Annotated in this window: 54 protein-coding genes and 1 pseudogene (1 of these 55 running past the window's edge); 30 read left to right on the forward strand and 25 right to left on the reverse strand. The window is 69.6% G+C overall.

Annotated elements, in window-relative coordinates:
* The first annotated feature begins 23 nt into the window (after positions 1-23).
* The 11 genes from ACH492_RS34870 to ACH492_RS34920 all read left to right on the forward strand — a co-directional run bounded on the left by ACH492_RS34870 (position 24) and on the right by ACH492_RS34920 (position 18,886).
* Positions 24-7,025 (forward strand): amino acid adenylation domain-containing protein, encoded by a 7,002-nt coding sequence (locus tag ACH492_RS34870; protein ID WP_398992806.1) that lies wholly within the window; start codon positions 24-26, stop codon positions 7,023-7,025.
* A 135-nt stretch (positions 7,026-7,160) separates the two neighbouring features.
* Entirely contained in the window at positions 7,161-8,114 is a 954-nt protein-coding gene (locus tag ACH492_RS34875) for an ATP-binding cassette domain-containing protein (protein ID WP_398992636.1), read from the forward strand.
* Positions 8,111-9,664, forward strand: a complete 1,554-nt coding sequence (locus ACH492_RS34880) for an ABC transporter permease subunit (protein ID WP_398992638.1) — start codon at positions 8,111-8,113, stop codon at positions 9,662-9,664. Before ACH492_RS34875 ends, ACH492_RS34880 begins: the two co-directional genes overlap by 4 nt.
* Positions 9,661-10,437 (forward strand): ABC transporter permease, encoded by a 777-nt coding sequence (locus ACH492_RS34885; RefSeq protein WP_398992640.1) that lies wholly within the window; start codon positions 9,661-9,663, stop codon positions 10,435-10,437. The genes ACH492_RS34880 and ACH492_RS34885 overlap by 4 nt, the downstream gene beginning before the upstream one ends.
* A 233-nt stretch (positions 10,438-10,670) precedes the next feature.
* A complete protein-coding gene (locus ACH492_RS34890) occupies positions 10,671-10,985 on the forward strand; it encodes a hypothetical protein (RefSeq protein ID WP_398992642.1) in 315 nt (104 codons plus the stop codon).
* Between the two features lie 18 nt (positions 10,986-11,003).
* On the forward strand, positions 11,004-11,342 hold the full coding sequence (locus tag ACH492_RS34895) for a hypothetical protein (RefSeq protein WP_398992645.1): 339 nt from the start codon (positions 11,004-11,006) through the stop codon (positions 11,340-11,342).
* Positions 11,343-11,419: 77 nt separating this feature from the next.
* Positions 11,420-12,571, forward strand: a complete 1,152-nt coding sequence (locus tag ACH492_RS34900) for a pyridoxal-phosphate dependent enzyme (protein ID WP_398992646.1) — start codon at positions 11,420-11,422, stop codon at positions 12,569-12,571.
* Positions 12,528-13,439: an ornithine carbamoyltransferase gene (locus ACH492_RS34905; RefSeq protein WP_398992648.1), complete on the forward strand. Its 912-nt coding sequence runs from the start codon at positions 12,528-12,530 to the stop codon at positions 13,437-13,439. The genes ACH492_RS34900 and ACH492_RS34905 overlap by 44 nt, the downstream gene beginning before the upstream one ends.
* Positions 13,440-13,631: 192 nt before the next feature.
* A complete protein-coding gene (locus tag ACH492_RS34910; RefSeq protein WP_398992650.1) occupies positions 13,632-15,215 on the forward strand; it encodes an MBL fold metallo-hydrolase in 1,584 nt (527 codons plus the stop codon).
* A gap of 42 nt (positions 15,216-15,257) precedes the next feature.
* Positions 15,258-16,277: a 4-hydroxyphenylpyruvate dioxygenase gene (gene hppD, locus ACH492_RS34915; RefSeq protein ID WP_398992652.1), complete on the forward strand. Its 1,020-nt coding sequence runs from the start codon at positions 15,258-15,260 to the stop codon at positions 16,275-16,277.
* Positions 16,274-18,886, forward strand: a complete 2,613-nt coding sequence (locus tag ACH492_RS34920; protein ID WP_398992654.1) for an aminotransferase class I/II-fold pyridoxal phosphate-dependent enzyme — start codon at positions 16,274-16,276, stop codon at positions 18,884-18,886. Before hppD ends, ACH492_RS34920 begins: the two co-directional genes overlap by 4 nt.
* 47 nt (positions 18,887-18,933) lie before the next feature.
* On the opposite strand, the gene ACH492_RS34925 is transcribed toward ACH492_RS34920, so the two are convergent.
* On the reverse strand, positions 18,934-19,476 hold the full coding sequence (locus tag ACH492_RS34925; protein ID WP_398992656.1) for a GNAT family N-acetyltransferase: 543 nt from the start codon (positions 19,474-19,476) through the stop codon (positions 18,934-18,936).
* A 197-nt stretch (positions 19,477-19,673) separates the two neighbouring features.
* Here ACH492_RS34925 and dpgA point away from each other — a divergent pair, with 197 nt between their 5' ends.
* From dpgA to dpgC, 3 genes are read left to right on the forward strand one after another with little or no spacing between them, the layout of a single operon-like run.
* A complete protein-coding gene (gene dpgA / locus ACH492_RS34930; RefSeq protein ID WP_398992658.1) occupies positions 19,674-20,837 on the forward strand; it encodes a 3,5-dihydroxyphenylacetyl-CoA synthase DpgA in 1,164 nt (387 codons plus the stop codon).
* A gap of 11 nt (positions 20,838-20,848) precedes the next feature.
* Entirely contained in the window at positions 20,849-21,541 is a 693-nt protein-coding gene (dpgB, locus tag ACH492_RS34935) for an enoyl-CoA-hydratase DpgB (protein WP_398992660.1), read from the forward strand.
* A gap of 17 nt (positions 21,542-21,558) precedes the next feature.
* A complete protein-coding gene (dpgC, locus tag ACH492_RS34940; RefSeq protein WP_398992808.1) occupies positions 21,559-22,890 on the forward strand; it encodes a (3,5-dihydroxyphenyl)acetyl-CoA 1,2-dioxygenase DpgC in 1,332 nt (443 codons plus the stop codon).
* 162 nt (positions 22,891-23,052) lie between these two features.
* On the opposite strand, the gene ACH492_RS34945 is transcribed toward dpgC, so the two are convergent.
* Positions 23,053-24,195 carry a prephenate dehydrogenase gene (locus tag ACH492_RS34945; RefSeq protein ID WP_398992662.1) on the reverse strand — a complete coding sequence of 381 codons (1,143 nt, stop codon included), beginning with the start codon at positions 24,193-24,195 and terminating at the stop codon, positions 23,053-23,055.
* 9 nt (positions 24,196-24,204) lie between these two features.
* Positions 24,205-24,606 carry a cold-shock protein gene (locus ACH492_RS34950; protein WP_398992664.1) on the reverse strand — a complete coding sequence of 134 codons (402 nt, stop codon included), beginning with the start codon at positions 24,604-24,606 and terminating at the stop codon, positions 24,205-24,207.
* Positions 24,607-25,466: 860 nt separating this feature from the next.
* Between ACH492_RS34950 and ACH492_RS34955 the strand changes: the two genes are divergently transcribed.
* From ACH492_RS34955 to ACH492_RS34995, 9 genes are all read left to right on the forward strand, one after another.
* Positions 25,467-26,315 carry a transcriptional regulator gene (locus tag ACH492_RS34955; protein WP_398992666.1) on the forward strand — a complete coding sequence of 283 codons (849 nt, stop codon included), beginning with the start codon at positions 25,467-25,469 and terminating at the stop codon, positions 26,313-26,315.
* A gap of 245 nt (positions 26,316-26,560) precedes the next feature.
* The gene (locus tag ACH492_RS34960; RefSeq protein ID WP_398992668.1) at positions 26,561-27,235 is read left to right on the forward strand and encodes a glycosyltransferase family 39 protein; all 675 of its coding nucleotides are present in this window, start codon (positions 26,561-26,563) and stop codon (positions 27,233-27,235) included.
* A 78-nt stretch (positions 27,236-27,313) separates the two neighbouring features.
* Entirely contained in the window at positions 27,314-28,129 is an 816-nt protein-coding gene (locus ACH492_RS34965; protein ID WP_398992670.1) for a HipA family kinase, read from the forward strand.
* Complete coding sequence (locus ACH492_RS34970; RefSeq protein ID WP_398992672.1) at positions 28,126-28,509, forward strand: DUF3037 domain-containing protein; 384 nt, start codon at positions 28,126-28,128, stop codon at positions 28,507-28,509. Before ACH492_RS34965 ends, ACH492_RS34970 begins: the two co-directional genes overlap by 4 nt.
* A 155-nt stretch (positions 28,510-28,664) precedes the next feature.
* Positions 28,665-29,426, forward strand: coding sequence for a 3-oxoacyl-ACP reductase FabG (gene fabG / locus ACH492_RS34975; protein ID WP_398992674.1), 762 nt, complete (start codon positions 28,665-28,667; stop codon positions 29,424-29,426).
* Positions 29,427-29,443: 17 nt separating this feature from the next.
* A complete protein-coding gene (locus ACH492_RS34980) occupies positions 29,444-30,205 on the forward strand; it encodes an SDR family oxidoreductase (RefSeq protein ID WP_307664771.1) in 762 nt (253 codons plus the stop codon).
* Between the two features lie 116 nt (positions 30,206-30,321).
* Positions 30,322-31,902: an ABC transporter substrate-binding protein gene (locus ACH492_RS34985; protein WP_398992676.1), complete on the forward strand. Its 1,581-nt coding sequence runs from the start codon at positions 30,322-30,324 to the stop codon at positions 31,900-31,902.
* A 66-nt stretch (positions 31,903-31,968) separates the two neighbouring features.
* Entirely contained in the window at positions 31,969-32,652 is a 684-nt protein-coding gene (locus ACH492_RS34990; RefSeq protein ID WP_398992678.1) for a uracil-DNA glycosylase, read from the forward strand.
* Between the two features lie 138 nt (positions 32,653-32,790).
* A complete protein-coding gene (locus tag ACH492_RS34995; protein ID WP_398992680.1) occupies positions 32,791-33,264 on the forward strand; it encodes a hypothetical protein in 474 nt (157 codons plus the stop codon).
* 21 nt (positions 33,265-33,285) lie between these two features.
* On the opposite strand, the gene ACH492_RS35000 is transcribed toward ACH492_RS34995, so the two are convergent.
* The 3 genes from ACH492_RS35000 to ACH492_RS35010 form a co-directional block, all read right to left on the reverse strand.
* Positions 33,286-33,723: a hypothetical protein gene (locus ACH492_RS35000; RefSeq protein ID WP_398992682.1), complete on the reverse strand. Its 438-nt coding sequence runs from the start codon at positions 33,721-33,723 to the stop codon at positions 33,286-33,288.
* A 118-nt stretch (positions 33,724-33,841) separates the two neighbouring features.
* Complete coding sequence (locus ACH492_RS35005; RefSeq protein WP_398992684.1) at positions 33,842-34,357, reverse strand: DinB family protein; 516 nt, start codon at positions 34,355-34,357, stop codon at positions 33,842-33,844.
* A 41-nt stretch (positions 34,358-34,398) separates the two neighbouring features.
* Positions 34,399-34,992, reverse strand: a complete 594-nt coding sequence (locus ACH492_RS35010; protein ID WP_398992686.1) for a TetR/AcrR family transcriptional regulator — start codon at positions 34,990-34,992, stop codon at positions 34,399-34,401.
* Positions 34,993-35,096: 104 nt separating this feature from the next.
* Between ACH492_RS35010 and ACH492_RS35015 the strand changes: the two genes are divergently transcribed.
* Complete coding sequence (locus tag ACH492_RS35015) at positions 35,097-36,341, forward strand: FAD-dependent monooxygenase (RefSeq protein ID WP_398992688.1); 1,245 nt, start codon at positions 35,097-35,099, stop codon at positions 36,339-36,341.
* Positions 36,338-37,243 carry a Gfo/Idh/MocA family protein gene (locus ACH492_RS35020; protein ID WP_398992690.1) on the forward strand — a complete coding sequence of 302 codons (906 nt, stop codon included), beginning with the start codon at positions 36,338-36,340 and terminating at the stop codon, positions 37,241-37,243. Before ACH492_RS35015 ends, ACH492_RS35020 begins: the two co-directional genes overlap by 4 nt.
* Here the strand turns inward: ACH492_RS35020 and lnt are convergent.
* From lnt to ACH492_RS35035, 3 genes are all read right to left on the reverse strand, one after another.
* Positions 37,167-38,834: an apolipoprotein N-acyltransferase gene (gene lnt, locus ACH492_RS35025; protein WP_398992692.1), complete on the reverse strand. Its 1,668-nt coding sequence runs from the start codon at positions 38,832-38,834 to the stop codon at positions 37,167-37,169. The genes ACH492_RS35020 and lnt overlap by 77 nt on opposite strands.
* A 94-nt stretch (positions 38,835-38,928) precedes the next feature.
* On the reverse strand, positions 38,929-39,387 hold the full coding sequence (locus ACH492_RS35030) for a nuclear transport factor 2 family protein (RefSeq protein WP_307664780.1): 459 nt from the start codon (positions 39,385-39,387) through the stop codon (positions 38,929-38,931).
* Between the two features lie 62 nt (positions 39,388-39,449).
* On the reverse strand, positions 39,450-40,445 hold the full coding sequence (locus ACH492_RS35035) for an aldo/keto reductase (protein WP_398992694.1): 996 nt from the start codon (positions 40,443-40,445) through the stop codon (positions 39,450-39,452).
* Between the two features lie 82 nt (positions 40,446-40,527).
* Here ACH492_RS35035 and ACH492_RS35040 point away from each other — a divergent pair, with 82 nt between their 5' ends.
* Positions 40,528-41,145: a flavin reductase family protein gene (locus tag ACH492_RS35040; protein ID WP_398992696.1), complete on the forward strand. Its 618-nt coding sequence runs from the start codon at positions 40,528-40,530 to the stop codon at positions 41,143-41,145.
* A gap of 3 nt (positions 41,146-41,148) precedes the next feature.
* Here ACH492_RS35040 and ACH492_RS35045 read toward each other — a convergent pair whose 3' ends face one another.
* The 5 genes from ACH492_RS35045 to ACH492_RS35065 all read right to left on the reverse strand — a co-directional run bounded on the left by ACH492_RS35045 (position 41,149) and on the right by ACH492_RS35065 (position 46,573).
* A complete protein-coding gene (locus ACH492_RS35045) occupies positions 41,149-42,324 on the reverse strand; it encodes a methyltransferase (protein WP_398992697.1) in 1,176 nt (391 codons plus the stop codon).
* A gap of 142 nt (positions 42,325-42,466) precedes the next feature.
* Positions 42,467-42,640 carry a hypothetical protein gene (locus tag ACH492_RS35050; RefSeq protein WP_398992699.1) on the reverse strand — a complete coding sequence of 58 codons (174 nt, stop codon included), beginning with the start codon at positions 42,638-42,640 and terminating at the stop codon, positions 42,467-42,469.
* Positions 42,641-42,692: 52 nt separating this feature from the next.
* A complete protein-coding gene (locus ACH492_RS35055) occupies positions 42,693-43,568 on the reverse strand; it encodes an undecaprenyl-diphosphate phosphatase (protein ID WP_307664785.1) in 876 nt (291 codons plus the stop codon).
* Between the two features lie 106 nt (positions 43,569-43,674).
* Complete coding sequence (locus tag ACH492_RS35060) at positions 43,675-45,720, reverse strand: ATP-binding cassette domain-containing protein (RefSeq protein WP_398992701.1); 2,046 nt, start codon at positions 45,718-45,720, stop codon at positions 43,675-43,677.
* 148 nt (positions 45,721-45,868) lie between these two features.
* A complete protein-coding gene (locus tag ACH492_RS35065) occupies positions 45,869-46,573 on the reverse strand; it encodes a TVP38/TMEM64 family protein (RefSeq protein WP_398992703.1) in 705 nt (234 codons plus the stop codon).
* Between the two features lie 49 nt (positions 46,574-46,622).
* Here ACH492_RS35065 and ACH492_RS35070 point away from each other — a divergent pair, with 49 nt between their 5' ends.
* From ACH492_RS35070 to ACH492_RS35080, 3 genes are all read left to right on the forward strand, one after another.
* Positions 46,623-47,321, forward strand: a complete 699-nt coding sequence (locus tag ACH492_RS35070) for a DNA alkylation repair protein (protein ID WP_398992705.1) — start codon at positions 46,623-46,625, stop codon at positions 47,319-47,321.
* A 287-nt stretch (positions 47,322-47,608) separates the two neighbouring features.
* Positions 47,609-48,778, forward strand: coding sequence for an elongation factor Tu (tuf, locus tag ACH492_RS35075; protein ID WP_398992707.1), 1,170 nt, complete (start codon positions 47,609-47,611; stop codon positions 48,776-48,778).
* A 70-nt stretch (positions 48,779-48,848) separates the two neighbouring features.
* Positions 48,849-49,694, forward strand: a complete 846-nt coding sequence (locus ACH492_RS35080) for a spermidine synthase (RefSeq protein WP_398992709.1) — start codon at positions 48,849-48,851, stop codon at positions 49,692-49,694.
* Here ACH492_RS35080 and ACH492_RS35085 read toward each other — a convergent pair.
* A pseudogene (locus ACH492_RS35085) lies at positions 49,656-49,946 on the reverse strand (MFS transporter); the annotation flags it as partial. The gene ACH492_RS35080 and the pseudogene ACH492_RS35085 overlap by 39 nt on opposite strands.
* 30 nt (positions 49,947-49,976) lie before the next feature.
* Between ACH492_RS35085 and ACH492_RS35090 the strand changes: the two are divergent.
* On the forward strand, positions 49,977-51,605 hold the full coding sequence (locus ACH492_RS35090; protein ID WP_398992711.1) for a recombinase family protein: 1,629 nt from the start codon (positions 49,977-49,979) through the stop codon (positions 51,603-51,605).
* 211 nt (positions 51,606-51,816) lie between these two features.
* On the opposite strand, the gene repSA is transcribed toward ACH492_RS35090, so the two are convergent.
* The 10 genes from repSA to ACH492_RS35140 form a co-directional block, all read right to left on the reverse strand.
* Positions 51,817-53,178, reverse strand: a complete 1,362-nt coding sequence (repSA, locus tag ACH492_RS35095; RefSeq protein WP_398992712.1) for a replication initiator protein RepSA — start codon at positions 53,176-53,178, stop codon at positions 51,817-51,819.
* Positions 53,171-53,611, reverse strand: coding sequence for an ASCH domain-containing protein (locus ACH492_RS35100; RefSeq protein ID WP_398992714.1), 441 nt, complete (start codon positions 53,609-53,611; stop codon positions 53,171-53,173). Before ACH492_RS35100 ends, repSA begins: the two co-directional genes overlap by 8 nt.
* Positions 53,611-55,122 (reverse strand): DNA cytosine methyltransferase, encoded by a 1,512-nt coding sequence (locus tag ACH492_RS35105; RefSeq protein WP_398992715.1) that lies wholly within the window; start codon positions 55,120-55,122, stop codon positions 53,611-53,613. The genes ACH492_RS35100 and ACH492_RS35105 overlap by 1 nt, the downstream gene beginning before the upstream one ends.
* On the reverse strand, positions 55,119-55,355 hold the full coding sequence (locus ACH492_RS35110; RefSeq protein WP_398992716.1) for a hypothetical protein: 237 nt from the start codon (positions 55,353-55,355) through the stop codon (positions 55,119-55,121). The genes ACH492_RS35105 and ACH492_RS35110 overlap by 4 nt, the downstream gene beginning before the upstream one ends.
* Positions 55,356-55,443: 88 nt before the next feature.
* Positions 55,444-55,752 carry a hypothetical protein gene (locus ACH492_RS35115; protein ID WP_398992717.1) on the reverse strand — a complete coding sequence of 103 codons (309 nt, stop codon included), beginning with the start codon at positions 55,750-55,752 and terminating at the stop codon, positions 55,444-55,446.
* Between the two features lie 24 nt (positions 55,753-55,776).
* Entirely contained in the window at positions 55,777-55,971 is a 195-nt protein-coding gene (locus ACH492_RS35120; protein WP_398983807.1) for a hypothetical protein, read from the reverse strand.
* Complete coding sequence (locus tag ACH492_RS35125) at positions 55,968-56,249, reverse strand: hypothetical protein (RefSeq protein WP_398992719.1); 282 nt, start codon at positions 56,247-56,249, stop codon at positions 55,968-55,970. Before ACH492_RS35125 ends, ACH492_RS35120 begins: the two co-directional genes overlap by 4 nt.
* Before the next feature lie 18 nt (positions 56,250-56,267).
* Complete coding sequence (locus ACH492_RS35130) at positions 56,268-56,924, reverse strand: DUF2637 domain-containing protein (protein WP_398992720.1); 657 nt, start codon at positions 56,922-56,924, stop codon at positions 56,268-56,270.
* Positions 56,925-57,006: 82 nt separating this feature from the next.
* The gene (locus ACH492_RS35135; RefSeq protein ID WP_398992721.1) at positions 57,007-57,186 is read right to left on the reverse strand and encodes a hypothetical protein; all 180 of its coding nucleotides are present in this window, start codon (positions 57,184-57,186) and stop codon (positions 57,007-57,009) included.
* A gap of 76 nt (positions 57,187-57,262) precedes the next feature.
* A protein-coding gene (locus tag ACH492_RS35140; protein ID WP_398992723.1) for an FtsK/SpoIIIE domain-containing protein crosses the window boundary here: on the reverse strand, positions 57,263-57,671 show its 3' portion. Its footprint extends 950 nt past the window's final position; the window shows 409 of its 1,359 coding nt (coding positions 951-1,359); the start codon falls outside the window, past its right edge; its stop codon occupies positions 57,263-57,265.

Raw genomic sequence — 57,671 nt, forward strand, 5'->3', positions numbered from 1 at the left:
TGCGGTGGCTGGCCGAGGGTCGCCTGGAGTTCCTGGGCCGGGCGGACGACCAGCTCAAGGTCCGCGGCTTCCGTATCGAGCCGGGCGAGATCGAGACCGCGCTGAGCGGCCACCCGCAGATCAGCGCGGCTGTGGTCACCGCACACGGTGAGGGGGCCGATCGACGATTGGTGTCCTACCTGATCCCCACCGACCACACCCACGGCATACCCGCCCCGGAGGTACTGCGCGAGCATCTCCACCGGACCCTGCCCGACTACATGATCCCGTCCCTCTTCATCGAGCTGGCCGCGCTGCCCCTGACCCCGAACGGAAAGATCAACCGGTCCGCGCTGCCCGAGCCGGACGTCTCCCGCGCGAACCTCAAGGGGTTCTCGGAGCCGTCCGGGGCCACTGAAGAGCTCCTTGCCGGTATCTGGGCGCAGGTCCTGGGAGTGGACCGGGTCGGTGCCACGGACGGCTTCTTCGACCTCGGCGGCCACTCTCTCCTGGCCACGCTGGTGGTCTCCCGCATCCGGGAGGCGTTCGGCGTCGAGGTTTCCCTCGCTTCCCTTTTCGACGCCCCCACCGTCCGCGGCCTGGCTTCGGTGATCGACAGCTCCGCCCGGCACGCCGCACCCCCGGTGGCGGCCGTCGCCCGGGACGAGGTACTGCCGCTGTCGTTCGCGCAGCAGCGGCTGTGGTTCCTGGACCAGCTGGAGCCGGGTTCGCCGGAGTACAACATGTCGACCCGGCTGCGTCTGACCGGCGATGTCGACCTGCCGGCGCTCGGCGCGGCCTTGGACGCGATCGTGGCCCGCCACGAGGTGCTGCGCACCCGTCTGGTGGCCGATGCCGAGGGCGTACCGCACCAGCTCATCGACCCGCCGGCGAGCCTTCCTCTGCCGGTCGTGGACGTCAGCGGATGCGTCCGGCCCCACGAGGAGGCCGACCGCCTGGTCGGCCAGGACGGGCTCACCCCGTTCGACCTGGCGCGCGGCCCCCTCGTCCGCGCCACCCTGGTCCGACTCGCCCCGGACGAGTACGTACTCGCCCTGACGATGCACCACGTCGTCTTCGACGAGTGGTCGGACCGTGTCCTTCAGCGCGAGATGCTGGCGCTGTACGAGGCGTTCAGGTCGGGGGCTCCGGACCCGCTGCCGCCGCTCGGGCTCCAGTACGCCGACTTTGCCGCGTGGCAGCGGAACTGGCTCTCCGGGGAAGTCCTCGACAGCCAAGTGAGCTACTGGCAGGCCAAGTTGGCGGATGTACCGGTTCTGAACCTGCCGGCCGACCGGCCCCGCCCGCCAGTGCGCTCCACCGAGGGCGCGGCGGCGAGGTTCAGCGTTCCGGCGGAGACCGCGGACGCGCTGCGGGCGCTGTCGCGCGAGCACGGCACGACGATGTTCATGACCCTGCTCGCCGCCTTCGACGTCCTCATGGGTCGTTATGGCGCTACGGAGGACGTCGCGGTCGGCACACCGGTGGCGAACCGGAACCGGGCCGAGACCGAGGACCTCATCGGGTTCTTCGTCAACACCCTGGTCATGCGGACGGACCTGTCCGGCGACCCGTCCTTCACCGAGGTGCTGCGCCGGGTGCGCGAGACCGCGCTGGGGGCGTACGCGCACCAGGACCTGCCGTTCGAGCAGCTGGTGGACGATCTGGTCGTGGAGCGCGACCGGTCCCGTACGCCGCTCTTCCAGGCCCTCTTCAGCTATAGCGCCGAAGAGAGGGGTGGATCGCGCGCAACCACCGGCGCGGACACCGATACGGCGTTCATCCCCGAATCCCTGCCGGTGAAGTTCGACCTGATGATGAGCCTGGGTGAGGACGGCGGTGCCCTGGCCGGTGAGATTCGGTACAGCACCGCCCTGTTCGACGCCGACACGATCGAGCGGATGGCGGGGCACCTGGTGACGCTGCTCCAGGCCGTCGCCGCCGACGCGGACCGGAGCGTGGGCGAGCTGCCGCTGCTGACGGCGGCCGAGCAGGATCAGCTGCTGCACGAGTGGACGGACACTGTCGCGGAGCTGCCCGCGGTGGCCGGTATGCACGAGTTGATCGCCGGGCGGGCGGCCGCGACCCCGGACGCGGTGGCCGTCGTATCAGGTGAACTGACCGTCACGTATGGCGAGTTGATGTCCAGGGCGAATCAGCTCACGCACTACCTGCGCGGCGCGGGTGTGGGGACCGAGTCGGTGGTGGCGCTGTGCCTGGAGCGTGGCCCGGACATGGTGGCAGCGGTGTTGGCCGTGTGGCAGGCGGGCGGCGCGTACCTCCCGCTGGATCCCGCATACCCGCAGGACCGGCTGGAGTTCATGCTCGCCGACAGTGGCGCGTCGACATTGGTCGGTCACCGGGCGGTGGCCGCCGATCTGGCCGCGGGCGGTGCGCTGGACACCGTCGTATGGCTGGACGACCCGAAGACGCGGACGGACCTCGCGGCGCTGCCGTCGACGTCACCGCGGGTGTCGGTGCACCCGCAGCAACTCGCGTACGTCATCTACACCTCGGGCTCGACCGGACGTCCGAAGGGCGTCCAGATCACCCACCGGGGTGTCCTCAACCGTGTGTCGTGGATGCAGGACCGCCACGAGCTGGACGCGTCCGAGCGAGTGCTGCACAAGACGCCGCTGACGTTCGACGCGTCGGTGTGGGAGCTGTTCTGGCCGCTGTCCAACGGCGCCGAGCTGGTCCTCGCCGAACCGGGACGGCACGGGGACCTGGACTATCTGGTGGGCCTGCTGGAGTCCCGGCAGATCTCGGTGGTGCAGTTCGTGCCCTCGCTGTTCAAGCTGTTCGTGTCCCATGCGTGGCCGTCGTCGCTGCCCTCGCTGCGTGCCGTGTTCTGCGGTGGCGAGGCGCTGGCCGCAGCCGATGTGGCCGGCTTCTATGCGAGGAACGACACGGCCGTCGTGGCGAACCTGTACGGCCCGACGGAGAACACCATCGACGCGGCCAGCACGGTGTGCCCGCGCCCGGGCGGTACGGCGGACTGGTCGCCGGGCGGCCTGGTCCCCATCGGCCGGCCCCTCACCAACGTACGGCTGCTGGTGCTGGACGACCGGCTGAACCCGGTACCGGTCGGCGTCGCGGGCGAGCTGTTCATCGCCGGGGCCAGCCTGGCCCGGGCGTACGGGGACCGACCCGCGCTGACGGCGGAGCGGTTCGTGGCGGATCCGTTCGCCGGTGACGGGTCCCGGGCGTACCGTTCCGGTGACCAGGTGCGCTGGCGGGCCGACGGACGCCTGGAATTCCTCAGCCGCGTCGACCACCAGGTGAAGGTGCGCGGGTTCCGCATCGAACCCGGCGAGATCGAAGCGGTCCTCGCCGACCACCCCGCCGTGCGGTCGGCGGTCGTGACGACGTGGGGCGAGGCGGCGGACCGGGCGCTGGTGGCCTATCTGGTCCCGGACGACCCGGCCGAGGGCATCCCGGCGACGGCCGAACTGCGCGAGCATGTCCGGCGCAGCGTCCCCGAGTTCATGGTCCCGTCGGTCTTCGTCGAAGTGGCGGCCCTGCCGCTGACCCCCAACGGGAAACTGGACCGGGCAGCCCTGCCGGCGCCGGAGACCGGCCGCACCGACGTGACCGGGTTCGTCGCTCCCTCGGGCGCGGTGGAGGAGCTGCTCGCGGGGATCTGGGGCCGTCTGCTGCCCGTGGACCGGGTCGGCGCCGAGGACAACTTCTTCGAACTGGGCGGGCACTCACTGCTGGCCACCCAGATCGTCTCCCGCATCCGGGACGTCCTGGAAGCGGAGATCCCGCTCTCCACGCTGTTCGACCACCCGACGGTACGCGGACTCGCGTCGGTGATCGCGGAGTCGTCGGAGCGGGTCGGCGTGCGGCCGGTGACGCCGGTCGGCCGGGACCGCGAACTGCCGCTGTCCTTCGCCCAGCAGCGACTGTGGTTCCTCGACCAACTGGAGCCCGGATCACTGGAGTACAGCCTCCCGATGCGGGTCCGGATGGGCCCGGACCTGGACGTCCCCGCCCTCCAGGACGCGTTGAGCGCGATCGTCGCCCGGCACGAGGTGCTGCGGACCCGGCTCGTGGCCGGCCCGGACGGCGTCGCGTACCAGCTGATCGATGCGCCGTCGGCCTTCCCGCTCCCGCTGATCGATGTCTCGACCGAGGGCGACCCCTTGCACGCGGCCGGGAAGCTGGTCGCGGCCGACGAGGCGACACCCTTCGATCTGGCGGGCGGTCCGCTGATCCGCGCCATGCTCATCCGCGTGGCGCCCGACGAGCACGTACTGGCGCTGTCGATGCACCATGTCGTGTCCGACGAATGGTCCACGCGGATCTTCCAGCGGGAACTGACGTACCTCTACGGCGAGTTGCGCGCGGGCCGGAGGCCGTCGCTGCCCCCGCTGGTCGTGCAGTACGCGGACTTCTCCCTCTGGCAGCGGCAGTGGCTGACCGGTGAGGTCCTGGACGGTCAACTGTCTTACTGGCGTGACCAGTTGTCGGACGCCCCGGTCCTGGAACTGCCCACGGACCGCCCGCGTCCGGCGGTCTGGTCGCCGGCCGGCGCGTACACCCGGTTCACCGTTCCGGCGGAGACCATGGAGTCGCTGCGGGCGTTGTCCCAGCGCAGCGGCACGACGATGTTCATGACGCTGCTGGCCGCCTTCGACGTCCTGTTGAGCCGGTATGCCGGCACGGACGACGTCGTCGTGGGCACACCGGTGGCGAACCGGAACCGCGCCGAGACCGAGGACCTGATCGGGTTCTTCGTCAACACCTTGGTGATGCGGGCCGACCTGTCGGGGGACCCGACGTTCACGACGCTGCTCGGTCGCGTCCGCTCCATGGCGCTGGACGCCTACGCGCACCAGGATCTCCCGTTCGAGCAGCTGGTCGACGACCTGGTCGTCGAGCGGGACCGGTCCCGCAGCCCGCTGTTCCAGGTGCTGTTCAACTACTTCACCGAGGACGGGCAGGAGCCTGCCGAGAACGACCCGGACGACGGGCCGGACACCGACTCGTTCCTCGGTGACACCGGCAGCGGCATGACCACCCGCTTCGATCTGCGGCTGGTGCTGACGGATACGGGTGGCGCCCTGAACGGACAGATCGAGTACAGCACCGCGCTGTTCGACCCCGGCACGGCGGAGCGGATGGCGGAACACCTCAGTACGTTGCTGAACGGCGTGGCCAGGGACGCCGAACAGCGGCTGGGCGAACTCCCGTTGCTGGACGACGACGCGCACGACGTACTGGTCCGCGGCTGGAACGACACGGCCGAAGCCCTGCCCGCGATCGGTGGCGTGCACGAGCTGATCGCGGCCGCCGCGGCGGCGGAGCCGGGCGCGACCGCCGTGGTGTTCGACGAGACGTCGGTCGCCTACGGCGAGTTGCTGGAACGCTCGGGGCGGCTGGCGCACTATCTGCGCGGCGCGGGCGTCGGCAGCGAGACCGTGGTCGCGGTGTGCCTGCCGCGCGGCATTGACATGATCGTGGGCATCCTCGCGGTCTGGCAGGCCGGCGGCGCTTATCTGCCGCTGGACCCCGAATACCCGGTGGACCGACTGGAGTTCATGCTCGCCGACAGCGGCGCGGGTGTGCTGCTGGGCACCGACGAGGTGGTCGACGACCTGCCCGTGGGCAGGCTGCGGACGGTCGTCATGGACGATCCGGCGTTGCGGAGCTCCCTGCGGGTGCTGCCCTCGACGCCGCCAGAAGTGCCCGTACACGCAGATCAGTTGGCGTATGTGATCTATACGTCCGGATCCACCGGGCGGCCGAAGGGTGTGCAGGTCACCCATGCGGGAGCGGTCAGTCTGGTGACGGCCCAACGGGAGGCGCTCGGCACGGACCGGGGCGATGTGGTCCTGCAGTTCGCGCCGTTCGGGTTCGACGCGTCGGTGTGGGAACTGCTGATGGCGCTCGCGGCCGGGGGCACCCTGGTCGTCGCTGAGGCGGAGGACCGCGCCGACCCCGGCCGCCTGGCAGCGCTCGCCGCCCGTACCGGAGTGAGCGTGGCCACCGTACCCCCGTCCCTGCTGGACACCCTGAGCCCGGCCGACTTCGGCGGTGTGTCCACCCTGATCACGGCGGGCGAGCGGCTCGACGGGCAGGTGGCCGCCCAGTGGTCCGACGGCCGTCGGCTGCTCAATGCGTACGGTCCGACCGAGACGACGGTGTGCGCGACGGTCGCCGTCTGCGAGGGGGACCGCGGGCAGGCGCCGCCGATCGGCGGTCCGGTCGCGAACACCCGGGTGTACGTGCTGGATTCGCGGCTGCGTCCGTTGCCCGTCGGCGTCGCGGGGGAGTTGTTCATCGCGGGTGCGCAGCTGGCGCGCGGCTACCTCGGCCGTGCGGCGCTGACAGCGGAACGCTTCCTGCCCGACCCCTTCACGGGCGACGGCACGCGGATGTACCGCTCCGGCGACCGGGTGCGGTGGCTGCCGGACGGCCGGCTGGAGTTCCTCGGCCGCGCCGACGACCAGGTCAAGGTCCGCGGCTTCCGGATCGAACCGGGGGAGATCGAGGCGCTGCTCGCCGCCCATCCGATGGTGCGGACGGCCGTCGTCACCGCGAGCGGCCAGGACACCGACCGGCGGCTGCTCGCCTATCTGGTGCCGGCCGAGCAGGCCGACGGCATCCCCTCCGCCGGGGAGCTGAGGGCCTATGCGGGCAACCGGCTGCCGTCGTTCATGGTCCCGTCGGTGTTCATCGAGCTGGCCGAGCTGCCCCTCACCACGAACGGCAAGGTGGACCGGGCGGCGCTCCCGGAGCCGGAGGGCGGGGCAAGGGCGGTGACGGCACAGGTGTACGTCGCCCCCCGCACCGAGACCGAGCGGATCCTCGCCGAGACGTGGACCGAACTCCTGGGTGTGGAACGCGTCGGCGTCGAGGACAACTTCTTCGACCTCGGTGGGCATTCGCTGCTGGCCACCCAGCTGGTCTCCCGCATCCGTGACGTCTTCGGCGTGGACCTGACGCTCGCCGCCGTCTTCGAGGAGCCCACCGTCGCGGCGATCGCGGCGGTCGTCGGAGCCGACGGCGGCGGAGAGTACGAGGCGTTCGAACTCTAGGCGTCATCCTCAGGTATGACTCCGCCCGTCCCTCCTGTGGGGGACGGGCGGAGTGGTGTCTGGCTCCTGTGAGTGGCGTAGAACATGGCTCTTCGCCGTGACGACCGGGACACTCCTTCTCCCTAGTCTGCGGGTATGGAGAAAACGATCGATGGGTCGGACGCGACGATCGAGGTCACGGACGTGCGCAAGCGCTTCGGAAGCACCCAGGCGCTGGACGGGATGACGTTCAACGTCAGGCCGGGGCAGGTCACCGGCTTCGTCGGTCCGAACGGCGCCGGCAAGTCCACGACCATGCGCGTGATCCTCGGCCTGGACAGGCCCGACAAAGGAACCGCGCTGGTCGGCGGGCGCCGCTACCAGGATCTGCGCACCCCGCTCACGCACATCGGGGCGCTGCTGGACGCCGCCGCCGTGCAGCCGAGCCGTACCGCCCGGCATCATCTGCTGTGGCTGGCCCACTCCCAGGGCCTCGGCGCCGGGCGGGTCGACGACGTGATCCGGCAGGTCGGCCTCCAGGACGTGGCCCAGCGCAAGGCGGGCGGCTTCTCCCTGGGAATGAGGCAGCGCCTCGGCATCGCGGCCGCCCTGCTCGGCAACCCCCCGGTGATCATGCTCGACGAGCCCTTCAACGGCCTGGACCCCGAAGGGTTCATGTGGATGCGCGGCTTCCTCGCCTCGCTGGCCGAACAGGGGCGGGCCGTGCTGGTCTCCAGCCACCTGATGAGCGAACTGCAGGACAGCGCGGACCACGTGGTGGTCGTCGGACGCGGCAAGGTCGTCGCCGACATGAGTGTGCGGGACCTGCTGGCGTCGATGTCCCAGGGAAGGGTGACCCTGCGGACGTCCGCCCTCACCCAGGCCATGACCGTCCTGGCCCGCTCGGGCGCCACCGTGAGCTCCACCGGAGCCGACACGGTCAGCGTGACCGGGCTGCCCGCGGAGCACGTCGTGTCGCTGCTCAGCCAGAACTCGGTGCCGTTCTCGGAGATCTCCGAGCACCGCGCGTCGCTGGAAGAGGCGTACATGGAGCTCACCCGGGACGCCGTGCAGTACCGCGGCGTCGTTCCCGAGGAGGCCGGCCGATGACCTCCACGATGACGCCGCCCCGCACGACCGCGCGGCCGGGGCGGGGCGGCTTCGGACAGCTGCTGCACGCGGAGTGGACCAAGTTCCGTACGGTGCGGGGCTGGGTGCAGAGCACGGTCGGCGCGGTGCTGATCATCTGCCTGGTGGGCCTGCTCGCCACGGCGGCGGGCAACAAGTCCGACCCGGACGGCAGTTCCGCGCTGCCCGTGGGCCCCGGCGGTGAAGCGGTCAACGACAGCTTCTACTTCGTACACCAGAAGCTCCAGGGCGACGGCACCATCACCGTCTCGGTGTCCTCGCTGGCCGGTGTCGTCTCGACGAACCCGAACGACAGCAGGAGCGGCCTCGCCCCGTGGGCGAAGGCCGGCATCATCGTGAAGGACAGCCTCGACCAAGGGTCGTCGTACGCGGCGATGATGGTCACCGGCAGCCACGGCGTGCGCATGCAGCACGATTACACGCACGACACCGCCGGGATGACCGGCGCCGCCTCCCAGGAGTCACCGCGCTGGCTGCGGCTCCAGCGCACCGGCGACACGCTCACCGGCTATCAGTCGACCGACGGGTCCAAGTGGACCGAGGTGGGCCATGCGGATCTCTCCGGGTTGTCGGCGACACCGCAGGTCGGGCTGTTCGTGACCTCCCCGTCCAGTAAGGACGAGACCGGAACCGGAACGGGCTTCGCCCCGGCCGTCGCCACCGGCACCTTCGACCAGGTCACCCTGGGCGGCCAGTGGACCGGCGGCTCCTGGGAGAGCGATCAGGTCGGCAAGGACGCCGGCACCTCCGCCAGCTACAGCCAGGACACCAAGGGTGGGGCCGCCCCCTCCGGCAGCGGCTTCAAGGTGACCGGCGCGGGCGACATCGCGCCCGTCGTCGGCGGCCCCGCCACGAGCGGCGTACGGACCATCGAGAACTTCCTCGTCGGCGCGTTCGCCGGACTGATCATCATGGTCGTCGTGGGCGCGGGCTACATCACCGTCGAGTACCGGCGGGGCATGATCGGCCTGACCCTGGCGGCCAGCCCGCGCCGGGGCCGCGTCCTGGTGGCGAAGGGCCTCGTGGTGGGCTCCGTCGCCTTCGTCGTCGGCCTGGTCTCCGCCGCGGTCATGGTCCCCTTCGGGGGACAGCGGTCGGAGTCCAACGGCTTCCCCGTGCTGACGGTACCGACGGCGACCGAACTGCGCGTCATCGTCGGCACGGGCCTGCTGCTCGCCGCCGCGAGCGTCTTCGCCCTCGCTGTCGGCGCCATCCTGCGGCGCAGCGCCGTCGCCATCACCGTGGTCGTCGTCGGCATGGTGCTGCCCTACCTCCTCGCGACCGCGTCCGTACTGCCCGACGGGGCCTCGCAGTGGCTGCTGAGGGTCACCCCCGCCGCCGGATTCGCCATCCAGCAGAGCATCGAGCGCTACGACCAGGTCGTCACCGTCTACTCACCGTCGTCCGGCTACTTCCCGCTGGCACCCTGGGCCGGCCTCGGCGTCCTGTGCGCCTATGCCGCGGCCGCGTTTGCCGCCGCCGTGATCCTGCTCCGTCGGAGGGACGTATGAAATTCGCCGGACGTGCCGAATGGACGAAGCTGCGGACCGACGCGAGCAACAGCTGGCTGACGCTCGGCGTGGTCGCGCTGACCATCGCGGTCAGTGCCGCGGTGGCCATGACATCCAGGTGTGACGCCAGCGGCTGCGGCGGGGACCCGGCGCGGCTCAGCCTCACCGGCGTGCTGGTCGGCCAGGTCGTCGTCGCGATCGTGGCGGTGCTGATGGTCGGCAACGAGTACAGCACCGGCATGATGCACACCACGCTTACCGCGATGCCGCGCCGGCTGACGGTCCTCTTCTCGAAGTCCGCCGTGCTCACCGCGGTGATGCTGGTGGCGGGAATCGTCTCCGTACTGGGGTCCCTGCTGATCGGGCGCCTCGTGCAGCCTGGGCGCGGCTTCACGAAGGAACACGGCTTCTCGGCCCTGTCGCTGGCCGACGAGGCGACGCTGCGGGCCGCCGTGGGCTCCGTCCTCTACCTCGTGCTGATCGGCCTGCTCAGCCTCGGTATCGCACTGGTCGTACGGAACTCCGCGACCGCCATCGGGATCGTTCTCGCCCTGCTGTTCGTCTTCCCGATCCTCGCCCAGGTGATCGCCGACCCCGACTGGCAGCGCCACCTCCAGCAGATCTCCCCGATGACGGCGGGCCTCGCCGTCCAGACGACCGTCAATGTCGACGACCTGCCCATCGGCCCCTGGCAGGGCCTCGGCGTCCTGGCCCTGTGGGCGCTGGGCGCGATGGCCGCCGGCGGCTGGCTGCTCCGCGCACGGGACGCGTAAGCGACGACGAGCGAAGACCGTCGTCCACAAACCTCCCCCCGGGGCAGGATTCGGCGGTCTGCGCGTTCAACCGGCGCACAGGCGCAGTTGAACGCGCAGACCGTCGTTCCTGTCACCCTGCACTTATAGATCAGCAGGCACGCTTGTCGTACTCTGAGAGCGCCTAATAACGCGACACCACGTTTCGCGGCATTCCGATGGACCGTCTCTGTTCGGTTCATCCGACGCTGTACGTGGTCGATTTCGCCGTCGGCCCGCTTTCGGAGGTTCCGGTGAGGAAGTACTGCAAGTCCTACCTGCTGGGTGAATTGCGTCGCTTTCCGGGCTGGTTGGCCGGCGCGCGACCGGAAGAGCGTGAACTGACCAATGACACGACGGTGTTCCTCTGTGACGAATTCACCGTCATGGTCAGTCCTGTCGGAGTCGACAAGGACAAGAGGCTGTTCACGGAGGACACTCCGGAGTGGCGGGAATTCTGCGAGACCACGCTGAAGTTCCGAATACCGGAAGACCTGGCTTTCGCGTATGCCGAGTCCGAGCAGAACTGAGCCCCCGAGAGGTGACCCATGGATGAACTGACTCAGCGGCTGAGCGCCGAACAGCCGGTGGCGGTCGGCGGCCCCAAGCCCACGCTGGAGGAACTGCGCGTCCGCCTGGAGGACATCGGGACGGTATTCGTCAAGTTCACCGGTACCCGCGGCGGCACCGACCTGGGCATACGCCTGGACCGCGAGGCATCCGACCTCGCCGGGGCCGACTTCGACAAGGGCAGCGGCACCGTCCACATCGAGGGAACGCTGATCCTCAACGACGACCCCGTTCGCTGCGTCGCCGACATCGATCTGGCGACGCTCGAGGGAACGGGCCGCCTGGTGGTCGTGGAACGGTCCGAGGTTGCTGGCTGACCGTTTTCCATCCGGCGCTTCGGGGGCCGTGAGGGGATCCGTCACGAGCACTCAAGAAGATCGGATGTGACTGGCACATGGGAGCTGCAGGCTCTCCCGGACCGATACGAAAACCGCTCGTCGGGGAAACCCGGATCTTCGACACCACCCCGATCGTCGACCTGTACGTCAAGGTCGACGGAATCGACCGGCGACTGCGGCTCAAACTCGAATCGGCCAATCCCTTCGGCTCGTTGAAGGATCGAATCGCCGCCTCCCTCATCGATCACGTGGCTGACAGGATCGACAAGGAAATCGGCATCATCGAATCGACATCCGGAAATCTCGGTGTCGCGATGTCGGCCGAGTGCGGTGCTCGCGGAATTCCCTTGAACGCTGTCGTCGACCCCCGGACGAGCTCGTTCTTCGTCGACCGTATGCGCGGGCTCGGCGCCCGGGTGACGGTCGTCGACGAACCGGATTTCTCCGGGGGCTTTCTACTGAACCGCATTCGGTACGTGCGGGAGCAGCTGAGCGCCCGCCCCGGTCTGGTCTGGACGAACCAGTACCGGAGCGAGGCGAACCCCAACGCCCACTTCAACACCACGGCGCCCGAACTGCGTGCGCAGGTGCCCGGCCCCGCGACGATCCTGGTGCCGGTCTCCACCGGCGGCACCCTCGCCGGCCTGTCGAGATTCGTCGGGTCGACGGGTGCGGCCTGGCGGCTCGTCGGGGTCGACGTGCACGGCTCCGCGGCACTCGGCGGGGACCCCAGCCGACGGCTCCTGTCCGGGATCGGGGCCAGCTGCTCGTCCAACTTCCTCGATCCCGCCACGACCGAGGCTCTGCACGTCGACGTCACCGAGGCCATTTCTACCTGCCTGTGGCTGTCCGAGCAGGCCGGGATCGGTGTCGGCGGCAGTTCCGGCGCGACCGTCGCCGCCGCTCTGCGCATGTTCCGGCAGAACCCGCGGACGGATGAACTGATCTGCCTGTGCCCCGACGGTGCGGACCGCTACCGGAGCACGATCTACCGGGCCGACTGGCGGGCGGCCCACGGCATCACGGGCGTCGGGATCGGCGCGGGCGTCGAGCTGACCCGCGGCCGGTATCCCGATCCCGCCGAACAGCATGGGAAGCGCCCTCTCCGAACAAGAACGGGGGATCATGTTCGCACCGCAGCACGGGCTGTTGACGCTGTCCGACTTGACCAGGGAGGACCTGGAACGCCTGGCGGCCCGGTCCCGTGACCTGTACCACGACCTGAGCGCGCACGACCGGCCCCTGCGGGACAAGGTCGTCGGGGTCCTCTTCACCAAGACCTCGACCCGGACCAGAACCGCCTTCAGCGTCGGCACCGTAAGACTGGGCGGATTCCCCCTGATGTACGGGCCGGGCGATCTGCAGACGGCCACGGGGGAGTCCCTCCAGGACACCGGGCGCGTATTCGGCTCCATGCTGGACGCGCTCGTCGTCCGCACCGCCGGCCCCCTCGACGAATTGCGGGAGATATCCCGGGCCGGTGATCTGCCCGTCATCAACGCGATGGCCGCGGAAGAACACCCGACCCAGGGGATCTGCGACCTGGCGACGATGCTCATGGAATTCGGCTCGCTCGACGGACTGTCGCTGCTCTATCTCGGCGAGGGAAACAACACGGCGTCGGCACTGGCGTACGGGCTCTCCCGTATGCCGAATTGCCGCCTCACCTTTGCCACCCCACCCGGATACGGGCTGGATTCCCAGGTGCTGGACGACACCGCGAAACGGGCGGCATCGGTGGGCGGGACGGTCACCCAGATCCACCACCTCGACGACCTGCCGGCCCAGGCGCACGTCGTCTACACGACCCGCTGGCAGACGACGGGCACCGTCAAGGCGGACCCGAACTGGCGGGAGAAGTTCCGGCCGTTCCACATCGACGAGCGCCTGATGAGGCGATGGCCCGACGCGAAGTTCATGCACGACCTGCCCGCACACCGCGGCGAGGAGGTCTCGGGCGCCGTACTCGAAGGGCCGCGCTCGATCGCCTGGGCGCAGGCCAAGATGAAACTCACCAGCGCCATGGCAGTCCTGGAGCGGAGCGTTGCCGGCGACCCCGGCCGCAGCCGCGACTGACGCATTGCCGCAGTTGAACACAGCCGCCCACGGTTGTCCTTTCACCGCGACTGTTGATTCCCTGCGGTGGTAGCACTCATATCCGCACTTCTTCTCGGCAGATCCGGTCGTGGATCTTCCCAGCATGTCCAAGAAACCAGCACGCACAAGAAACTCCTTTTCGTTCGGAATGCCTGGAGGGGCGGAAGTCTGATGGCTGATGAGCAGTTGTTTCTGCGGCCGAAGGTCATAATCGAGCCACTTGTGGACAGGTTCTACGTCTGGCCGCACACGCTGGCTCCGATTCAGGCGGCGATGAACCTGGCATTCCTGCAGGTTCCGCTGCTGGAGTCGTATCTCCAGTCCCCGAAGGTGCATGTCGCGGCCAGCCACAACCCCGAACTGCGCGGCGGCTATTTCATCAACATCCCGGAGGAGCGCGCCGACGAGGTGCGCGACCTGCTCGCCACGATCAAGCGTGAGCGTGCCGAGATGCTGCGGTTCGCCGAAGCCGTCGCCGAGGGACAGGAACTGCTGAGGTCCAACGCGACCGGCTTCGACCTGACCCCGCTGTACCCGAAGCTGCCGCAGGAACTCGGCGGCCTGGTGGAGCTGGCGTACGACACCGACAACCAGGCGCAGATGCGCTTCATGGAACCGCTCGCGTACCACAGCGGCATCTACCAGGAAGAGCGGCAGTCGGTGCAGCTGTCCTTCGAGACCGGCATCGAGCGCCCCTTCATCCTCAGCACCCCGCGCCTGCCCTCCCCGGACGTGCTGGAGCTGGCGATCCCCTTCCGTCACGCGGGCCTGGAAGAGCTGTTCAAGTCCCGGGTACGGCCCACCACGCTGTCCCACCTGCGCGAGTCCCTGGAACTCGACGACGCCCAGGCCGCACGGCTGTCCGGGATGCTGAGCGAGCAGCCGAGCCTGGCCGAGGACCGGCACATCGACGCCGGCGGCCGGATCCGCTACTTCGGACACGCCTGCCTGGTGCTGCAGACCTCCGAAGCCGCCATCGTGACCGACCCGTTCATCAGCGCGGACAACACCGCGGGCGACCGGTACACCCTGGACGACCTGCCCGACTTCATCGACCTCGTGGTGATCACACACGGCCACCAGGACCACATCGTTCTGGAGACGCTGCTCCAGCTGCGCGGCCGCGTCGGATCGGTCGTCGTGCCGCGCGCCTCGCGCGGCAACCTGGCCGACCCGTCGATGGCGCTGATGCTCAAGCACCAGGGCTTCCCGGTCATCGAGGTCGACGATTTCGACGAGGTGGAGTTCCCCGGCGGCAAGGTCACCGCTACCCCGTTCCTCGGCGAGCACTGCGACCTCGACATCCGCGGCAAGTCCACGTACTGGGCGGAGCTCGCGGGCAAGAAGGTCTTCATCGGAGCGGACTCCTCGGGCATCGACCCGCTGCTCTACCGCTACGTCAAGCGACACCTGGGCACCGCCGACATCGCCTTCCTGGGCATGGAGTGCGACGGCGCCCCGCTCACCTGGCTCTACCAGGCGCTGCTCACCAAGCCGGTGACGAAGAAGATGAGCAACTCCCGCAAGCTGTCCGGTTCCAACGCCGCGCAGGCCGCCGACATCATGGTCGAACTCGGTGCCAAGGAGGCGTACGTGTACGCCATGGGCGAGGAGCCCTGGCTGGGCCACGTCATGGCGACGACGTACACCGAGGACACGTACCAGATCAAGCAGATCGACGAGTTCATGACCTGGTGCAAGGACCGCGGTATCAAGGCCGGACACCTCTACGGCCAGCAGGAATGGCGCTGGTAGCCCAACGACAGCCGGGCCGTCGGTCCTTGAGGAGGTACCTCCATGCCAGTGCACGACATGGCGCACACCGAGCTGTACACCAGTCATGCGCCGCCCACCATCGACTACTTCGTCTCGGGAATGGGCTTCACTCGGGTCGCGGACCGCGTGGAGGCCGACCGGAGCTCCATCCTGCTGCGGCAGGGCGAGACCCGGCTGATCGTCACCTCGGGCCGGGGGATCTGGAAGTTTCTCGACCAGCACGGGGACGGCATCGCCGACATCGCGCTGACCTGTGACGACGTGACAGAGACCCGGGACGCGGCCGTCGCGGCGGGCGCCGAATCGTTCGCTCCCGTCTACGGCAACCCGGTCGTGTCCGGTTTCGGCAGCGTCACCCACACACTGGTGCCGCGCCCCTCCGATCCCGACGCGTGGCCCGCCGGGCGCGCCTGGGAGCCCGCACCACAGGCGCAGAACGTCGATACCGGCCGCATCCGGCTGCTCGACCACGTCGCGGTCTGCGTCGAGGGAAGCGCGCTGAAGGACTACGCCGACTACTACGGGGCCGCCTTCGGGATGTCCCCCTACTCCTCCGAGTACGTCGCTGTCGGCGATCAGGCGATGGACTCGATCGTCGTGCGCAGCGCGTCCGGCCGGGTCACCTTCACCCTGGTCGCACCGGACCCGACGAAGAGCCCCGGACAGCTGGACGCGTTCCTCGACCGCAACGGCGGTCCCGGTGTCCAGCACCTGGCCTTCCTGGTCGACGAGATCATCCCGGCGGTACGCGAACTCCGCGACCAGGGTGTGGAGTTCCTCAGCACACCGGACACGTACTACGACATGCTCGCCGACCGGTTCACCGGAATGCGCGAGAGGATCGCGGAGCTGCGGGCCACCCAGATACTCGCCGACCGCGACGAATGGGGTTATCTGCTCCAGCTGTTCAGCCGATCGCCCTACGAGCGCAACACCCTCTTCTTCGAGCTCATCCAGCGTCAGGGCTCCCGAGGCTTCGGCAGCGCCAACATCCGGGCCCTGTACGAGGCCGTCGAACGCGACAGGCTGGCCGCCGGGTGAGCGAGCGGCCGGGCGGCGGCGCCGCGCGGGGACCGCACACCCTGGGCGACTACGCCGCCCTGGCCCGTGCGGAACTGGCCCCCGACGTCTGGGACTTCATCGAGGGCGGCGCCGGCCGGGAGCGGACCCTCGCCGCTAACGCGGAGGCCTTCGACCGCGTACGGCTGCGGCCGCGAGTACTCACCGGTGTGCACCGGCCCGAGACCGGCACCCGGATCCTGGGGCGCGACTGGGCGGCACCGATCGGCATCGCGCCCCTCGCCTACCACACGCTCGCCGACCCGGCGGGGGAGGTCGCCACCGCCCGGGCCGCGGGTACGGCCGGGCTGCCCCTGGTCGTCAGTACCTTCGCCGGGCGGACCATCGAGGACATCGCCCGGGTCGGCTCCGCCCCGCTCTGGCTCCAGGTGTACTGCTTCCGCGACCGCGATGTGACACGAGGCCTCGTCGAGCGTGCCGAGCGGGCCGGCTTCGAGGCACTGGTCCTCACGGCCGACGCGCCCCGCCTCGGCCGCCGGCTGCGTGACATCCGCAACAACTTCCGGCTGCCGGAGGGCATCACGCCGACCAACCTGGCCGGCGACGGCTTCGCCTCGCCCGGCGGCCATGCGCTGGCCGAGTTCGATCCGGCCCTCGACTGGTCGGTGATCGAGTGGCTGCACTCCATCAGCTCGCTCCCGGTACTGGTCAAGGGCGTGCTCACGGCGTCCGACGCGCGGCGCGCCCTGGCAGCCGGGGCCGACGGCATCGTCGTGTCGAACCATGGCGGCCGACAGCTGGACGGCGCCCCGGCCACGCTGGACGTGCTGCCCGAGATCGCGGCGGCGGTGGCCGGCGCCTGCCCGCTCCTGATGGACGGCGGGATCCGCCGCGGTGGTGACGTGCTGGCGGCCCTGGCCCTGGGCGCCGACGCGGTACTCCTGGGCCGACCGGTGCTGCACGGCCTGGCCGTGGGACGGGCCGAGGGCGTGCAGCGGGTGCTGGGCATCGTCGTCGACGAGCTCAAGGAGGCGATGCTGCTCACCGGCACGGCGACGGTCGCGGAAGCGGCACCCCAACGGGTGGGCAGGCCTCCGGGCGGCGAGCTGCTGGTGGGCGAGTCCCCGGTGGGTGAGCTTCTGGTGAGTCAGTCGCCGGTGGGTGAATCTCCGGTGAGCGGGTCGGTGAGCGGCCATTCGGCGAGCGGATCCGGGCCGACCGGGGCACCGGTCATGACACCGTCGCATACGCGGGAGACACCCGGCCGGGCGACGGCAGGGGTCTACGGACCGTCGGACCCCGTCCCGGCCACGGCATGGGACACCCGCCCCGCCTCCGCACTGCGCAAGCAGGACCTGCACGGCAGCGTGTCCGACCCTGTGCTGGACACGATGAACTTCCTCAACGAGATCACGCACCGCTACCCCGACGCGATCTCGTTCGCGCCCGGCCGCCCCTATGACGGCTTCTTCGAGACCGAGCAGATCTTCACCTACCTCCGCCGCTACCTGGACCACCTGGAGGAGGGCGGCGCGTCCCCCGCCGAGATCCGCTCCGCCCTCTTCCAGTACGGCCCCACCAGCGGCCAGATCCGGGAACTGATCGCCGACTCGCTGCGCAAGGACGAGAACATCGACGTGCCGGCCGAGTCCGTCGTGGTCACGGTCGGCTGCCAGGAGGCGATGTTCCTCGCGGTACGGGCGCTCATCTCGGGACCCGACGACGTCCTGCTGGTCTCCAGCCCCTGCTACGTCGGCATCACCGGCGCGGCCCGGCTGCTGGACATCGAGGTACGCGCGGTCGAGGAGAGCGAGAAGGGATTCCGGTGCGCCGATCTGGAGGCGGCGCTCCTCGCCGAGCGGGCGCGCGGCAGACGCCCTCGCGCCTTCTACGTCATCCCCGACCACTCGAACCCGTCCGGCACCACCATGCCCCTGAGTACGCGGCAGGAGCTTCTCGACCTGGCGGAGCGGCACGACATCCTGATCCTGGAGGACAGCCCCTACCGGATGGTCAGCCCCGGAGGCCAGCTGCCGACCCTCAAGTCCCTGGACCATGGACGCAGGGTCGTCCACCTGGGCTCGTACTCCAAGACTCTCTTCCCCGGTGCCCGCGTGGGCTTCGTCGTGGCCGACCAGCCCGTCGTCGACGGTGCGGAGGACAGCGGGCTGCTGGCGGACGAACTCACCAAGATCAAGAGCATGGTGACCGTCAACACCTCCCCGGTCAGCCAGGCCGTCACGGCAGGCATGCTCCTGTCCGCGGACGGGCGGACCTCGGAGCTCAACACCCGTACCGCCGCGTACTACGGGGACGCGATGCGTGTCACCCTCCGTGAGCTCGAACGGAACTTCCCCGAGGACGAGCGGACCGCGCTCGGTATTCGGTGGAACGAGCCCAGCGGAGGATTCTTCCTGGCGGTCGACATGCCGTTCAGCGCCGACAATGCGGCACTAATTCGCTCTGCAGAGGAATTCGGGGTCATCTGGACGCCCATGTCGTACTTCTATCCCGGGGGCGGCGGCGACAACAGCCTTCGCCTGTCCGTCAGTTATCTTTCGCACCAGGAGATCGAAGAGGGGGTAGAGCGGCTGGCCCGCTTTGTGAAAGCACAGAAGGGCCGGCCGTGATCACTGATGTCCGAATACTCCGACCGTAATCACCGATCCCCAGATGTTCAGCCTTTGTCGAGGTCTTCCCATTTCTCGGCGGGCAGGCTGAACATCTGGAGATCGGTCCATTCCCGTTTCCCCCGTACGAAGACGGTCCGCTGCGACCTGAACTCGAATCCGATCCGCTCCAGAAGCCGTGCGGACCGCTGATTCCGTACGTCGCACTCCGCCGAAACCGTCCGCAGGCCGGTGCCGAACAGTTCGTGCAGCACGGCACGTACGGCCTCGGTCGCGTACCCGTGCCCCTGCCGGTCACGGGCGAGACTGAATCCGACCTCGGCCTCACCGCCGCCGGGCTGCCCGTTCACCGCGACATCCCCCAGCAGGCATCCGTCGGCCTTCAGCTCGACCGCGTACTGAAACCATCCGGGCCCGGCGGGATCGTTCCGGGCGTATCTGCGCACGAGTAGTCCTGCCGATTCGAGGGACAACGGAAAGTCCCATTCCTGATAACGGGCGACCTCGGGGTCCGAGCGATAGGCGGCGAACGCCGGTATGTCGGCAGACTGGAAACGTCGAAGTCGAAGACGCGCAGTGTCAATCAGCACAGGTGGAGGGTCCCACGATTCCAGCGTGCGCGTTCAGTCCGGGGATTGCCGCAGTTGAACACTCTCCCATTTCCGTGCCGCCGGGTCATAGTTGCTAGTTGCCAGTGGTGGCTCTTCAACACGCCAGAAGGAGTAGCGGTGTTCACAGCGAAATATCTCATCCGCAGCAAAACCCGTATGTGGGGGTGGACTTTCCGATGACCTTCACAACGAGCCTTCCGGGCACCGCCGTTCTGGACCTTCCGGATCCCGCGGCGAAGCTCACGACGGGCTCCGCCCGGATCGCGGGCGTCGGCACCGCGACCACGGAGCGTTCGTACAGCCAGCTGGAACTGCTCGACCTCTTCCACATCACGGACCCCAAGGTCCGCTCCGTCTTCCTCAACAGCGCCATCGAGCGGCGCCACCTCACCATCCCGCCCGAGGCCGCCGACGGCACACGTGTTCCGGAGGCCCAGGGCGCGCTCCTCACCAAGCACAAGAGAGTCGCCCTCGACATGGGGGCCAGGGCCGTGAAGGCCTGTCTCGAGAACTCCGGCATCGAGCGGTCGGACATCGACTACCTGTGCTGCGTGACCACCACGGGCTTCCTCACCCCCGGCATCAGCGCCCTGCTCATCCGGGAGATGGGAATCAGCGCCGCGACCAGCCGTGTGGACGTCGTGGGCATGGGCTGCAACGCCGGACTCAACGCGCTCAACGCCACCGCCGGCTGGGCCGTCGCCAACCCCGGCAAGGTCGCCGTCATGCTCTGCACCGAGGCCTGCTCGGCGGCGTACGTCATGGACTCGACGCTGCGCACCGCCGTCGTGAACAGCCTGTTCGGCGACGGCGCGGCCGCCATCGCCCTGATCGCCGACACCCCGGACACCGCGTACGTCACCTCCGGGGCGCCGGGCGGCCCGCCGTCCGCAGCGGGCAGTCCCCGCATCCTCGGCTTCGCCAGCCACCTCATCACCGAGGCGATTGACGCGATGCGCTACGACTGGGACGACGACCAGGGGAAGTTCAGCTTCTACCTGGACCCCCAGGTCCCGTACGTCGTCGGCGCCAACGCGGAGCAGGTGGTCGACCGGTTGCTGGACGGTGCGGGACTGCGCCGCAGCGACATCGCGCACTGGCTGGTGCACTCGGGCGGCAAGAAGGTCATCGACGCCGTACGAATCAACCTCGGCCTGACCCGCCACGACGTACGGCACACCACCGGCGTCCTGCGCGACTACGGCAACCTGTCGAGTTCCTCCTTCCTGTTCTCCTACGAACGGCTCCTCAAAGAACAGGAGACCCGGGCGGGGGACTACGGCGTACTGATGACCATGGGCCCTGGCTCGACCATCGAGACTGCCCTGGTGCAGTGGTGACGGAGAATCGGATGAGCAGCACCACAGGTACGGCAGACACCTCGGGGCACGTCCTGCGCATCGACGGACGGCGCCCCCTGTCCACCGAGACAATCGCGGCCGTCGGCGCCTTCTGCGACCGAGTCGAGGACCTCGCCGGGCACGGCAACGCGACCATCCACGTCTCCGGCGTACCCGAGGGGTCCTGGGCGCGCGAGTTGACGGTGCCGCTGGTGAACAAGTGGGAGCGGGCGCTGCGCCGCCTGGAGCGGCTGCCCGCGACCACCATCGCGGTCGCCGACGGCAACTGCGGCGGAGCGGCTCTGGACGCGCTGCTGACCACCGACTACCGCATCGCGACGCGCTCGGCGCGCCTGGTGGTGTCCGTGGAAGACGGCGCGACCTGGCCCGGCATGGCCCTCTACCGGCTCGCCCGGTACGGGGCGAGCGCGGCCGCCATCCGCCGGGCGGTGCTCTTCGGCACTCCCGTCGAGGCGGCCGACGCGCTGGCACTGCAACTCGTCGACGAACTGGCGGACGACCCGGTGACTGCGGCGACCACCGCGGAGGAACGCGCCGGTGCCGTCTCCGGCACCGAACTCGCCATCCGCCGACAGCTGTTGCTCGACGCGCCCACGACCACCTTCGAGGAGGCGCTGGGCGTGCACCTCGCCGCCTGTGACCGAGCGCTGCGCCGTGCCGCCACTGTCGGAGCACGCTCGTGAGCGCGGACCACGGTGACATGGAGGCCGGGAACGACCTCCGGGACGTACGGGCCGAGCCGGCGCAGGCCCGCGAAGCGCTCGCCAAGGCTGCCGCGCGGACCGACGACCTGCTCGCCGCCCTGCCCGAGCCGGCCCTCAGGACACCCGGACAGCGCGCTGCCGCCGTGTCGGCGACGGACACCGCCCGGACCCTGCGCGCCGCGTTCATGGACGCGCACGCCGACGCCGTTTACGACGAACTCACCGACGGCCGGACCCGGTACGTGCGGCTGGACCAGCTCGCGTCGAGTGCCGCGACCGCCTTTCCCGGCCTGGTGCCCACCGCCGAGCGGCTCGCGACCGAGCGGGGCCGGCCGCAGGCGGAAAAAGAAGGGGACGAGATCGACCAGGGAATCTTCTTCCGGGCGATCCTGAACTCTCCGTCGGCAGGCCGGCACCTGCTCGACGCCATGCTGCGCCCTACCCCGCGCGCCCTCGGGCTGCTGCCCGACTTCCTCCGCACCGGCACGGCCGACCTGGGCTCCGTGCGGCTGGAGCGGACCGATGGTGCGGCGCGTCTGACCATGTGCCGCACCGACTGTCTGAACGCGGAGGACGACCGGCAGATCGACGACATGGAGGCCGCCGTCGACCTCGCGCTGCTGGACCCCTCGGTCGAGGTCTGTCTGCTGCGTGGCGGCGAGATGACCCACCCCCGCTACCGGGGCCGACGGGTGTTCAGCGCGGGAGTGAACCTCAAGTCCCTGCACGGCGGCGGCATCTCACTGGTCGACTTCCTGCTGCGGCGTGAACTGGGCTACATCCACAAGATCCTTCGGGGGGTACTCGTCGAGGACGGCGCGACCCGGTGGTCCCGCACGGTCGAGAAGCCCTGGATCGCCGCGGTGGACACCTTCGCCATCGGTGGCGGTGCGCAGATCCTCCTTGTGTTCGACCAGGTGCTGGCGGCGTCGGATGCCTTCTTCAGTCTCCCGGCGGCGAAGGAGGGGATCATTCCCGGCGCCTGCGACTTCCGGCTGATCAGGGCCGTCGGCCCGCGCCTCGCCCGGCAGTTGATCCTGGGCGGACGACGCCTGCGGGCGACCGAACCGGAGGCGCGGCTGGTGTTCGACGAGGTCCACGAGGGCGAGGAACTCGACATCGCGATCGAGCGGAGCCTCGATCGACTGCGAAGTCCCGCCGTCCTCGCCAATCGGCACATGCTGAACCTCGCCGAGGAGTCCGTCGACGACTTCCGGTGCTACATGGCAGAGTTCGCCCTCCAACAGGCGCTCCGCCTCTACAGCCCCGACGTCATCGACAAGGTCGGCGGCTTCACCGCTGCGAAGAGGACCGCGGTGTTCAACTGAGGCAGTGCTGCGGTTGAACACCTGCACATTCCGATCAGTGCTTCAACGGCCCGGCGCGGAGCCACAGTTCACGCTTCAACGGCCCCGCGCGGGGCTTCGGCTTGCGCTCCGACGCGTTAGCCCCGGCTGACGACTGGGCGTACTCTCAACGGCCCACGCGGCTCAGGAATTGAGGGAAGCGGAACGCGCGGCATGCTCCGGCGAGGAAGCCGTGGCGGGCGCGAGGGTGACGGCCCAGCCGTCCGCGGTCAGCAGCCGGGACAGCTCGGAGGCGGATGTCCGCCGTACGAACAGGGAGACCTTTCCGTACGGCGGCTCCTGGGCCTGCTCCAGCCGTATGTCCTCGATGCGGCCCCCGAGCTCGTCGACGGCGGTGAACAGCCTTGTCAGCGTGCCGGGTTGCTCCGACACGGTCACGGAGAGCCGGGCGACCTCCGCCGACGGCGCACCCGACCTGCCCGCCACCCGGGCGCGCCCGCGACTGCCGTGTTCAAGGAGCGCGTCGAGGCCTGCCTCGGCCCGCTTCCGCAGCACCGGGTCCGAACCGCCCAGTGCGCGCAGCGCATCGACGGCCAGGCCCAGATCGGTGGCGAAGGCGTCCAGCACGTCCGCCAGCGCGTCTGCGTTCGCCTCGTGGATGTCCCGCCACAGCACGGGATCGCCGCCCGCGATGCTGGTGACGTTCCGCAGCCCCTGACCCGACACCCGGATGTCGGCCTCCGTCGCCTGCGCCAGCTGGGCCGCCATGAGCGTGGAAATCAGATGGGGGGCGTGCGAGGTGAGGGCGATCGTGCGGTCGTGGACGGCGGCGTCCATGATGACGGGCACACCCGAGCACAGGAAGACGAGCTCCAGGGCGCGGTTCAGCACCGACTGGTCGGTGCGCGCGGACGGCGTGAGGATCCATGGCCGCGCCGCGAAGAGGCCGGCGCGCCCGGCGAGCGGTCCGGAGCGTTCGGTGGCCGCGAGGGGGTGGCCGCCGATGAAGGTCGACGGATCGGCACCGGCCGAGTCGATCTCGGCGTACGGCCGCGCCTTCACGCTGGCGACATCGGTGTAGGCGCGGGCGAGGCCACGGCGTTGGGCGTCCGCGAGCACCGCGCCGGTGTGCGCCGGAGGCACGGCGATCAAGGCAAGATCCACGCGCCCGTCCGGAGCGCGTACCGAACCCGCCCCCATGGCTTCGGCGGTCCTGGCGGCGGTCGCGCTCACGTCTTCCAGGTGCACCGTGATGCCCCGACGGGTCAGGGTCAGTGCGACGGAGGTGCCGATGGCACCCGTTCCGATGACGCTGACAGCCTTCATCGGGTCGCGTCAGCCCTCGGTCCAGCCGTGGTTCTTGGCGAACTGCGCCAGCCCGCCACGGATCTGCAGGATCTGCTCACCGGTGAGCGACGGCGCCTCCGCCAGCAGGATCTCGGTGACCTCTCGGGCGAACTCCTCGGTGCCGAGCACATCGCACAGGGAGTCGTCCTCGTCCGCTGCCCGGGGGGCCGGCGGACCCTCGCCCGGGTCCTGGACGAGCCGTACGCCGGTCGCCTTGAGGCCGCGTTCGCCGTTTTCGATTTCGAATTCAACCATCGTGCCGGAACGCAGATAGGGCTCGGAAAACAGCAAGTCGTTCACGTGCAGAAAGACGTCCTCCCCGCCGTGAGCCGGTGCAATGAATCCATAACCTCGCGAGCTGTCGAAGCGCACCACGCGACCAGCAACCATGCCAACCCCCTGCGGACTCGGGCCCCTTGCCCAAGAACCTGGAGCGAATCGTAGTCAGAGCCACGCCGATCGAGCGACCGCGCAGCTCAGCCGATACCGGAGAGTCCACCGCACCGGTTCCGGAGGGTCATCACGGGAGTGAAGGGCCGGGGAAGTGGAGCGCATGGGAAGCGGAGAGGAATATTAGATTCCGCTGAAATGTCTCATACGCTCCGGCCGATTGAATCGGGAGCGCCGTTACTGCCTGTGTTCCCTGCCTGTGCCGGTCCGGCTTCCATGCTCGGGTGATGGGTGGCCAAAGGGTTCAGGTCGCTTAAGTCAAGGCCTGGTCAATGCTGTTTTTCTTCGTTCATGCGGTCGACAACGCGCAGCGGAAACCGGACGATGGCTGAGGACCGGTGCAGCGATGGCTGAGGACCGGTGCAGCGATGGCTGAGGACCGGTGCAGCGTGACCGTGGGGATGCGGCGGGCTGCGCGGGGTGCGTGTCGTTCGGCCGCACCCGTGATCCGGGCGGGCCGGTTCTGTGTGGGAGTGAGCGGAACGGACGTTTGGGGGGAGTGGTAGGCCGAAGGTGGTGAACGCGCCCGTATAGGGCAGGCATACGGCAAGCCGAAATGCAACGGGGTGAATGCATTGATTCAGTCAGTCCGCACACTGGAGTCAGATTCCGGAAGACCTGTCGTAGAAAGCGGCTCGACATGGGATCCAATTGCGCGAAAGGGGAATTCGTTCCCCGTTGCGATCGCATCACTCAGGCCCGCAGATTCTCCTCGTTCTCAGGGGCAGGACGAAGAACACGTAGCGCGACTCGCAGAGCTCGACTCGCCCATTCCCGCAATTCTTGTCGACCGGCACACCATGAGGGTCGTCGATGGAATGCACCGACTGCTGGCTGCCCGGTTACGCGGTCAGCAGACCATAGAAGTCGAGTTCTTCGACGGATCTCCCGAGGACGCGTTCCTGCGTGCGGTCGCATCGAATGTCTCGCACGGCCTTCCCCTGTCGCTGGCCGATCGCCGCGCCGCCGCCGCTCGGATCATCGCCTCGCATCCGCAGATGTCGGACCGTGCGATCGCACGCGCGGCCGGCCTCGGAGCCAAGGCTGTCGCGGCGATCCGGCGCCGTTCGAGCGGCATCGTCCCCCAACTCAGCGCGCGCGTCGGCAGGGACGGGAAGGTGCGCCCTCTGAGCAGCGTGGAAGGCAGGCGACGGGCCGCCGAACTGATAGCGGAGCGCCCGCAGGCCTCTCTGCGCGAGGTGGCACGGTACGCGGGTATCTCGCCCGCGACGGTCAGCGATGTCCGTAAACGGCTCGAGTCCGGTCAGGCTCCGGTCGCCGAGCGCCACGAGTCCACCGACGGACAGGCGCGATCCGAGGTGATGGCGCGAATCACCAAGCCCCGGGCCGACCGCGTCCCGCGCCAGGCCCTGGCGGACACCGCCTCTGTAGTGGAAAAGCTGTTGAGAGATCCTTCCTTACGGCACAAGGAAGAGGGGCGGCATCTACTGCGCCTGCTGCAGCAGAACGAGATCGCGACGAGGGAGTGGGCGGACCTGACGGCCGCCGTACCGAGCCATTGCGGAGCTCTGGTCGTGGATCTCGCCCTGCACTACGCCGAGATCTGGGCGAATTTCGCCAAGTTGTTGGATGAGCGCGTACGCATCGAAGGTCGTCGTACGGACGATGTGACCCCGCGTGATGTGTGACCCCGCGTGACGGGTGATCTCGCGCGGGGGAGTGCCTTCGTGTAGGAGCGTCGGTGCCAGGCGCGCAATGACAAAGTTTGCGCGCCTGGCTTCGGTTCCAGTCGAAAGGCACTGGCTGCGATCATGACCACCAGGACCACCGAATCCGGTACGTCCACCGTCACCGAATCCGACGACCGATTATCGCGCCCCGTCGGCACGTCTGGCGGTCACCCGCCGACCAGCCGGGATGGGCCCGGCCCGCATTGCTGGGCATCGCCGCTCTCGCCGCGTTCCTGTACGCCTGGAACATCGCTGGCAGCGGCTATGCGAGCTACTACTCGGTCGCCGCTCGCCGTATGTCGGTGAGCTGGAAGGCCTTCCTGTTCACCGCGCTGGACCCGTCGGCCACGATCACGCTGGACAAGATCGGTGGATTCCTGTGGCCGCAGGCTCTCTCCGCCCGCGTCTTCGGCTTCCACGCCTGGGCGTTGACTCTGCCGCAGTGTGTCGAGGGCGTCGTCTCGGTGCTGGTGATGTACCGGATGGTTCGTCGCTGGCAGGGGCCCGCGGCCGGACTGCTGGCCGCCGGTTCGCTCGCACTGACGCCGGTGGCTGTCTCGATGTTCGGACACGCGATGCTCGACGGCGTTGTTGTCATGTGCCTGACGCTTGCGGCAGACCAGTACCAGAAAGCGGCGCCGCAGCACGGCTTCCACGTGCTGCGGCAGACCTACGCCTCGATCATGCTGGAGGCGGGAGAGTCCGTGGTGACTTTGGCGCGCCGGCTCGGGCACTCCTCGCCAGCCGTCACGCTCGGTTACTATGCTCACTTCATGCCGGAGGCCGGGAGCAAGGGGCGCACCGCCATTGACGGACTGCTCGGGAGGCAGGGGGATCAGCATGCCAGTCGAAACTCCCCAGATTCTCCCCAGGGCTGATCGTGGCCGGTTCCCTGGGCTGTACGTGTCTGGGGCGGTCGTGGATTGTAAGGCTAAGGAGTCGGATGGCCTGGGAAAATGCTGACTGAGGTCACCGCAACCCGCTACATCACGCCCCTGCGTGAGGGCGGCTCGCTGCCGGGGCTCGTCGAGGCCGACGATCTCGGTACGTACGTCATGAAGTTCACCGGCGCAGGACAGGGCCGCAAGACCCTGGTCGCCGAGGTCATCTGCGGGCAGCTCGGGCGGCGGCTCGGCCTGCGTGTGCCGGACCTGGTCAGCATCCAGCTCGACCCGGTGATCGGTCTCGGCGAGCCCGACCAGGAGGTGCAGGAGCTGCTGAAGGCGAGCGGCGGGCTGAACCTCGGGATGGACTTCCTGCCCGGTTCGCTCGGCTTCGACCCGCTTGCCTACGAGGTGGACGCGGCCGAGGCCGGCCGGGTCGTCTGGTTCGACGCGCTGATCAACAACGTCGACCGCTCCTGGCGCAACCCCAACATGCTGGTGTGGCACGGCGACCTGTGGCTGATCGACCACGGCGCGACCATGATCTGGCACCACAACTGGCCGGGTGCCGCCGCCTCCGCCGCCAAGCCGTATGACGCCTCCGACCATGCCCTCGCCCCCTTCAAGCCGGACATCGAGGCGGCCGCCGCCGAGCTCGCGCCGCTGGTCACCGAGGAACTGCTGACCGAGGTGGCCGCCGACGTCCCCGACGAGTGGCTGGTCGACGAGCCGGGCTTCGAGACCACCGACGCGCTGCGACGGGCCTATGTCGAGGCGCTGCTGCCGCGCGCGGCGACGATCGACACCCGCATCACCCTGGGCGAGCCGACCAAGCACCGGCCGTCGCAGGCCCCCGGCTGGCTGGCCGGGAAGGGCGGCGCGAAGTGAGCGGGCGCGATGTCTTCGAGTACGCGCTGCTGCGCGTGGTGCCGCGGGTCGAGCGCGGCGAGTGCTTCAACGCCGGTGTGGTGGTCTACTGCCGGGCCAAGTCCTTCGTCGCCGCCAGTACGCATCTGGACGAGGTGAAACTCCGAGCGCTGGACCCGGGCGCCGATGTGACGGGTGTACGCGCCGCGCTGCACGCCGTCGAGGGCGTCTGCCGCGGCGGCGAGGACGCGGGCCAGGCGGCACGCGACGACCCGGGCCGCCGCTTCCGATGGCTGGTCGCGCCGCGCTCGACCGTCGTACAACCTGGCCCGGTGCACACCGGGCTGACCGCCGATCCGGAGGCAGAGGTGGAGCGGCTGCTGACGCTGCTGGTCCGCTAGGCACCCCTTCAGTGACCCGGGGCACGCGGTGGACCGTTGACACCGGGTGCCAGGGCTTCTAGCGTCACGTCTGCTGAAGGTACTAAGCGGTCGCTCATCCGGGGGAACGTGGGACGTTACCGGGTGAGCCGCATCCAAGGGCGAGGAGAACCAGCATGTCCACCACCGAGCAGCGCGTTGCGGTTGTGACCGGGGCGGCGCGCGGCATTGGCGCCGCCACCGCGGTACGGCTGGCGGCCGAGGGCCGCGCCGTAGCCGTACTCGATCTCGACGAGGCGGCCTGCAAGGACACAGTCGAGAAGATCACCGCGGCCGGCGGCAAGGCCCTCGCCGTCGGCTGCGACGTGTCCGACAGCGCCCAGGTGGAGGCAGCCGTCGCGCGCGTCGCCGCCGAACTCGGCGCGCCGACCATCCTCGTCAACAACGCGGGCGTGCTCCGCGACAACCTGCTCTTCAAGATGACCGAGTCCGACTGGGACACCGTGGTGAACGTGCACCTCAAGGGCGCGTTCCTGATGGCCAAGGCCTGCCAGAAGCACATGGTGGACGCCGGATTCGGACGTATCGTCTCGCTCTCCTCCAGCTCCGCGCTGGGCAACCGTGGCCAGGCCAACTACTCCGCCGTCAAGGCCGGTCTGCAGGGCTTCACCAAGACCCTCGCCAAGGAGCTCGGCAAGTTCGGCATCACGGCCAACGCCGTCGCCCCCGGCTTCATCGTCACCGAGATGACGGCCCAGACGGCCGCCCGCGTCGGCATGGGCTTCGAGGAGTTCCAGGCCGCTGCCGCCACCCAGATCCCGGTCGCGCGCGTCGGGTACCCCGAGGACATCGCCAACGCCATCGCCTTCTTCACGGGCGACGAGGCCGGCTTCGTCTCCGGCCAGGTCATGTACGTGGCCGGCGGACCGCTCAACTGAATCGGGAGACGACGGACATGACCGCAGAGGTACAGGACAGCGGAAAGGTCGCGCTGATCACGGGCGCGAGCCGCGGCATCGGCTACGGCATCGCCGAGGCGCTTGTCGCCCGCGGCGACCGGGTGTGCATCACCGGCCGTGGTGAGGACGCGCTCAAGGAGGCCGTGGAGAAGCTCGGCGCCGACCGGGCGGTCGGCATCGCGGGCAAGGCCCACGACGAGGCCCACCAGGCGGCAGCGGTGGAGCGCGCCATGGAGGCGTTCGGCCGCGTCGACTTCCTGATCAACAACGCCGGCACGAACCCGGTCTACTCGCCGATGGCCGAGCTCGACCTGAATGTCGCGCGCAAGGTGTACGAGACCAACGTGATCTCGGCGCTCGGTTTCGCCCAGCAGACCTGGAAGGCCTGGCAGAAGGAGAACGGCGGAGCGATCGTGAACATCGCCTCCGTCGCCGGTCTCGCCCCGTCGCCCTTCATCGGCGCGTACGGTATGAGCAAGGCGGCCATGGTCAATCTGACCCTGCAGTTGGCGCACGAGTTCGCGCCGGGCGTCCGGGTCAACGCGATCGCCCCCGCGGTGATCAAGACGAAGTTCGCCGAAGCGTTGTACGAAGGCAGGGAGGCCGAAGCGGCCGCGGCCTACCCGCTGGCACGGCTCGGAGTTCCGGAGGACATCGGGGGCGCAGCAGCGTTCCTCACGTCCGACCAGTCGGACTGGATCACCGGCCAGACGCTGGTGGTGGACGGCGGTATCTTCCTCAATGCCGGAGTTCACTGAGCAGCCTGAACCGTTTTGTTACTGAATGTGCTAAGTGCCCTGCCGGGCCAAAAGGTTGACCCGGCAGGGCGCTGCGGTATGGTCGGCCGACCCATGGCTGAACGAGGAGCGTGCACGTGTTCTACCGGACCTGTCTGCAGGCCGCTGCAGCCCTAGCGTCCATATCTCTGCTGGCCGGATGCAGCCTGTTCTCGAATGAGGACGCCGAGCGTGAGCAGAAGATTTCGGTCGGTACGACGAGTCAGCCCAGTACCCTCGACCCGGCCGCCGCCTGGGACGGTTCATGGGAGCTGTACCGGAACGTCTTCCAGTCGCTGCTGAGCTTCCCCACTGGGAGCACCGTGCCGCAGCCCGACGCGGCCAAGAGCTGCGGGTTCGTAGACGCCAACAGCAAGATCTTCCAGTGCGAACTGCGTGAGGGGCTGCAGTTCTCCAACGGCGACAAGCTCGACGCCGCGGCCGTCAAGCACTCCATCGACCGGGTCCGGAAGATAGACGTGGAGGGTGGCCCGAACGGTCTGCTCGGCTCCCTCGACAAGATCGAGACGGTCGGCGACCGCATCGTGAAGTTCAGCCTCAAGACGCCGGACGCCACGTTCCCGTTCATCCTCGGCACACCCGCGATGGCCATGGTTCCGCCCAAGGAGTACCCCGCGGACAAGCTCCGCGAGGACGGCAAACTGACCGGCTCGGGGCCGTACACCCTGGATGCGTTCAAGAAGGGTGACCGGGCCGAGCTGGGCAAGAACTCCAAGTACCAGGGGAACGCGGAGGTCAAGAACGCCGGCGTCACCATCCGTTACTTCAGTGACTCGGATGTGATGCTGGGAGCGCTCAAGAAGAAGGACATCGACGTCGTCGACCGCGTGCTGACCGCGCCGGCCGTCGTCGAACTGCAGCAGCGGAAGCCGGAGAACGCTCACCTCCAGCTGGTGGAGACCTTCGGTGCGGAAATCCGCTACCTCGTCTTCAACCCCAAAGACCCCATGGCGGGCAAGCTCGCCGTACGGCGTGCGATCGCCCAGATCGTCGACCGCGGTGCCCTGGTCTCCGAGGTGTACAAGAGCACGGCGGAGCCGCTGTACTCGATGATCCCCAAGGGCATCTTCGGGCACACCACTGAGTTCTTCGACCGCTACGGTGAGCCGAATGTGGACAAGGCGAGGAAGATCCTCCAGGAGGCGGGCATCACCCGGCCGGTGCCGCTGACGTTCTGGCACACCACCGACCGCTACGGCTCCGCAACCGCGCGGGAGTTCGCCGAGCTCAAGCGGCAGCTTGACGCAACGGGACTCTTCAAGATCACGATTCACGGCAAGCCGTGGGCGGAATTCCAGCAGGGCTACCGGCAGGGCGACTACCCCGTATTCGGCCGCGGCTGGTTTCCCGACTTCCCGGACCCGGACAACTTCATCGCGCCGTTTGTCGGCTCGAACAACGTGCTCAACACTCCGTACGAGAACAGCGAGATCACCGAACAGCTGCTGCCCGCGTCCCGGCGTGAGAGCGACCGCGCCGCGGTCGGCACGCAGTTCGAGCGGGCGCAGGAGATCTTCGTCGACGACGTGCGTCTGCTGCCTCTGTGGCAGGGGAAGTTGTTCATTGCCACCAGCGAGGAGGTCGGTGGCTGCGAGCGCGCGTCGGACCCGAATTCGATCATGCAACTGTGGGAGCTGTACCGGAAGGCCAGCTGGTAGCCGCGATTGTCAGTGGCCGCAGGTAGGTTCTGTGGTCTAACTGATCGCATACCGGAGGTTGTTGACGTGACCGACACCGACATGCTGCCCGAGTCCTGGCGCGGCGTCCTCGGCGAAGAGCTCCACAAGCCATACTTCAAGGAACTCACCGAATTCGTCGAGGAGGAGCGGGCGCGTGGGCCGGTCTACCCGCCGCGCGAAGAGGTCTTCGCCGCGCTCGACGCCACCCCGTACGACCGCGTCAAGGTCTTGGTCCTCGGCCAGGACCCGTACCACGGAGAGGGGCAGGGGCACGGCCTCTGCTTCTCCGTGCGGCCCGGCGTCAAGACCCCGCCCTCCCTGCGGAACATCTACAAGGAGATGGAGGCGGAGCTCGGTCACCCCGTCCCGGACAACGGCTATCTGATGCCGTGGGCCGAGCAGGGCGTGCTGCTGCTCAACGCCGTGCTGACGGTGCGGGCCGGCGAGGCCAACTCCCACAAGGGCAAGGGGTGGGAGAAGGTGACGGACGCGGTGATCCGCGCCGTGGCCTCGCGGCCCGACCCCGCGGTGTTCGTCCTGTGGGGCAATTACGCGCAGAAGAAGCTGCCCTTGATCGACGAGACGCGTCATGCGGTGGTCAAGGGCGCGCATCCCTCGCCGCTCTCGGCCAAGAGGTTCTTCGGCTCCCATCCGTTCACACAGATCAACGAAGCGGTGGCGGCCCAGGGGCACGAGCCCATCGACTGGCGGATTCCGAACCTCGGCTGAGCACCGCGGCCGAGCGTTCGCGCACCCGGCTGACAGGCTCGGGCCCGCGCCCGAGCCTGTGCGGCATTGTCCGTGGCGACGGCTAGCGTCGTGATCCGTGGATGGTCGCGATTCGCCGCACGGACGTGGGAGGCCGCAGTGATGGAGCAGCAGGAGGCGTCGGAGGACGCCGTCATGACCCGCATCGGACAAGCGATCATGTTGCTGCACGGCGGTGACCGCGAGGAGGCGCGCAATCGCTTCGGCGCGCTCTGGTCGGAGATCGGCGAGGCCGGTGATCCGCTCCACCGCTGCACTCTGGCTCACTACATGGCCGACGCCCAGGACGACGCCGGCGACGAGCTCGCCTGGGATCTGCGGGCCCTGGCTGCGGCGGAAGGGCTGAGTGAGGAGCGGCTGGCCCGGCACGAGGCGACGCTCGCCGTGCGGGCCTTCTATCCCTCTCTCCATCTCAACCTCGCCGCCGACTATGTGAAGCTCGAGCGCCCGGAGCCCGCGCGCGTCCACCTCGACCGGGCGCGCGCGGCGACGGACGCCTTGGGGGACGACGGATACGGCAACGGCGTCCGGGCCGCGATCGACCGGCTGGAGCGCCGGCTGAGCGGCGAGTGAGGCTGGACCGGCGAGCGAGGGTCAACTCCCGTAGGCCTCCTGGCAGATCCGGGACTCGGGGCTGCCCGGCCGCCAGCGGCCATAGCTCTCGCCCAGGGCGCAGACGTCCGGCCCGACGGCCGGCAACGGCCTCAGGGACGGCAGGGTAGGCGGCTCGGCGGTCCCGGGCTTGGCCGGCAGGGACTTGGGTGGCGGGGACTCTGGCCGCTCGTCCGGCACGTGACGGGCGGCGGGAGGCGGCACCGACGGGAGAGCGGCGGTTTCGGCCCACGTCAGGGGCGGGGGCGCCAGGACTTCGCGGGCCGGTCTCTGCACGATCTGCGGCTCCACAGCCTGTGCCGGGCGGCCGCTGTGGGACGGGGGTGCGGGCACGGGCTGCGGCTGCACGGCCACACAGCCGGACACGGCCCAGACGGCTACCCCTGCCAGGACCTTCGCGGTGGTTTTTGGTCGGTGCACCCGCGCAACTCTGCTGTGCGCGGGGCACGTTCACAGTCTTTCGGGCACACAATGGCCCGCACGGGTGACGCCGGTCAGCCCCCGTCAACCCCCGGTCAGCCCCCTCGCCAACCCCCGGTCAGTCGCCCGTCGCGCCGTCGATCCGCTCACGGATCAGATCCGCGTGGCCGTTGTGGCGCGCGTACTCCTCGATCATGTGCGTCATGATCCACCGCAGGTTGTAGCTCTCCCCGGTGCGGCGGGACTTCGTCTTGCCCAGGTCGTCGAGCCCATGGGCGGCCGCCAGCTCACGCGCCCGTACGACCTCGGCCTGCCAGGCGGCGTACGCCTCGGCATAGGTGTCCTGCTCGGTGAAGTGGAAGTCGCCGTCATGGTCGCCTTCGCTGTAATAGAGCGGATCGAGGCCCTCCCCGGCGAGTGCGTTGCGGAACCATCCCCGCTCGACCTCCGCCATGTGCCGTACGAGTCCGAGCAGCGAGAGCTCGGAGGGCGGCGCGGACAGCTCCCTCAGCTGGCTGTCGTCCAGGCCCGCACACTTCATTGCCAGCGTCTCACGGTGGTATTCCAGCCAGCCGTCGAGCATCTCGCGCTCGCCCGCGGTGGTGGAGGGTTCGGTCCGTTCGGGTGTCGTCATGGCGATCATCCTGAGGCACGCGCCCTCCGTGCCGCCAGGGCTTATTCGCCGAGCATTCCGCGCAACAGCTCGGCGAATCCGGTACGCAGTTCCGCGAGGTCGGGGACGGCGGAGTGGTACGACCCCACGGCGCAGGAGAACATCAGCCCCTCGCACCAGGCCACCAACGACAGGGCGTGGCGCTCCGGTTCGGGCGAACCTGCCGCCGCCATGAGGGCGATGAGCGGGGCGCGGAACTGGCTGCCCGTCGCGTCGTAGAACTCCCGCAGCTCGGGCCTTCGCGTCGCCTCCAGCGCCAGTTCGTAGCGGGAGACGAGCAGTTCGCGGTGGCGGGTCAGATAGCGGTGCAGGGCCGGCGCGAGCGCGTCGACAAGGCCCCTGGTGCCCACCTCGGGCACGGGCATCCCGTCGGGGGTCAGGACAGCCGCCTCGCGCTCCGCCAGCCGCCGTACGGCCGCCTCCAGCAGCGCCTGCCGGGTGCGCGCGTAATTCGACGTCGAGCCCTGGGGAAGTCCCGCCGCCTCGTCCACGGCGCGGTGGGTGAGCCCGCGCATCCCGCGCTCGGCGAGCAGCCTCAGCGCGGCGTCGGCGATCAGTTCGGCTCGGGCAGTGCTCGTGGTGGTGCGTGCGGCCATGCGAACAACCTACCGCCGGAACTACAGTTGTAGTACGGTAATTGTCACTACAGGTGTAGTGAGCGCCGACGAACCGGCACCAAGGAACCGAACGAGGAGGAGTCATGCCCAGGCCCCGAGCCGTCGTCATCGGCAGCGGAATCGGCGGACTGACCGCCGCCGTGGCCCTGCACCAGAGCGGCTGGCAGGTCACCGTCCTGGAGCGCGCCGAATCCCTGGAGCCGGTCGGTGCCGGGATCGCCCTCGCCCCCAACGCCCAGCGCGCACTCGACGTCATCGGCCTGGGCGACGACATTCGCGAGCTGGCCGCCTGGCAGGGTGACGGCGGCATGCGCAATCCCGGCGGCCGCTGGCTCTCCCGTACGAACAGCTCCGCCGCGGCCGAACGATTCGGCGGACCCCTCGTGCTGGTCCACCGCGCGACCCTGATCGACCGCATCGCGTCCCGGCTGCCCGCTCACGCAGTGCGTACCGGCAGCCCCGCGCAGCTCGCCGACCCCGGTGTCACGGGCGGCCGCCCGGCCCGCGTGACCACCCCCGACGGGGAGATCGAGGCCGACCTCGTCATCGGTGCGGACGGCATCAGCTCGGGTGTGCGCCGCGCCCTCTTCCCGGACCACCCCGGGCCCGCCTACTCCGGATTCACCACCTGGCGCGTCGTCGTCCCCGCGCCCGACCGTCCCTTCGAGCCGCACGAGACCTGGGGCGCCGGCACGCTGTGGGGCACCCAGCCGCTCAAGGACGGCCGGATCTACGCGTACGCAGCCGCCGTCGCCCCCGCCGGGGCCCGCGCCGCCGACGACGAGAAGTCCGAACTGCTGCGCCGCTTCGGCGGCTGGCACGATCCCGTCCCCGGGATCATCGCCGCCGCCGAACCCGGACAGGTGCTGCGCAACGACGTCCATCACCTCATCGACCCGCTGCCGTCCTTCCACCGCGGGCGGACCGCGCTCATCGGCGACGCCGCCCATGCCATGGCGCCCACCCTCGGCCAGGGTGGCAACCAGGCCATCGAGGACGGCATCGTGCTCGCCCACCACGCGGCCCCCGGCGGGGACCTGGGCGCGGGCCTCGCCGCGTACACCGCGCAGCGCCTGCCGCGCACCATGGGCATCGTCCGCAAGGCCGCGAAAATCGCCCGGCTGATGTCCCTGACCAGCACTCCGGCCGTCGTGGTGCGCGACTCCCTGATCTCCGCCGTCTCCAGGCTCGGACCCGGCCTCGTTCTGCGGACCTTCGACGGCATCGCCGACTGGCGGCCGCCGCAGCGCACGTATGCTGCCGGAGCACAGGACATACGCGACGTACACGACGGACAACCGGCACAGCGCCAAGGGAGGCCCCTGTGAAGGTCGGCTGCATCGGGCTCGGCGACATCGCGCAGAAGGCCTATCTGCCCGTGCTCACCACCCTGCCCGCGGTCGAACTGCATCTGCAGACCCGCACCCCCGCCACCCTGGCGCGAATCGCCGAGACCCATCACATCCCCGCAGAACGACGCCACACCGGCCTCGACTCACTGCTCGCCCAGGACCTGGACGCCGCCTTTGTGCACGCCCCGACGTCCGTGCACGCCGAGATCGTCACCCGGCTGCTCGAAGCGGGTGTCGCGACGTACGTCGACAAGCCGCTCGCGTACGAACTGGCCGACTCGGAGCGGCTGGTGAGCCTCGCCGAGGAGCGCGGCACCAGCCTCGCCGTCGGCTTCAACCGCCGCCTCGCGCCCGGCTACGCCCAGTGCATCGAGCACCCGCGCGAGCTGATCCTGATGCAGAAGAACCGCGTGGGCCTCGCCGAGGACCCGCGCACCCTCGTCCTCGACGACTTCATCCACGTCGTCGACACCCTGCGCTTCCTCGTTCCTGGACCGGTCCACCACACCGACGTGCGGGCCCGGATCGTCGACGGCCTGATGCACCACGTCGTGCTGCAGTTGTCCGGCGACGGCTTCACCGCGATCGGCACGATGAACCGGATGAGCGGCTCCACCGAGGAGATCCTCGAAGTGTCGGGCCAGGACACCAAGCGCGAGGTCCGCAATCTCGCGGAGATCGTGGACCACAAGGGACAGCCGAGCGTGCGGCGGCGCGGCGACTGGGTGCCGGTCGCCCGCCAGCGCGGCATCGAGCAGTCGGTGCTGTCCTTCCTCGACGCCGTACGCGCCGGAAAGTTCCTCAGCGCGCAGGACGCCCTGCGGACTCATGAGTTGTGTGAACGGGTGGTGCGCCAAGCCCTGGAGCAGGCCGCCTGAGGGACCGGGCACCCTCGGTCGCGCAGAGCGCGGCGAGGACGGCGAGCGCGCCGTAGACCGGCCAGTCGCCGAACCTGACGTACGGGGTCGTGCCGCGGGCGAGCGGGATGTCGTAGACCGCCGCGGTGCTGCTGTCCGTGCCCAGCAGGCGGCCGACCCGCTCGCCGTCCGGCCCGTACACCGCGCTGACGCCGGTGAGCGTGGCATGCACCATCGGCCGCCCGCTCTCGGCCGCCCGCAGCGCCGCCAGCGAGGCGTGCTGTTCCGGCGCCCAGCTCCCCTGGAACGACGAGGTCGCCGACTGGGCGATCAGCAGCTGCGCACCGTCCCGGGTAAGCCGCCGGCTCATGTCGGGGAACGCCGACTCGAAGCAGACCAGCGGCCCCAGCCGCAGCCCGCCGTCGCCGGGCAGCACCATCACCACCGGGCGGCTGCCGCGCAGCCGGTCCTCGCCCGCGGCCTTGCCCACCGAGGTCGCCCAGCCGAGCACCGCGCGGGCGGGGACATACTCACCGAAGGGGACCAGCCGCATCTTGTCGTAGCGGTCCCCGGTCGGGCCCTGCGGGCCCACCAGGACCGAGCTCTTGAAGATCCCGGCCGGGCCCGTGCCGCCCGCGCGCCGGGCGTCCACATTGACCAGCACCTCGGCCCCGACCGCCCGCGAGAGCACCGCGATTCGAGCGGCCAGATCGGGGCGCTCGCGCAGATCCTCGCCGACACTGCTCTCGCCCCAGACCACCAGATCGAGGTCCTGCCCGGCCAGTTCGCGGGTCAGCTCCTCGCTGCGGGCGAAGCGGCGGTCGACGCTCTCCATGCCGTTGACGACTCCCGGCTGGACGACCGCAATGCGCGCCCGCCCCGACTGCACCGGCTGCGGAACCCACATCCAGACCGCTGTGGTGGTGAGCGCACATATGAGGCCGCCGCCCACCGCGGCCGTACGGGCGTGCGGCACCGCTATCAGCACGGTGATCGCTGTGTTCACGGCCAGCACCAGCAGACTCACCAGCCACACACCACCCACCGAGGTGAGCCGCAGGGCGGGGGAGACCTCCCACTGGCTCGCCCCGAGCAGACCCCAAGGTCCGCCGAGGCCCTCCCAGGACCGGGCCAGTTCGATCATCAGCCAGCCGGAAGGGACGACCGCGAGGGCCGCTGCGGCGCGCGCCGGCGACGGGGTCCCGCCGAGGAGCGACCACACGAGCCACCCCCAGGGCCCCCACATCAGCCCGAGGATCGCGGCAACCACGACGATGAACACATGCAGGCTCGGTATCAGCCAGTGGTGCACGGCGATCACGAAGCCGATGCCGCCCAGCCAGCCCTCGACCGCCGCCCGTCGGCCCGTCGGCGCGGACCGCACAAGCAGCATCCACGGCACCAGCGCGGCATACGCGAACCACCACAGCGACGGCTCGGGAAAAGCGAGCGCGGGCAGCGCACCGGCAGCCACCGCGGCCGCGCCGCGCCACCGCGGGGACGACAGCGCCCGGCGCGCGAGCGGCTCCCTCTCGCGCCGCTCCCCACGCTCGTGCTGCTCGTGCCCCTCCAGCCCCTCCAGCCGCTTCGGCCGGCCGACCGGAATCCGCATGCCGCGCCTCCTCGTGCTGCCTCGAAGGGCCCGCGAGCACTGTTCCCCTCCAGTGTGCGCGAGCGGGACCTGCACCGACAGGGCACCTTGGGCGTCAGCCTCCGTCCGGCGCCCCCGCGGCTCGCCGCCACTTCTCGTGGATCACCACGGTCCGCAGCCGCCAGCCCGCGTCCGTACGCAGCAGGCTGAACGCGTACCGGCCGCCGGAGAAGAAGTCGTCCCCCGACTCGAGACGCATTGGGTTCACATAGTCGGCCTGCACCTCCGCACGGTCGCCCGGATAGCCGCCCAGGTCCTGAATGTGCAGCCGCCGGTTGACGATGAGGTGCTGTCGTACCGGAAAGAGCCGCAGCGTCTGAGCCAGCCAGTCGGCGACTTCGGCGGCCGGGCCCTCGATCCCGCCCGAGCTGCGGTAGTCGGCGCGCCCCTCCCGCGCGAACAGCGCCCGGTAGGCGCTCCAGTCGGCATCGTCCACGGCCACCGCGTAACTGGTGACCAATTCGTCGATGGACAGCCGGTCCATCACGGTCGCGAGATCTACGCGCTGCGTCATCGGGTCAGTTTCGGGCAGTGAGCGCCCGACGCCAAGGGCTGTGCACGCCAGTCACCCGCTCTTCACCCGCTCTTGGTCAGCAAACGGTCGATCTCCGTCAGTTCGGCGTCAGAGAACCCGGGCGCGTCGAGCGCCCCCAGGTTCTGTTCAAGCTGACGGACGCTGCTCGCGCCGACGAGTACGGAGGTGACGCGGCTGTCCCGCAGCAGCCACGCAAGCGCCATCTGGGCGAGCGTCTGGCCGCGCTCCCGGGCCAGCGCGTCCAGGGTCCGCAGGAGTTCTTGCCGCTCGTCGGTCAGGACGTCGCGCGTCAGATAGCGTCCGGCCGCCATCCGCGAGTCCGCAGGGACCCCCTTGAGGTAGCGGTCCGTCAACTGCCCCTGCGCGAGCGGCGAGAAGGCGACGAGACCCGCTCCGGCGGCCTCGGAGGCCGCCAGCAGCCCGTCCTCGATCCCGCGATCCAGCAGCGAGTACGGATGCTGATTGACCAGCAGGGGAGTGCCGAGCTCCGTCAGGATCGCGGCGGCCTGCCCGGTCCGGGCCGGGCTGTAGTTCGAGAGACCGGCGTACAGCGCCTTTCCCTGGCGTACGGCGGTCGCGAGCGCGCCCATCGTCTCTTCGAGTGGAGTGTCCGGGTCCGGCCGGTGCGAGTAGAAGACATCGACGTACTCCACGCCGAGCCGGCGCAGCGACTGGTCGAGGCTCGCCAGCAGATGCTTGCGCGAACCCCACTCGCCGTACGGACCCGGCCACATCTCATTGCCGGCCTTCGTGGCGATGACCAGCTCGTCGCGGTACTTGCGGAAGTCGGCCCGGAAGTGCGCGCCGAAGTTCGCCTCGGCCGAGCCGAAGGGCGTGCCGTAGTTGTTCGCCAGGTCGAAGTGCGTCACACCGAGGTCGAACGCCCGGCGCAGCACGGCCCGTTGGGTCTCCAGCGGACTGGTGCCGCCGAAGTTGTGCCACAGCCCCAGGGAGATCTCCGGCAGCCGGACCCCGCTGTTGCCGCAGCGGCGGTACCGCATGCCGGCGTACCGGCCCTCGTCGGCGACGTACGTCATCTGCCCAGCTCTCCTCCGCCGTGGACGGGCCAGCCGGAGCGCGGACCCGCTGACCTTGCGTGTCACCCGCCATACTGCCCCCATGCGCAACGACTACGACCCCGCCCAGTGCGACCGCGACACCTTCTACCGGCTGCTGACCGCCACCGTCGTCCCGAGGCCCATCGCCTGGGTCTCCACCACATCGGCCGACGGCACCGACAATCTCGCTCCGCACTCCTTCTTCACGGTCTCGTGCGTGTCGCCGCCGGTCGTGCAGTTCACCTCCGTCGGCCGCAAGGACTCGCTGCGCAACATCGAGGACACCGGCGCCTTCGTGGTCAACTTTGCGCCTGAGCCGCTCTTCGAGCAGATCAACGCGACCGCCACCGATTTCCCGCGCGGCATCAGCGAGTTCGACGCGGTCGGCGTGGAGCGCGAGGCGAGCCTGCGCGTGAAGCCGCCTCGCGTCGCGGCATCGCCGGTGGCGCTGGAGTGCGAACTGCACAGCACCGTACGGCTGGGCGACTCGACCGTCGTCTTCGGCCGGGTGGTGCATGCGGCGATCAGTCCGGAGGTGATGGCGGACGGGCACCCCGAGGTGACGAAGCTGGCTCCGCTGACCCGGCTGGGCAAGGACGAATGGGGCACGCTCGGCGATGTACGCGAGATTTCCCGTGTTCCGTACGCGCAGTGGCAGGGCGGCGGCACGCCCCGCTGACCGCTACTTCTTGACGGCCCGCAGGACAACGAACTTCGGGTCGGAGGCCACGACTTCGCAGTTGCCGAAGAGGCGGCGCAGCTTCACGTGATACCCGAGGTGCCGGTTGCCGATCACCCACAGTTCGCCTCCGGACCGCAGTGCGCGGCGCGCACCGCCGAACATCCGGCGGGCTGTCGACTCCGTCGTCGCCTGGTGCGAGTGGAACGGAGGATTGTTCAGAACCAGGTCGACCGATTCGGCCGGCACCGCGGACAGTCCGTCGCCCACCAGGAATTCGGCCTTCGCGTCCGAGTCGACGTTGTCGCGGTACGTGGCCTCGGCCGATGCCACCGCGGAGAACGACTCGTCGATGAAGGTCACCGAGGCCTCCGGATTGGCCAGCGCGGCTGCCGTCCCGATCACGCCGTTGCCGCAGCCCAGATCCACGACCCGCTCCGCGCCGCGGCGCTTGGGCAGATTGCGCAGGAAGAACCTGGTGCCGATGTCGAGCCGCTCGGCGCAGAAGATGCCCGCGTGATTGGTCACGGTCCGGCCGGCGAGCGCCCCGGCATCGGCGGGCAGCGCGTACCGCAGCGGCCAGGGCCCGGCGGTGCGGGCCAGCCCCTGGTCGGGCGTACAGAAGATCAGCCGCGCCTTCTTCACTGCCAGCGAGGTCCTGGTCGGACCGATGATCCGCTCGAACAGCTTCAGCGTGGAGGTGTGGATCTCGGTGACCATGCCGGTGCCGACGACGACGGTGTCCGCGTGCACGGCGGGCGCGAGACGGTGCAGCTGGTCCTCGAGCAGCGCGAGGCTCTTGGGCACCCGCACCAGCAGTACGTCGACGCGCTCCGGCGGGATGTCCCTGACCGACAGCAGCCTCACCGCGTCCGCGTCGATGCCGTTGCGCGCCAGATTCGCGCGGGTTGCCTGCTGGCCGAGGAAGGAGTCGGTGATCTGTACGGGGCTGTGCTCGGCGAGCGAGGTGGCAAGGGCGCCCCACCGGTCGCCGACGACGACCACGGTGCCGGAGAGATTCGTGGGTCCGGCGTCCTCGATCCCCTTGAGCGGCTCGTCCCCCTTGAGCTGCCTGAGGAGGTACTCATCGGCGGCGTCCCAGGCGCGGAGCGGGTCGCGGGGGTCCTCGGGGAAGCGGGCGAGGTCGAACCCGCCCCATGACGTCGTCAAACGGTTCATTGTGCACTCAGGCTAGCCGAGCGCTCCGCCACGTCCGACGGTCAGGCTGGGCGGTCGGGCGGGCCAGTCCGGCGGGGTACGGCGGGCCGGTCGGCCCGGGGGCGGGCAGGGGCAGGTCCGGCAGGGAGCTGTCAGCCCGCGCTCACGCCGCGCGCTCGACGGCCTCGAGCGTCGCCGCGGCCCACTCCAACACGAGCGCCTCGTATTCCGGCCGCCGGTCGTCGGGCAGCTCGCCGTCCGCCCACAGCTCACGGATCCGGAGATTCAGCTCGGCGGCGGACAGTGCAGTTTCTGACTCGCGGGGAAACGGCGACATGGCGACAGGCTAAGGCCTCGGTACGACAGCCGTCTCCACCGCGACAGCGGGGTCAGCCGGCCGACTCACCCGCGTGCGGGCTCAGCGCATCCGTTCCGACCAGGATGAACAGCACGATTCCGAGCAGAATGCGGTAGATCACGAACGGCATGAAGCTCTTCGTAGTGATGAACTTCATGAACCAGGCGATCACCGCGTAGCCCACCGCGAAGGCAATGATCGTTGCGAATATCGTCTGCGGCCAGGCCACATGCCCGCCCGCGCTCGCGTCCTTCAGCTCGAAGACGCCGGATGCGAGCACGGCCGGGATCGCCAGCAGGAACGAGTAGCGGGCCGCCGCCTCACGGGTGTAGCCCATCAGCAGACCGCCGCTGATGGTGGCGCCCGAGCGGGAGACGCCGGGGATCAGGGCCATCGCCTGGCAGACGCCGTAGATCAGACCGTCCCGGACGCCCAGCTCCTGGAGGGTCTTGCGCTGCTTGACCACGCGGTGCTTGCCGCCGGCCTCGTCGCGGGCGGCAAGCCGGTCGGCGATGCCGAGCACGATGCCCATCACGATCAGGGTTGTGGCGATCAGCCGCAGATCGCGGAACGGGCCCTCGATCTGGTCCTTGAACGTGACGCCGAGCACACCGATCGGGATCGAGCCGACGATCACGAGCCAGCCCATCTGCGCGTCGTGGTCGCTGCGCAGCGCCTTGTTGGTGAGGGAACGGAACCAGGCGGAGACGATCCGGACGATGTCCTTGCGGAAGTAGATCAGGACAGCCGTCTCCGTGCCGATCTGCGTGATCGCCGTGAACGCCGCACCCGGGTCCGGCCAGCCGGCGAAGGCGGCGGTGAGCCGCAGATGCGCGCTGGAGGAGATGGGCAGGAATTCGGTCAGCCCCTGGACGAGCCCGAGGATGAATGATTCGAACCAAGACATGGAAAACTACGCCACCCAAGAAATGATCACGGTCTGACGGCGCGTAGCGTTCCCGATCATGCGCCAGTTGTGAGGAAGCGTAGCGTCCCCGGATTCCAGGGCCGCGTCAGCCCCCGTGGGATCTGCCTTGCGGGGCATCGCCAGTTGGGGCCGACGCCGTGCTCTGGTCCACGGGGCGCCGCCTCTTCTGGGTGGGCAGCGCGGGACTTTCCACCGCGTACTGCGCCGCCTGGATCCCGTACAGATCGCGGAACACCTTCGGTCCTTCGACCTCGTCCGAGAGCAACTCGGCGAAGGTGCCGCTCTCCACGACCCGGCCGCGGTCCAGCACATGGATCAGGTCCGCGGCCCGGACCGAGCCGAGCCGGTGTGTGATGAGGATGACTGTCTGGCCCGCGTCGGCGAGCCGGCGGATCTGCTCGAACAGCTGCTGCTCCGCCTTCGCGTCGAGCGCGGAGGTCGGCTCGTCGACGATGAGGATCTCCCCCGCCCGATAGTGCGCGCGGCCCAGGCCCAGGCGCTGCCACTCGCCGCCGGAGAGCTGATGGCCGCCCTTGTAGCCGCGGGCGAGGAGCGTCTGCCAGCCGCGCGGCAGCTCCTCGATGAGCTCGTCCGCACCCGCGTACTGAACGGCGTTCTCCAGCCGCTCCTGGCTGAACGGTGCTTCGGGGCGTCCGATGCCGATGTTGACGGCGGCGGTGAAGGGCCAGCGGTAGAAATCCTGCCCGACGACGGCCACGCGGGAGACGAGCTGCTGCCGGTCGGCGTCGGCGGCGTCCACGTCGTCCCACAGAATGCGGCCCGAGTCGGGGCGGTAGAGCCCGCACAACAGCTTGACCAGGGTGGTCTTGCCGCTGCCGTTCTCCCCGACGAGCGCGATGATCTTGCCGGTGGGGAAGGTCAGGCTCGCGCCGTCCAGGGCCCGTTTGTTGTCCTTGCCCTGATAGGTGAAGACGACGTCCTCGAAGGTGATCCGGGCCGGGGCCGCGGGCAGCGGCAGCCCGCCCACCGGGATCGCGCGGTCGGCGGCCTCCGCGCACAGCCGGTGCAGGTCGCCGACGAACAGGCTCTCCTCGTGCATGAAGTTCACCTGCATCACCAGGTTCTGCAGGCTGGAGGATCCACTGCGGATGGCGAGCACTGCCGTGCCGCCGACGGACAGGGCCATCGCCCCGGTCCACAGCAGTCCGCCGAGCGTGGCGTACGCGGCGGCCGTCGCGAGCCCGGTCCAGCCCGCGGCGATCAGTCCCGTACGGGCGGCGAGCCGGGCCAGCCTGCGCTGCTCCGCCTCCTGCGACTGGGACATGGTCCGGAAGTGGTGGAGCAGAAAGGGGCCGACGTTGTGGACACGGATCTCGGGAGCGGCCTCCGTGGTGATGAGCAGCTGGCTGATCAGCTGCCCGGCCCGCGAATGCTGCACCCAGGCGTGGAAGGAGACATAGCGGCGCCGCGCCACGGAGAGCGCGGCCCAGGCGCTGGGCAGCGTCATCGACACGAGCAGCGGCAGCAGCACGGGATGGAGTACGGCGAGAACGCCGGCCGCGGCCACCAGCGACAGCAGGGCGTTGATGACGTTGGTGCAGTACTTCACCATGCGGCGGGCCGAACCCGCGCCGTACGAGGCGCTGTCGAGAAGTTTGTGGAACTCCTCGTCCTCGACGGCCTCGAGCTCGACATTCGCGGTGTGCTTCAGATACCGCTCGGTGGCCACCCGCTCCACCTTCGGCTCCAACTGTCCGGTGCCGGCGGTGGACTGGGCTCGCAGCACCGCGCCGACCAGTGCCGCCGCGCCGGCGACGGCGAGCGCCGGAGCGGCTTCGGTCAGCCGCTCGGCGGTGCTGCCGGTGCCCAATAGATGGGCGAGGACGCGGTTCACGGCGATGAGCCCGACCGCCTGGCTGACGCCGCGGCCGATCTCGGCGAACGCCACCAGACGCAGCGCCCCCTTGTCCGCTTCCCACGCCAACTGGGCGGTGGTGCCCACCAGATGGGGCAGCCGGGTCACCATGGACCGTAGGTTCAGCTGGAGGAAGGCCTCTTCGTGCTTGTTCCAGCCCATGTCGTAGCGCAGTGGTCCGCCGAAGAGTAACTGCTCGGACTCGGAGGGCTGTTCGCTCGGTGTTTCAGCGGCATGGGTACTGCGCTCGGCCATGGGCGCTCCTGTCGGGTGGGTGCGGGACCAACGGTCGGAGAACGCACCTGATCACCGCCTCGTCACGGGGAACAAGGGGCGATTTCCCGTACGACAGTTCGACCTGGGAGGGGAGGCGCAATGGCCGTAGGCGCAAGGCGCAGGGGAGTCAGTGACCCCGCAGGCGGTGCCGCTTGCGCCAGGCGATCACGCCCGCGGCAAGGCCGGTCACCACGATGAAACCCATCGCGATCAGAAACGCCGGAGAGGTCGGGGAGCCGGCCCGGCTGCCCGCGACCACATACGCCGCCGTGTTGGGGATCGAGCCGAGTCCCGTCGCCAGCAGGAAGGGCACATACCCCATACGGGAAACGGCGGCGCAGTAGTTGGCCGCGGCGAACGGCACCCCCGGAAAGAGCCGCAGCGCGAGCATCGAGCGGAAGCCGTGCCTGCTCAGCTGGGTGTCGGCCGCTTTCAGCCAGCGGCCCCGCAGCAGCGGCCGCAGCGCGTCCTGCCCCAGCAGCCGGCCGAGCGTGAAGGAGATGCCCGCGCCCAGCACCGTGCCTGCGAGCGCCGAGACCAGGCCGGCCTGCGAGCCGAAGAGCGCGCCCGCCGCCAGATTGAGCAGCGGTCGCGGCACGAAGGCCGCCGTGCACGCCCCGTACGCGACGCCGAACATGACCACCGCCGCGGCGCCGCTCAGCTGCGGCGGCCAGCCGGCCGACAGCAACCGCTGCGGCTCGTACAACACCACCGTCACGGCCGCCGCGGCCAGCACGGCCACGAGCAGCGACAGCCGCGACCACGGCGAGAACAGCGCGCGGGTGCAGCGGACGGCGAGGCCTGATGCGGGCCTGGGGACGGGGTCGAGCATCCGGGGAGACTAACCGACAAAGCGATGTGATCGCCGTAATGTGAGCGCCATGACCCGCGCTGTCCCGCAGAGCGATCTCGCCGACACCGTCATGGCGAGGCTCACCGCCGTGTACCCGACCGGCGCGGACGCGACCCGGGCCGCGGGGGCCGCCGCGTACATGAAGGGCATCGCGCCCTTCCTCGGTCTCTGCACACCCGATCGCCGCGCCCTGTCCCGCACCGTCGTCGAAGGAACCCCGCGGCCCGACGAAGCCGACTGCACGGCGATCGCGCTGCGCTGCTGGGAGCTGCCCGAGCGGGAGTACCACTACTTCGCCGTCGACTATCTGCGCCGCCATGTGGGGCGCTGCTCCTCCGGCTTTCTGCCGACAGTTCGCCGGCTCGTCGTCACCGTCCCCTGGTGGGACACCGTCGACGCGCTCGCCTCGCACGTAGTCGGCCCGCTGGTGAGTGCCGATCCCAGGCTGAAGTCCGCCATGGACGCCTGGATCGACGACGACAATCTGTGGGTCGCGCGCACCGCGCTGCTCCACCAGCTGCGCTACAAGGACGCGACCGACGCCGACCGGCTCTTCTCCTACTGCCTGCGCCGTGCCGACCACCCCGACTTCTTCATCCGCAAGGCGATCGGCTGGTGTCTGCGCGAGTACGCCAAGACGGATCCGGAGGCGGTGCGCGACTTCGTCGACGGCTCTCGCGACCGGCTCGCGCCGCTGTCCGTACGAGAAGCCACCAAACATCTGTGACCTGCTGAACTCCCGTACACGGAAAACCGTTCGACGCGGCCGGGCCCGTGAGCGAATATCGACGACATGTTCCGGTACGCCTTCCTCGCAGCGCCGTCCGCAGTCGCGGACGCGCCGAAGGCTGCCGCATTCCCCGCAGCGGCCGCAGCCGCTGCCGCAGCGCCCTTCGGCGGCGCCCGAAGCTGACCCTTCCCGGATCGTCCGGCGGACCCCACAGGGGGAGGGTCGGCAAGGCCCAGGGGTCCCCATCACGCTTCGAGTTCCGAGGAAATCCGAGGGATACAGCCATGCCCAAGACGGCATACGTGCGCACCAAGCCGCACCTCAACATCGGCACCATGGGCCACGTCGACCACGGCAAGACCACTCTCACCGCCGCCATCACCAAGGTCCTCAGCGAGCGCGGGACCGGCACGTTCGTGCCGTTCGACCGGATCGACCGGGCGCCCGAGGAGGCGCAGCGGGGCATCACCATCAACATCGCGCACGTCGAGTACGAGACCGACACCCGGCACTACGCCCATGTGGACATGCCCGGCCACGCCGACTACATCAAGAACATGGTCACCGGAGCCGCCCAGCTCGACGGGGCGATCCTCGTCGTCTCCGCGCTCGACGGGGTCATGCAGCAGACCGCCGAGCACGTCCTGCTCGCCCGTCAGGTGGGCGTCGACCACATCGTCGTCGCGCTCAACAAGGCGGACGCGGGTGACGACGAGCTCACCGACCTGGTGGAGCTGGAGGTCCGCGAGCTGCTGACGGCCCATGGGTACGGCGGCGACGCCGCGCCGGTCGTCCGGGTGTCGGGACTCAAAGCGCTGGAGGGCGACCCACGCTGGACCGGGGCCGTCGAGGCGCTGCTCGACGCGGTCGACACGTACGTGCCGATGCCCGTCAGGTACACGGACGCGCCGTTCCTGCTCCCGGTGGAGAACGTCCTCACCATCACCGGGCGCGGCACGGTCGTCACCGGCGCCGTCGAGCGCGGCACCGTCCGCGTGGGCGACCGCGTGCAGGTTCTCGGGGCCGACACCGAAACGGTGGTCACGGGACTGGAGACCTTCGGCAAGCCGATGGAGTCCGCGGAGGCCGGGGACAACGTGGCCCTGCTGCTGCGTGGCATGGCGCGCGACGCGGTCCGCCGCGGGCATGTGGTGGCGGCGCCGGGCAGCGTCGTACCGAGCCGGCGCTTCACCGCGCAGGTGTACGTCCTCTCGGGCCGCGAGGGCGGCCGTACCACCCCGGTGTCCACCGGCTACCGGCCGCAGTTCTACATCCGCACCGCGGACGTCGTCGGGGACATCGACCTCGGTGAGTCGGCGGTCGCGCGGCCCGGCGACACGGTCACCATGACCGTCGAACTGGGACGTGACATCCCGCTCGAGCCCGGCCTCGGCTTCGCGATCCGCGAGGGCGGCCGCACGGTCGGCGCCGGTACGGTCACCGCACTGGTCTGATCCGGCCCCGGCCGGCCTCCCGCACCTCACGGGAGGCCGGCCGGGGCACATGTCCGGGCACAATGAGACGGTGAATGAGCAGATCCCGGTCCTTCGCGACGTCGACGGTGGCACCGCCAAGCTGATGCCCGACGTCGACCGGGAGCGGGCCTGGCTGCTGACGGTGAACGGCGCACCCCAGTCCTACGTCGACCTGGACGCGCCCACCCATCTGGAGTTCGAGTACGCCCAGCGCCTCGCCCATGTCGTCGACTGCGCCGCGGACGAGGGCGTACCGCTCGATCTGCTCCACCTCGGCGGCGGCGCGCTGACCCTGCCCCGCTATGTGGCCGCGACCCGGCCCGGCTCGCGCCAGGACGTGGTGGAGGCGGACCGAGGACTGATGGAGCTCGTCGCCGAGCATCTGCCGCTGCCCGCGGGATCGGGCATCGAGGTGCACGGCGCGGATGCCCGCGCCTGGGTCGAAGCGGCCCCCGCGGACTCGGCGGACGTACTGATCGCGGACGTCTTCGGCGGCTCGCGGGTACCGGCCCATCTCACCTCTCTCGAGTACGCACGGGCGGCGGAGCGCGTCCTGCGCCCCGGCGGGATCTACGCCGCCAACCTCGCCGACGGCGCGCCCTTCGCCTTCCTCCGTACCCAACTGGCCACGTACGCCGCGGTGTTCGGCGAGCTTGCGCTGATCGCCGAACCTGCCGTGCTGCGCGGCCGGCGCTTCGGCAACGCCCTGCTGCTCGCCTCGCACATCCCCATCGACACGGCCGCCCTGGCCCGCCGCACCGCCGCCGACGCCTTCCCTGCACGGGTCGAACACGGCCCCTCGCTGACCCGGCTCATCGGCGACGCGAAGGCGGTACGGGACGCGGACGCGGTGGCGTCACCCGAGCCGCCCGACGGCGCTTTCAGCGTCGGCTGAGGGCGTCACGGCAGTGCCCACCGCGACCTCCGTGGTACGGCGGGTCAGATTCCGTACGTCCGGCACGAACAGCACCGCGGCGGTGACCAGCACCACCAGCGCCGCGCACCCCCACAGCGACTCGCGCCGCCCGAACAGGCTTTCCGCGGGACCGGCGAGCGCGGTGGCCAGCGGCAGCATGGCCACGGAGCCGAACCAGTCGTACGCGGAGACCCGGGAGAGCATGTCCTCCGGGATCTCCTGGTGCAGTGCGCAGCGCCCCTCCAAATGTAGCCTTCCTGTATGGCCGACGACCTGGTACGACAAGCCCACTGGGGCAACTTAGAGGGGCAGAACTGGGCCGGACTGGCCCGGCTGTCCACGGAAGAGACCGAAGGCGAGATCACCTCTGGCGACGCGTCAGAAATGACCTCACGGTTCGTGACCGGTAGGGACATCAAGAGCACGGAGGAGCAGGAGAAGGACGGCTGTCGATTCGTCGAGGACCGAGGCGGTCAGTACGTGCACACGTACATGGAGCCCGACACCTCTGCATGGAAGCGCAGGCGGGTACTGCTGCCCGATGGCAGCGTCGGTTACCGCGTCGTGCGGCCTGTGTTTGAAGGAGCGTTGGAAGACCTCAAGCGCGGCAAGGCACCGAATGGCGAGCGCATCGACGGATTGATCGTCTACGACATCGACCGTCTCACCCGAGACCCCCGCCACCTCGAAGACGCGATCGAGACGGTCGAGCACTACCACCGGCCGATCATCGACATCACGGGCACCCTGGATCTGCTGACCGACAACGGGCGTGCCATGGCCCGTGTTGTCGTCGCTATGGCCAACAAGCAATCCGCCGACACCGCCCGCAGGGTGCGCCGTAATCACAAGGCGCGACGGGACAGGGGCATACCCGTGGGCGGAACTCGCCCGTTCGGATGGCAGGAGGACAAGCGCACCCTGCACCCGACCGAGTCCAAACACCTCCGTGCCGCAGCCGAGCGCCTGATCATGGGAGCCAGCTGGCACACGATCGTTGCCGAGTGGAACCGCATGGAGATCACCACGTCTCGGGGCAACCCTTGGACTTGGATTGCCCTCAGGGACGTGATGCGTAATCCGCGCCTGTGCGGCTATCGATCACATAGCGTCGTGGAGTTCGACCAGGAGTCGGGCCGCGAAATCAGGCACATGGTGATCGCTCGCAACGATGAAGGCGAGCCCATCAAGGGCCAATGGGAAGCGATCTTGCAAGTGGCCGAGTGGGAGACCATAGACGAGATCATCGGTGAGGGGCCCATGCGCGGCGGCGGAAGCAACGCCCGCGTCTATCTGTCCACTGGCACTCTCCGCTGTGGCAAAGAGGACTGCGCAGCGCCATTGCGCGCGATGAAGGCCGCACCAAGCCGGAAGAAGCCGGAAGGATACTTCTACTACTGCTGCCCGGCGAAGACCACGGGGAGAGGATGTGGCGGGGTCAAGATCCCAGGACCGGAGACGGACGAGCTGATCAGGAAACTTGTGATTGCCAAGTACGAGGAGGAGGCCGCCGAACGGGAGGCGGTCACGGCCCCGCAGGGGTGGCCGAAGGAAGCCGAACTGGCGAATGCCCGGGAGGACCTTGACGACCTCAAGCAGGCGCGGCGTGCGCGGCAGATCAGTGCTGAGCGGTACTACGCCGACCTTGCCGAGTACGAGGCCGACGAGCGGCGGTTGCTGAAGGAACGCAACGCGTGGCAGCGTCGGGCACTCACAGGCCAGGGCAAGCCTGTCGACATCGTCAAGGAGTGGTATAGGGACGGGATCACTCTGGCGGAGCGTCGCGCCTACGTTGAGCAGACACTGACGGCTGTTGTCGTCCTACCCGTGGGCAGCGGGCACAGGGTGCCCCTGCGGGATCGGTTGGTTCCGCTGTACGCCGAGAGGTAGCCCAGGGAGCGGCCGGGCCGTCACGCCGCACGACGATGGTGGCCGGCCCCACCGCGTGTCGTCACCTCTAGCCCGAGAACAGCGTTCATCCGCCGCCACTTCGCCTCAGACCAGCGAGGCGCTTTACGAGCATGGGCACGCGCCCAGGCCATATCTGCATCATCAACCTGAGAATCATTGGCCGGAGCGGTCGTCAGCGGTCGAACGGCCATCACCACGCTCCGTCTTGGCCAACCGCTTCCATGGCTTCGCGGGCGGTTTCTCGGTTGATGCGGATGTCTTCGGCGATAGAGGCGGCGAGGGCGGATTCTCCGGGTGTGTGGCCGTGCCCGGCGTAGCGCCAGTCGGCGAGGACGAGGGTGGTGTCGGGCTCGGGCAGGCCGAGGGTTCGGCGTTGCTCGGCTGCGCGGTAGTCGGCACGGACCTGGCGTCGTTCGGTGAAGGTGGAGGAGTAGCGGCGACTCTTGGTGAGGAAGTGGGCGCGGAAGCCGAGCATGTGCGCCCAGGCCCACAGCTTGCGGTCCGGGTAGAGGGGATCGAGGTCCCAGCAGGCGCGGATGAGACGGCGTGCGTGGTCGGGTACGCGGTGTTGGTCGAGTTCGGCGAGTTCGCCGACGCGGCGGTCGAGGGTGCCGGTGGTCTCGGCTGCTTTGGTGGCGTATTTGGCGACGTACGCGGCGACCTTCTGTTCGGTGATGTCGTCGCTGTCGAAGGCCGTGATGGGCCGGACGTCGAGCTTCTCGCCCCAGCACAGGGTGCGTGCGGGATGCCCGTCGACGGCGGGCACGGTCACCGTGGTGTACGGATGCTTCCGCGCCTCGCGGATCGCGTCGGTGAGCAGGTCGAGGGTGGCCCACGCCGGGGGCGTGCTGTCGGGCCCGGTCGGTCCGTCGATGCGGATGACGGCGTGGAAGTGGATCGCGCCGCGCTTTTGGAATTCGGCGACCTTGTTGAACGACAGCCGGGCCGATTCCTTGAAGGCCTTCTGTGTGAGTCCGGCTGCGGCGGCGAGTTCGCGGCGGAGCCGGTTGACGAACCGGTGCCACAACTCGCCTGCGTGGTTGTTGAACAGGACCGCGCCCGCGTAGTCGTACGTCGCGGGATCGAGGGCCGTGCCGAGGGCGGGATCGTCCTCGGTGTGGCGGGTGCCGCAGCGGCAGCGGCCGGTGTCGGGGATGTTGTGCACGCGGCCGAATGAGGGCGCGGTCAGGGTGGTGAAGACGCGGGGGCGTTCGCGTACCGCAGCTGGGATGTTCATGGCGTCGTCGCCGGACAGGCCCGCGCGCACCAGGCGGTAGGCGTCTCCGGCGTAGAGGTAGGCGCAGGGTTGGCAGCGGGAGGCGCGGCGGTTGCCGCAGGCGATCCGCAGCCGGCCGCCGGGCTCGTCCTGGGTGGAGTAGGTGTGCAGGACCTGCCCGGTGGTTTTGTCGCGGGTCAGGGACCAGCCGGTGAGGTGGATGGGCTGTGCGCACCCACCGGTCTTGCGGATCTGGTCTTGCCAGCGGTCGAAGTCGGGGGCCGAGGCCACCCTGAGCAGGTCGCCCAGGGTGGTCGGATCGAGCGTGTCAGTCACGGGCAGCCTCCAGCGCGTCGGCGAGGAGCGGGGAGGCGAGCAGGCCGGGCGGCGGGGTCCACAGACCGCGGGCGCCGGGCCAGGACAGCGGCCGGGCGAGCGGGGTCACGTCGGTGAGTCGCCAGTGGTAGCGGCTGCGGGCGGACCAGAGCGTGCACCATCCGTCATCGGTGTGGCAGTCCTCCAGACGGGCCACGGCGACGATCGCGCCCCGCGGGAAGGGACGGCGCAGGAAGGGGCGGGCCATCGGCGCGTCATGGGCGTTGGGGTCGGTGGTGCGTCCGGCGTGGATGAGGACCAGGCCCCGGTGCTCGGTGGGCCAAGTGCGGTTCTCGATCCGCTTGGTTCCGTAGGCGATCGCGCTCGCCCAGGGCTGCCACAGCGTCAGCGCCAGGACCTCGGGCGCGGGGGCCAGTTCGGGGGTGTGGGGCATCAGAGCACCTCCAGCAGGGCGGAGGCGATCCACTGGGCGACGTTGGCGGGCACGGCGTTCCCCGCCTGCTTGGTCTGCTCTCCCCCGTGACCCAGCACCGTGTAGTCGTCGGTGAAGCGCTGGGCGCGCAGGTGCTCGCGGGCGGACAGCATCCGGAAGTAGCAGTCCTCCGGATCGATCTGCTCCGGGGCGCTGTCTGCACCAAGGACTAAGCCAGCCGACTCACGGGTGGCGATGGTGTGCAACGGCGCGGCGGTCGTGGTCGGCCCGCCCCTGCGATACGGAATGACCAAGCCGTGGTGATTACCCCCGGCGGTGATCGCGGCCAGCGGGTCGCCGACACCGCGGGTGGTGGAGCCGCCGCCGCGGTGCTCGGTGATGAACGGCGCGGGCAGCAGCAGGGCTTCACTTTCGCGGGTGGTGCGGGTCCGCATGGGCACGGTGACAGCGGCTGCGTCCGTGTTCCAGCTGCCGCCGACCGGGACCAGCATCGGCGGGATGGCGATGCCGTCGCCGATCCGGACCGTGCGGGTGGGCAGCGGCGCGGCCAGAGCGGGGAACGCGCGGCCGTCGCCCTGGTCGGCGTGGTTGACGGTGACCACGGACGGCACGCGGTGCTTCTCCAGCCCGAGCCGGATCTTGCGCAGGGTGGAGGCTGCCAGCGGCTTCATGCCCTTGGTGGGCCGGTCGCCGATCCGGATCCCGGGGTCGGCCCAGTTGATCGCGCTGGCGGCGGGCCGCACGTACGGCTCCACGATCCGGTAGCGGCAGGCCGTGTTGGGGCAGCGGAAGTCGTACTGCTGCCGGTACTTGCCGATCTTCCGGCCATTGCGCCACGACTGAACCGCTAATACGTCCTGCTCGCAGACCGCGCACCACGCGGGCGGGCGGACATCAAGGTTCGGCGCCCGCAGCTCCCGACGGGTGAAGACGATGAAGATGCGGTCCCGCCACTGCGGGGCGTGCGGGTTGTCCTCCTGGCCGATGTGGGCGGCGGTGACCGAGACGATCTGGTGGCGGAAGCCGAGGATCTCCCAGGCGTGCAGCCACCAGGAGAACAGCGGCCAGGCGATCGCGAAGCGGGGGACGTTCTCACACACCACAGCGTCGAAGTTGTGGACCTCGGCAGCCCGCAGAATGTCGTAGGCGGTGGCCCTGGTCCGCTCCCACGCCGCATCCTGCATCGGCCCTTCCTCCAGCAGATCCAGCTGGCCGGGGGTGGGCGGAGGCTTGGGACGGCTGATGCCGTCGGCAGGGCTGCCCTCGGTGCAGATCGGGGAACCGACAAGGACGCGGGCCTTGGGCAGACGCCGCATGTCGTAGTGGTCCAGATCCACACAGAGGTGCTCGGCCTCGGGAAAGTTGGCCGCATGCGTCTCGATCGCACGTGCCCAGTGATTGGCACCCAGCACCACATCGAACCCGGCACGGCGGAACCCGTCCGAGTCCCCACCGGCACCGCAGAACAGATGGATGGACGTGGGCCGGGAAGTAGCGGATCGGCGCATCATCGGCCTGCCTCCCGCCCGGACGAGGCCACAGCCACGCGGAGGTTCGCGGTCGGGCGGCGGGTGGTGACGAGCCAGTGGGGGGCGGTGCCGGTGCCGTGGCACGCCGGGCAGAGGACGGGCAGGGTGGTGCGGGTGCCGTCCTGGTTGCGGGTGCCGGTGGTGACGGCGACGACGGGGAAGCCGTCGCAGTCGGGGCAGATCCGGGCAGCGCGAACCGTGCGGTCGGGCATCATGGAGATTCCTTCCGGTTGATGAAGTCGGGTAGGGGCTGGGCTGTCCGGGCGGCGGATACTTGGCGGTAGAGGCCGCCCGGAGGGCCGGTCATTTGCGCGGGGCTTTGGGCACCTTCAGGGCGAGGGTGACCAGTCCGCCACCGCCGATCAGGGTGGGAATCGCGGTCTTGACCGCTGCGGCAGTGGCGGCGGCAACCTGCACGAGCGAGAGCACGGCCACCGTGGTGACGTAGACCAGGCCGCAGATGCCGACGGCGGCCACGAGGATCAAGACCACCGGGCCGGTCCATGAGCGGGGCGTGGTGTGGACGATGACGACCGATCGCGGGTCGGCGCCCGGCGGGATCAGGTCGGCCGGGACATGGCCGCTTCGGAGTTGGTCCTCGGGGCGGATCACGGTGGTTCTCCCTTCCGGGTCAGGTCACTTGGTGGTGCCGTTGACGACGTCGACACCGGTCCTGGTGCCGGATTCGATCGCCGGGGCAAGGAAGGTGTCGGCGAGGAGGAAGCCGCCGAGGAGCAGCACGACGATCAGCCAGGTCGGCGGGCGCATGAGCTTGATCCCGAAGTAGCCGACAAGGGCGACCACGAGGACCAGGGGCAGTTCGACGTTCACGCCGGCTCCCCGGATGTGGCCGATGCGGCCTCGGTGGTGGAGTGGCCAGCGGCGTAGGTCTCCACCGCCGCTGCGTAGGTGGTGGCGGCGGCCACCAGTTCCCGGGCGAAGCGCAGTTGAGCAGCGATGGACGTGCTGCTGTTGGCGCTGACCGTGAGCGAGGCGTGCTCGTCCTGCATGGCGAGGATCGGAGTGCGCTCGGTGCCATAGGCGTGGCACATGGCGAACGGCTTGGTGTGCAGGTGCAGGCTCATGGATGCGGCGATGCGGTTCGGCACGACTGGTCTCCTTTCGGATCAGGTGAGGTGAGTGGTGAGCTGGTCGGCCATCGGGCCGGGCACGCCGAGGCGGGCGCGCAGGGTGTCGGCATCAATCGCCGTGCCGGTCGTGGCACGGTGTGCGTCGGCGATCTTGCGGGCGTGCGCCAGCAGCGCAGCGGGCACCGGGACGGCGGGCGGCAGGGCCGGAACCGGATCGGGCTCGGGAGCCATGGCCGTGGCCGGTTCGTCGCGTGTCACGGAGACGACGTCAGAAGCCGGGTCCTGTACCTCAGCAGGAGCGTCGAGCCGGTCTGCCGGGCGTTCGGGGGTGTGGACGAGGAGGGTGCCGCCGAGGAACGCGAGGGCGGGCCAGCCGGCCACCAGGATGCGCAGCCAGTCGGGAACGTCGTTCAGGTCGAGCAGTCCCGCGGTCGCGACGTTCGCCCCGAGGGATGCGGCCAGGGCGACGGTGAACCAGGTCCACGCGGCGCGGGTCGGGCCGCCGTCGGTGCGCAGGATGCGCAGTCGTCGCCAGGCGGCGACCAGGAGCAGGTCGACGCTGATGGGGTAGGCCCAGGCTTTCCAGCCGTCCTGTCCGGCGGCGGCGGCGATGTCGTGCAGGTGGGCGAAGGACAGGGCCCCTGCGATCACGGCTTGGATGAGTACGGCGTCGGGGCGGATCGAGCGGGTCACGGGTCTTCACCTCCTTCACAAGGTGGTTGGGGCCGGGGCCAGGCGGGGCTCACAGGTCCTGCCGCCCGGTCCCGGCGGGGATCTAGTCGGTGGCGGCGTGGCCGGTGCCGAAGCAGGTCAGGCAGAGGGCTTCCTGCCGGTCGGTGCTCTCGCGCTTGCCACGGGTGCCGACCTTGAAGGCTTCGGAGACCTGACCGGTCGTGCAGTCGGGACACGGCTTGGGCTTGGCCGTTCGGCGGGCGGTGCGCTTGGGTGCCGTCACAGGGGTTCTCCTTTCGGACATGGCAGGGGTAGGGACCTGGCGCGAAGCGGTCACGCCGACCGTGTGGAGCGAGGAACTACGGGCCGCTGGGAGCCGCCGCCGGAACGGCCGCCGGTGCAGGGATCGCAGCCTGCGGACGGAACGGGTCCAGGGCCGGGATCTGCGGGGTCAGGTGCGCGAACTCACGGCACACCGCAGCCACTTCACCCAGCGACGTCTTCGGCGTGCGGATGCGGGACCAGCCGCCCGAGGAGTCACCCGCAATCGCGGTACCGGCCCGTTCGGGGGCGATACTGGTCGCGGCGAAGACGGCGAGTTCGTTGATGTCGCCCAGGCCCATCTCTGCGGTCTGCTTGTCGTTGCAGCGATGCACCACGCGGCCGGTGAGCTGAGCACGCAAGGCCGTTGCGCCCTTGCCGAGTTCCGCACCGAAGCGCTGCCCGCACACCTCGAGGTAGATGCCGACCGCGCGGGCCAGCTGCGCG

The sequence above is a fragment of the Streptomyces sp. NPDC019443 genome (assembly GCF_044389785.1).
Taxonomy (GTDB): domain Bacteria; phylum Actinomycetota; class Actinomycetes; order Streptomycetales; family Streptomycetaceae; genus Streptomyces.

Bases quoted from the DNA above. Each gene is read 5' to 3' on its own strand.
- dpgA (WP_398992658.1), top strand. From the start codon at position 19,674: ATGACCTTCACAACGAGCCTTCCGGGCACCGCCGTTCTGGACCTTCCG.
- ACH492_RS34875 (WP_398992636.1), top strand. From the start codon at position 7,161: ATGGAGAAAACGATCGATGGGTCGGACGCGACGATCGAGGTCACGGAC.
- ACH492_RS34980 (WP_307664771.1), top strand. From the start codon at position 29,444: ATGACCGCAGAGGTACAGGACAGCGGAAAGGTCGCGCTGATCACGGGC.
- ACH492_RS35110 (WP_398992716.1), bottom strand. From the start codon at position 55,355: ATGATGCCCGACCGCACGGTTCGCGCTGCCCGGATCTGCCCCGACTGC.
- ACH492_RS34910 (WP_398992650.1), top strand. From the start codon at position 13,632: ATGGCTGATGAGCAGTTGTTTCTGCGGCCGAAGGTCATAATCGAGCCA.
- hppD (WP_398992652.1), top strand. From the start codon at position 15,258: ATGCCAGTGCACGACATGGCGCACACCGAGCTGTACACCAGTCATGCG.
- ACH492_RS35005 (WP_398992684.1), bottom strand. From the start codon at position 34,357: ATGACGACACCCGAACGGACCGAACCCTCCACCACCGCGGGCGAGCGC.
- ACH492_RS35090 (WP_398992711.1), top strand. From the start codon at position 49,977: ATGGCCGACGACCTGGTACGACAAGCCCACTGGGGCAACTTAGAGGGG.
- tuf (WP_398992707.1), top strand. From the start codon at position 47,609: ATGCCCAAGACGGCATACGTGCGCACCAAGCCGCACCTCAACATCGGC.
- ACH492_RS34945 (WP_398992662.1), bottom strand. From the start codon at position 24,195: ATGAAGGCTGTCAGCGTCATCGGAACGGGTGCCATCGGCACCTCCGTC.
- ACH492_RS34950 (WP_398992664.1), bottom strand. From the start codon at position 24,606: ATGGTTGCTGGTCGCGTGGTGCGCTTCGACAGCTCGCGAGGTTATGGA.
- ACH492_RS35015 (WP_398992688.1), top strand. From the start codon at position 35,097: ATGCCCAGGCCCCGAGCCGTCGTCATCGGCAGCGGAATCGGCGGACTG.
- dpgB (WP_398992660.1), top strand. From the start codon at position 20,849: ATGAGCAGCACCACAGGTACGGCAGACACCTCGGGGCACGTCCTGCGC.
- fabG (WP_398992674.1), top strand. From the start codon at position 28,665: ATGTCCACCACCGAGCAGCGCGTTGCGGTTGTGACCGGGGCGGCGCGC.
- ACH492_RS35100 (WP_398992714.1), bottom strand. From the start codon at position 53,611: ATGCCCCACACCCCCGAACTGGCCCCCGCGCCCGAGGTCCTGGCGCTG.
- ACH492_RS35060 (WP_398992701.1), bottom strand. From the start codon at position 45,720: ATGGCCGAGCGCAGTACCCATGCCGCTGAAACACCGAGCGAACAGCCC.
- ACH492_RS34900 (WP_398992646.1), top strand. From the start codon at position 11,420: ATGGGAGCTGCAGGCTCTCCCGGACCGATACGAAAACCGCTCGTCGGG.
- ACH492_RS35040 (WP_398992696.1), top strand. From the start codon at position 40,528: ATGCGCAACGACTACGACCCCGCCCAGTGCGACCGCGACACCTTCTAC.
- ACH492_RS35035 (WP_398992694.1), bottom strand. From the start codon at position 40,445: ATGACGTACGTCGCCGACGAGGGCCGGTACGCCGGCATGCGGTACCGC.
- ACH492_RS35055 (WP_307664785.1), bottom strand. From the start codon at position 43,568: ATGTCTTGGTTCGAATCATTCATCCTCGGGCTCGTCCAGGGGCTGACC.
- ACH492_RS35105 (WP_398992715.1), bottom strand. From the start codon at position 55,122: ATGATGCGCCGATCCGCTACTTCCCGGCCCACGTCCATCCATCTGTTC.
- ACH492_RS35070 (WP_398992705.1), top strand. From the start codon at position 46,623: ATGACCCGCGCTGTCCCGCAGAGCGATCTCGCCGACACCGTCATGGCG.
- ACH492_RS35050 (WP_398992699.1), bottom strand. From the start codon at position 42,640: ATGTCGCCGTTTCCCCGCGAGTCAGAAACTGCACTGTCCGCCGCCGAG.
- dpgC (WP_398992808.1), top strand. From the start codon at position 21,559: ATGGAGGCCGGGAACGACCTCCGGGACGTACGGGCCGAGCCGGCGCAG.
- ACH492_RS34895 (WP_398992645.1), top strand. From the start codon at position 11,004: ATGGATGAACTGACTCAGCGGCTGAGCGCCGAACAGCCGGTGGCGGTC.
- ACH492_RS35045 (WP_398992697.1), bottom strand. From the start codon at position 42,324: ATGAACCGTTTGACGACGTCATGGGGCGGGTTCGACCTCGCCCGCTTC.
- lnt (WP_398992692.1), bottom strand. From the start codon at position 38,834: ATGCGGATTCCGGTCGGCCGGCCGAAGCGGCTGGAGGGGCTGGAGGGG.
- ACH492_RS34965 (WP_398992670.1), top strand. From the start codon at position 27,314: ATGCTGACTGAGGTCACCGCAACCCGCTACATCACGCCCCTGCGTGAG.
- ACH492_RS34880 (WP_398992638.1), top strand. From the start codon at position 8,111: ATGACCTCCACGATGACGCCGCCCCGCACGACCGCGCGGCCGGGGCGG.
- ACH492_RS34885 (WP_398992640.1), top strand. From the start codon at position 9,661: ATGAAATTCGCCGGACGTGCCGAATGGACGAAGCTGCGGACCGACGCG.
- ACH492_RS34955 (WP_398992666.1), top strand. From the start codon at position 25,467: ATGAGGGTCGTCGATGGAATGCACCGACTGCTGGCTGCCCGGTTACGC.
- ACH492_RS35010 (WP_398992686.1), bottom strand. From the start codon at position 34,992: ATGGCCGCACGCACCACCACGAGCACTGCCCGAGCCGAACTGATCGCC.
- ACH492_RS35065 (WP_398992703.1), bottom strand. From the start codon at position 46,573: ATGCTCGACCCCGTCCCCAGGCCCGCATCAGGCCTCGCCGTCCGCTGC.
- ACH492_RS35030 (WP_307664780.1), bottom strand. From the start codon at position 39,387: ATGACGCAGCGCGTAGATCTCGCGACCGTGATGGACCGGCTGTCCATC.